Annotated in this window: 52 protein-coding genes and 1 tRNA gene (1 of these 53 running past the window's edge); 25 read left to right on the forward strand and 28 right to left on the reverse strand. The window is 62.3% G+C overall.

The genetic code is table 11. The features are described from left to right. Positions 1–448, reverse strand: a 448-nt coding sequence (locus tag J5M71_RS21550; protein ID WP_243434295.1) for a hypothetical protein, incomplete at its 3' end; no start/stop codon positions are given. 143 nt (positions 449–591) lie between these two features. On the opposite strand from J5M71_RS21550, the gene J5M71_RS21555 reads away from it, so the two are divergent. From J5M71_RS21555 to J5M71_RS21580, 6 genes are all read left to right on the forward strand, one after another. Further along, a complete protein-coding gene (locus J5M71_RS21555; protein ID WP_207836556.1) occupies positions 592–804 on the forward strand; it encodes a cysteine-rich CWC family protein in 213 nt (70 codons plus the stop codon). Positions 805–813: 9 nt separating this feature from the next. Beyond that, the gene (locus J5M71_RS21560) at positions 814–1,506 is read left to right on the forward strand and encodes a pseudouridine synthase (RefSeq protein WP_063913193.1); all 693 of its coding nucleotides are present in this window, start codon (positions 814–816) and stop codon (positions 1,504–1,506) included. A 449-nt stretch (positions 1,507–1,955) separates the two neighbouring features. Next, a complete protein-coding gene (phaG, locus tag J5M71_RS21565) occupies positions 1,956–2,843 on the forward strand; it encodes a (R)-3-hydroxydecanoyl-ACP:CoA transacylase (protein WP_207836576.1) in 888 nt (295 codons plus the stop codon). Between the two features lie 111 nt (positions 2,844–2,954). Next, a tRNA-Gly gene (locus J5M71_RS21570) sits at positions 2,955–3,028 on the forward strand. Between the two features lie 164 nt (positions 3,029–3,192). Then, positions 3,193–4,899 carry a SulP family inorganic anion transporter gene (locus J5M71_RS21575; RefSeq protein ID WP_207836578.1) on the forward strand — a complete coding sequence of 569 codons (1,707 nt, stop codon included), beginning with the start codon at positions 3,193–3,195 and terminating at the stop codon, positions 4,897–4,899. 210 nt (positions 4,900–5,109) lie between these two features. Further along, the gene (locus J5M71_RS21580; protein WP_207836580.1) at positions 5,110–6,120 is read left to right on the forward strand and encodes a DUF4917 family protein; all 1,011 of its coding nucleotides are present in this window, start codon (positions 5,110–5,112) and stop codon (positions 6,118–6,120) included. A gap of 32 nt (positions 6,121–6,152) precedes the next feature. Here J5M71_RS21580 and J5M71_RS21585 read toward each other — a convergent pair whose 3' ends face one another. The 14 genes from J5M71_RS21585 to J5M71_RS21650 form a co-directional block, all read right to left on the reverse strand. Continuing rightward, positions 6,153–7,196, reverse strand: a complete 1,044-nt coding sequence (locus tag J5M71_RS21585) for a tetratricopeptide repeat protein (RefSeq protein WP_207836582.1) — start codon at positions 7,194–7,196, stop codon at positions 6,153–6,155. A gap of 1 nt (position 7,197) precedes the next feature. Next, entirely contained in the window at positions 7,198–8,166 is a 969-nt protein-coding gene (locus tag J5M71_RS21590; protein ID WP_207836585.1) for a type II secretion system F family protein, read from the reverse strand. 26 nt (positions 8,167–8,192) lie between these two features. Further along, positions 8,193–9,179, reverse strand: a complete 987-nt coding sequence (locus J5M71_RS21595) for a type II secretion system F family protein (protein WP_207836588.1) — start codon at positions 9,177–9,179, stop codon at positions 8,193–8,195. Beyond that, on the reverse strand, positions 9,176–10,618 hold the full coding sequence (locus J5M71_RS21600; RefSeq protein ID WP_207836593.1) for a CpaF family protein: 1,443 nt from the start codon (positions 10,616–10,618) through the stop codon (positions 9,176–9,178). The genes J5M71_RS21595 and J5M71_RS21600 overlap by 4 nt, the downstream gene beginning before the upstream one ends. 3 nt (positions 10,619–10,621) lie before the next feature. Beyond that, complete coding sequence (locus tag J5M71_RS21605) at positions 10,622–11,839, reverse strand: AAA family ATPase (RefSeq protein WP_207836596.1); 1,218 nt, start codon at positions 11,837–11,839, stop codon at positions 10,622–10,624. After that, the gene (locus J5M71_RS21610; RefSeq protein WP_063913203.1) at positions 11,833–12,339 is read right to left on the reverse strand and encodes a TadE family protein; all 507 of its coding nucleotides are present in this window, start codon (positions 12,337–12,339) and stop codon (positions 11,833–11,835) included. The genes J5M71_RS21605 and J5M71_RS21610 overlap by 7 nt, the downstream gene beginning before the upstream one ends. After that, positions 12,339–12,809, reverse strand: coding sequence for a TadE/TadG family type IV pilus assembly protein (locus tag J5M71_RS21615; RefSeq protein WP_207836608.1), 471 nt, complete (start codon positions 12,807–12,809; stop codon positions 12,339–12,341). Before J5M71_RS21615 ends, J5M71_RS21610 begins: the two co-directional genes overlap by 1 nt. A 9-nt stretch (positions 12,810–12,818) precedes the next feature. Further along, positions 12,819–14,162, reverse strand: a complete 1,344-nt coding sequence (locus tag J5M71_RS21620) for a TadE/TadG family type IV pilus assembly protein (protein ID WP_233687032.1) — start codon at positions 14,160–14,162, stop codon at positions 12,819–12,821. A 14-nt stretch (positions 14,163–14,176) separates the two neighbouring features. Continuing rightward, on the reverse strand, positions 14,177–14,458 hold the full coding sequence (locus J5M71_RS21625; RefSeq protein WP_063913206.1) for a hypothetical protein: 282 nt from the start codon (positions 14,456–14,458) through the stop codon (positions 14,177–14,179). A gap of 15 nt (positions 14,459–14,473) precedes the next feature. After that, positions 14,474–15,985, reverse strand: a complete 1,512-nt coding sequence (locus J5M71_RS21630) for a type II and III secretion system protein family protein (protein WP_243434296.1) — start codon at positions 15,983–15,985, stop codon at positions 14,474–14,476. A gap of 63 nt (positions 15,986–16,048) precedes the next feature. Further along, positions 16,049–16,861 (reverse strand): Flp pilus assembly protein CpaB, encoded by an 813-nt coding sequence (gene cpaB, locus J5M71_RS21635; RefSeq protein ID WP_207836620.1) that lies wholly within the window; start codon positions 16,859–16,861, stop codon positions 16,049–16,051. A gap of 12 nt (positions 16,862–16,873) precedes the next feature. Then, positions 16,874–18,208, reverse strand: a complete 1,335-nt coding sequence (locus J5M71_RS21640; protein WP_207836622.1) for an AAA family ATPase — start codon at positions 18,206–18,208, stop codon at positions 16,874–16,876. 15 nt (positions 18,209–18,223) lie between these two features. After that, a complete protein-coding gene (locus tag J5M71_RS21645; RefSeq protein ID WP_207836631.1) occupies positions 18,224–18,742 on the reverse strand; it encodes a prepilin peptidase in 519 nt (172 codons plus the stop codon). A gap of 36 nt (positions 18,743–18,778) precedes the next feature. Next, a complete protein-coding gene (locus J5M71_RS21650; RefSeq protein WP_207836634.1) occupies positions 18,779–18,973 on the reverse strand; it encodes a Flp family type IVb pilin in 195 nt (64 codons plus the stop codon). Between the two features lie 445 nt (positions 18,974–19,418). Between J5M71_RS21650 and J5M71_RS21655 the strand changes: the two genes are divergently transcribed. From J5M71_RS21655 to J5M71_RS21665, 3 genes are all read left to right on the forward strand, one after another. After that, a complete protein-coding gene (locus tag J5M71_RS21655) occupies positions 19,419–20,300 on the forward strand; it encodes an AraC family transcriptional regulator (RefSeq protein WP_207836638.1) in 882 nt (293 codons plus the stop codon). Positions 20,301–21,061: 761 nt separating this feature from the next. After that, a complete protein-coding gene (locus J5M71_RS21660; RefSeq protein WP_243434297.1) occupies positions 21,062–22,036 on the forward strand; it encodes a hypothetical protein in 975 nt (324 codons plus the stop codon). 76 nt (positions 22,037–22,112) lie between these two features. Then, entirely contained in the window at positions 22,113–22,880 is a 768-nt protein-coding gene (locus J5M71_RS21665; RefSeq protein ID WP_207836647.1) for a TSUP family transporter, read from the forward strand. A gap of 146 nt (positions 22,881–23,026) precedes the next feature. On the opposite strand, the gene J5M71_RS21670 is transcribed toward J5M71_RS21665, so the two are convergent. Continuing rightward, complete coding sequence (locus J5M71_RS21670; RefSeq protein ID WP_207836649.1) at positions 23,027–24,241, reverse strand: SAM-dependent methyltransferase; 1,215 nt, start codon at positions 24,239–24,241, stop codon at positions 23,027–23,029. 342 nt (positions 24,242–24,583) lie between these two features. After that, the gene (locus tag J5M71_RS21675; protein WP_207836673.1) at positions 24,584–25,201 is read right to left on the reverse strand and encodes a TPM domain-containing protein; all 618 of its coding nucleotides are present in this window, start codon (positions 25,199–25,201) and stop codon (positions 24,584–24,586) included. 186 nt (positions 25,202–25,387) lie between these two features. Here J5M71_RS21675 and bglX point away from each other — a divergent pair, with 186 nt between their 5' ends. The 4 genes from bglX (at position 25,388) to J5M71_RS21695 (ending at position 32,510) form a co-directional block, all read left to right on the forward strand. After that, the gene (bglX, locus tag J5M71_RS21680; protein WP_063913214.1) at positions 25,388–27,679 is read left to right on the forward strand and encodes a beta-glucosidase BglX; all 2,292 of its coding nucleotides are present in this window, start codon (positions 25,388–25,390) and stop codon (positions 27,677–27,679) included. 147 nt (positions 27,680–27,826) lie between these two features. Continuing rightward, positions 27,827–29,584 carry an ATP-binding protein gene (locus J5M71_RS21685; RefSeq protein WP_207836675.1) on the forward strand — a complete coding sequence of 586 codons (1,758 nt, stop codon included), beginning with the start codon at positions 27,827–27,829 and terminating at the stop codon, positions 29,582–29,584. Further along, a complete protein-coding gene (locus tag J5M71_RS21690) occupies positions 29,578–30,912 on the forward strand; it encodes a sigma-54 dependent transcriptional regulator (RefSeq protein ID WP_207836678.1) in 1,335 nt (444 codons plus the stop codon). The genes J5M71_RS21685 and J5M71_RS21690 overlap by 7 nt, the downstream gene beginning before the upstream one ends. A gap of 278 nt (positions 30,913–31,190) precedes the next feature. Next, complete coding sequence (locus J5M71_RS21695; RefSeq protein WP_063913444.1) at positions 31,191–32,510, forward strand: MFS transporter; 1,320 nt, start codon at positions 31,191–31,193, stop codon at positions 32,508–32,510. A 277-nt stretch (positions 32,511–32,787) separates the two neighbouring features. Here the strand turns inward: J5M71_RS21695 and J5M71_RS21700 are convergent, their stop codons facing one another. Then, positions 32,788–33,540 (reverse strand): hypothetical protein, encoded by a 753-nt coding sequence (locus J5M71_RS21700; RefSeq protein WP_063913217.1) that lies wholly within the window; start codon positions 33,538–33,540, stop codon positions 32,788–32,790. A 344-nt stretch (positions 33,541–33,884) separates the two neighbouring features. Between J5M71_RS21700 and J5M71_RS21705 the strand changes: the two genes are divergently transcribed. Both J5M71_RS21705 and J5M71_RS21710 read left to right on the forward strand, forming a co-directional pair. Further along, positions 33,885–34,250, forward strand: a complete 366-nt coding sequence (locus J5M71_RS21705) for a heme utilization protein (protein ID WP_207836680.1) — start codon at positions 33,885–33,887, stop codon at positions 34,248–34,250. Positions 34,251–34,368: 118 nt separating this feature from the next. After that, entirely contained in the window at positions 34,369–34,974 is a 606-nt protein-coding gene (locus J5M71_RS21710; protein ID WP_063913219.1) for a flavin reductase family protein, read from the forward strand. Here the strand turns inward: J5M71_RS21710 and J5M71_RS21715 are convergent, their stop codons facing one another. Then, positions 34,975–35,208: a hypothetical protein gene (locus tag J5M71_RS21715; RefSeq protein ID WP_207836682.1), complete on the reverse strand. Its 234-nt coding sequence runs from the start codon at positions 35,206–35,208 to the stop codon at positions 34,975–34,977. A gap of 82 nt (positions 35,209–35,290) precedes the next feature. Next, on the reverse strand, positions 35,291–35,584 hold the full coding sequence (locus J5M71_RS21720) for an antibiotic biosynthesis monooxygenase family protein (protein ID WP_063913220.1): 294 nt from the start codon (positions 35,582–35,584) through the stop codon (positions 35,291–35,293). A gap of 202 nt (positions 35,585–35,786) precedes the next feature. Here J5M71_RS21720 and J5M71_RS21725 point away from each other — a divergent pair, with 202 nt between their 5' ends. Further along, a complete protein-coding gene (locus J5M71_RS21725; RefSeq protein ID WP_196178570.1) occupies positions 35,787–36,707 on the forward strand; it encodes an AraC family transcriptional regulator in 921 nt (306 codons plus the stop codon). A gap of 136 nt (positions 36,708–36,843) precedes the next feature. On the opposite strand, the gene J5M71_RS21730 is transcribed toward J5M71_RS21725, so the two are convergent. Next, a complete protein-coding gene (locus J5M71_RS21730) occupies positions 36,844–38,481 on the reverse strand; it encodes a 5-guanidino-2-oxopentanoate decarboxylase (RefSeq protein ID WP_207836692.1) in 1,638 nt (545 codons plus the stop codon). Between the two features lie 114 nt (positions 38,482–38,595). On the opposite strand from J5M71_RS21730, the gene J5M71_RS21735 reads away from it, so the two are divergent. Continuing rightward, on the forward strand, positions 38,596–39,471 hold the full coding sequence (locus J5M71_RS21735; protein WP_207836698.1) for a LysR substrate-binding domain-containing protein: 876 nt from the start codon (positions 38,596–38,598) through the stop codon (positions 39,469–39,471). A gap of 98 nt (positions 39,472–39,569) precedes the next feature. Here J5M71_RS21735 and J5M71_RS21740 read toward each other — a convergent pair whose 3' ends face one another. After that, positions 39,570–40,184 carry an NAD(P)-dependent oxidoreductase gene (locus J5M71_RS21740; protein ID WP_207836701.1) on the reverse strand — a complete coding sequence of 205 codons (615 nt, stop codon included), beginning with the start codon at positions 40,182–40,184 and terminating at the stop codon, positions 39,570–39,572. A gap of 27 nt (positions 40,185–40,211) precedes the next feature. Further along, positions 40,212–41,087 carry an MBL fold metallo-hydrolase gene (locus J5M71_RS21745; RefSeq protein WP_207836703.1) on the reverse strand — a complete coding sequence of 292 codons (876 nt, stop codon included), beginning with the start codon at positions 41,085–41,087 and terminating at the stop codon, positions 40,212–40,214. 103 nt (positions 41,088–41,190) lie between these two features. Here J5M71_RS21745 and J5M71_RS21750 point away from each other — a divergent pair, with 103 nt between their 5' ends. Next, positions 41,191–42,096, forward strand: a complete 906-nt coding sequence (locus J5M71_RS21750; protein WP_207836705.1) for a LysR family transcriptional regulator — start codon at positions 41,191–41,193, stop codon at positions 42,094–42,096. A 22-nt stretch (positions 42,097–42,118) separates the two neighbouring features. On the opposite strand, the gene J5M71_RS21755 is transcribed toward J5M71_RS21750, so the two are convergent. Next, a complete protein-coding gene (locus J5M71_RS21755; RefSeq protein ID WP_003259571.1) occupies positions 42,119–42,988 on the reverse strand; it encodes an oxaloacetate decarboxylase in 870 nt (289 codons plus the stop codon). Between the two features lie 440 nt (positions 42,989–43,428). On the opposite strand from J5M71_RS21755, the gene J5M71_RS21760 reads away from it, so the two are divergent. Beyond that, on the forward strand, positions 43,429–44,880 hold the full coding sequence (locus J5M71_RS21760) for an MDR family MFS transporter (RefSeq protein WP_207836707.1): 1,452 nt from the start codon (positions 43,429–43,431) through the stop codon (positions 44,878–44,880). Positions 44,881–45,131: 251 nt separating this feature from the next. Here the strand turns inward: J5M71_RS21760 and ttgR are convergent, their stop codons facing one another. Then, complete coding sequence (gene ttgR / locus J5M71_RS21765; protein ID WP_207836720.1) at positions 45,132–45,764, reverse strand: efflux transport transcriptional regulator TtgR; 633 nt, start codon at positions 45,762–45,764, stop codon at positions 45,132–45,134. 258 nt (positions 45,765–46,022) lie between these two features. Here ttgR and ttgA point away from each other — a divergent pair, with 258 nt between their 5' ends. The 6 genes from ttgA to J5M71_RS21795 all read left to right on the forward strand — a co-directional run bounded on the left by ttgA (position 46,023) and on the right by J5M71_RS21795 (position 55,250). Continuing rightward, positions 46,023–47,177: a toluene efflux RND transporter periplasmic adaptor subunit TtgA gene (gene ttgA / locus J5M71_RS21770; RefSeq protein WP_063913228.1), complete on the forward strand. Its 1,155-nt coding sequence runs from the start codon at positions 46,023–46,025 to the stop codon at positions 47,175–47,177. Between the two features lie 3 nt (positions 47,178–47,180). Next, positions 47,181–50,333: a multidrug efflux RND transporter permease subunit TtgB gene (gene ttgB, locus J5M71_RS21775; RefSeq protein WP_207836723.1), complete on the forward strand. Its 3,153-nt coding sequence runs from the start codon at positions 47,181–47,183 to the stop codon at positions 50,331–50,333. Next, positions 50,330–51,787, forward strand: coding sequence for an AdeC/AdeK/OprM family multidrug efflux complex outer membrane factor (locus J5M71_RS21780; RefSeq protein ID WP_063913230.1), 1,458 nt, complete (start codon positions 50,330–50,332; stop codon positions 51,785–51,787). Before ttgB ends, J5M71_RS21780 begins: the two co-directional genes overlap by 4 nt. 363 nt (positions 51,788–52,150) lie before the next feature. Continuing rightward, complete coding sequence (locus J5M71_RS21785) at positions 52,151–53,407, forward strand: OprD family porin (protein ID WP_207836725.1); 1,257 nt, start codon at positions 52,151–52,153, stop codon at positions 53,405–53,407. A gap of 201 nt (positions 53,408–53,608) precedes the next feature. Further along, the gene (locus tag J5M71_RS21790) at positions 53,609–54,532 is read left to right on the forward strand and encodes a LysR family transcriptional regulator (protein ID WP_207836738.1); all 924 of its coding nucleotides are present in this window, start codon (positions 53,609–53,611) and stop codon (positions 54,530–54,532) included. A 193-nt stretch (positions 54,533–54,725) separates the two neighbouring features. Next, entirely contained in the window at positions 54,726–55,250 is a 525-nt protein-coding gene (locus J5M71_RS21795; protein ID WP_207836740.1) for an Mpo1-like protein, read from the forward strand. 111 nt (positions 55,251–55,361) lie between these two features. Here J5M71_RS21795 and pcaC read toward each other — a convergent pair whose 3' ends face one another. The 3 genes in view from pcaC to J5M71_RS21810 are tightly spaced (at most 11 nt apart) and all read right to left on the reverse strand, a layout consistent with a single transcriptional unit that may run on beyond the window. Beyond that, on the reverse strand, positions 55,362–55,757 hold the full coding sequence (gene pcaC, locus J5M71_RS21800) for a 4-carboxymuconolactone decarboxylase (protein WP_003259581.1): 396 nt from the start codon (positions 55,755–55,757) through the stop codon (positions 55,362–55,364). A gap of 10 nt (positions 55,758–55,767) precedes the next feature. Continuing rightward, on the reverse strand, positions 55,768–56,559 hold the full coding sequence (pcaD, locus tag J5M71_RS21805) for a 3-oxoadipate enol-lactonase (RefSeq protein ID WP_207836742.1): 792 nt from the start codon (positions 56,557–56,559) through the stop codon (positions 55,768–55,770). 11 nt (positions 56,560–56,570) lie between these two features. Further along, positions 56,571–57,116, reverse strand: the 3' end of a protein-coding gene (locus J5M71_RS21810) for a 3-carboxy-cis,cis-muconate cycloisomerase (protein WP_207836745.1). 807 nt of this gene lie beyond the right edge of the window; the window shows 546 of its 1,353 coding nt (coding positions 808–1,353); its start codon lies beyond the right edge, outside the window — the gene reads right to left on this strand; its stop codon occupies positions 56,571–56,573.

A 57,116-nucleotide genomic window follows, 5' to 3' on the forward strand; every position in this document is an offset into this window, starting at 1 on the left:
CGGTATGACTATGGGCGCGACCGGGCCCGTCATGACTATCGCGGTGGCAGCCAGCGCTACCAGAATGACCGTTGGAGTGCCAACGGTCATTCTGGTAGCGCTGGCTGCCACCGCGATAATCATGACGGTCCCGGTCGCGCCCATAGTCATACCGCTGGCGGTTGCCATAGTCATGGCGCGGGTTGCCATACCACTGCTGCATCCGCGGCTGCGGATAAGACCGGTAATGAGGCGCTGGCGCCGAGCGGTAGTAGTAGCGCGGCGCCGGCTGATAGTAATAGCGCGGTTGCGGCGTCACGTAATAACGGTCATAGCGGTAATAATCCGGTGATACGTAACGGTCGGAATAGTAGTGGTCAGACCGGTAATAGCCCCCGCTCTCGTAGTACGGAACGCAGGCGGAAGTCATCAGCCCCAGCAGGGCGATCAACAGGATTCGATAGAACATGGCGGCCTCCTGGACCGCTGGAGTGCCCGAACAGCGGCGCTGGCGAGCGTCGATGTGAAATGCGATCATCGACATCGAATAAGACAGTGGCGCCGAAGTGCAGTGCCATTTCTGCAACAATTTGATACATGTGAGCGGCAGCCATGCATGACAACCAGCACTGCCCCGCCTGTGGAGCCCTCAACCAGTGCAGCCTGGCCGACCCGCGTCGGGCCACCCAGGCCTGCTGGTGCTTCGGCGTGAGCATCGACCCTGCCGTGCTCCAGGCCCTGCCCGCCGAGCTGCGCGACAAAGCCTGCCTGTGCCCGCGCTGCGCCGCCGTTGAAGAACAACTCCGCTCACCCGCTTCCCACTGACCGTTTGCCATGCGCCTCGACCGTTTCCTCGCCAACCTGCCCAGCCACAACCGCCAGCAAGTCCGCCTGATGCTGGCGCAACGCCGCGTGCGGGTAGATGGCCAAGTGGTCAGTGACCCGCTGGCCGAGGTGCGCGAATTCAGCCGTGTGGAGCTGGACGACCAGTTGCTGCAGGCTGGCCGCCCGGCGCGCTACCTGATGCTGCACAAGCCCACTGGCTGTGTCAGCGCCACCCAGGACCCGCAACACCGCACCGTGCTCGACCTGCTGCCCGCCGCGTTGCGTGAGGACCTGCACATTGCCGGGCGCCTGGACTTCAACACCACCGGCCTGATGATCCTGACCAACGATGGCCAGTGGTCACGGCGGCTTACCCAGCCCGCGACCAAGCTGCCCAAGCACTACCTGGTGGAAACCGAGGACGAGATTGGCGAGCACTATGTGGCCAAGTTCCTCGAAGGTTTCTACTTCGCCTTCGAAAACCTCACCACCCTGCCCGCCCAGCTGGACATCCTGGGGCCGCGCCAGGCGCGGCTGGCAATCGTCGAAGGGCGATATCACCAGGTCAAGCGCATGTTCGGCCATTTCGACAACAAGGTAGTGGGGTTGCATCGCGAGAGCATGGGGGCGATCCGGCTGGACCCGGGGTTGGCGCCAGGGGCATTTCGTGAGCTCACGGCGGATGAAATAGCCACGGTCTAGTCAGCCTGTTCCTGCCTCTTCGCGGGCACGCCCGCTCCCACAGGTACACCCCTGGCCTCCGGGCTGGTGTGATCCCTGTGGGAGCGGGCGTGCCCGCGAAGAGGCAGGAACAGACCGCACGGGGTGCGTCATACGACCGCCCAGCGGCAAAAGTCACATTTTCCCCCGAACGGCACTTGCGGGATTCCCCACCCACTGCTTGAATCCAAATCGTCAGTCTGCATGTGACTACCAAGTCACGATTGCGGTCGAAGACACCTTTTGTCGGCCACCCGGGGCCTCGATGCCTTGGGGCACGGCAAATTGCCCGCCAAAAACAATACCGTCGACGCACGTGCCAAGGATCGACACAGGGCCCCCCGGTTTCTCTTCAGGCAAATGCCTACCTGTCATAAAGAACGTGCACCCTAGGTGACGCGAATACCCTTTTTGCGCCAGGAGTCGATGACATGAGGCCAGAAATCGCTGTACTTGATATCCAAGGTCAGTATCGGGTTTACACGGAGTTCTATCGCGCGGATGCAGCCGAGAAAACGATCATCCTGATCAACGGCTCGCTGGCCACCACGGCCTCGTTCGCCCAGACGGTACGTAACCTGCACCCGCAGTTCAACGTAGTACTGTTCGACCAGCCATACGCGGGCAAGTCCAAGCCTCACAATCGCCAGGAACGCCTGATCAGCAAGGAGACCGAAGCACATATCCTCCTTGAGCTGATCGATCACTTCCAGGCAGACCACGTGATGTCGTTCTCGTGGGGTGGCGCAAGCACACTGCTGGCGCTGGCGCACCAGCCGCGGTACGTGAAGAAAGCGGTGGTAAGCTCGTTCTCGCCGGTGATCAACGAACCGATGCGCGATTACCTGGCCCGTGGCTGCCAGTACCTGGCCGCCTGCGACCGCTATCAGGTCGGCAACCTGGTCAACGACACCATCGGCAAGCACCTGCCATCACTGTTCAAGCGCTTCAACTACCGGCACGTCAGCAGCCTGGACAGCCACGAGTACGCGCAGATGCACTTCCACATCAACGAAGTGCTGCAGCACGACCTGGAACGGGCCCTGAACGGCGCGCGCAACATCGACATCCCGGTGCTGTTCATCAACGGCGACCGCGATGAATACACCACGGTCGAAGATGCCCGGCAGTTCAGCAAGCATGTGGGCAAGAGCCAGTTCAGCGTGATCCGTGACGCGGGCCACTTCCTCGACATGGAAAACAAGGCCGCCTGCGAGGACACCCGCAGCGTCTTGCTCGGCTTCCTCAAGCCGACCGTGCGCGAGCCCCGTCAACGCTACCAGCACGTACAACAGGGGCAGCATGCATTGGCCATCTGAGCGCATCGGCGCCCCGTAGGTGATACCCGCAGGCTATGGGGTGCCGACAAGCTTTTTTATAACTTGGGCTTCTAATTCGTGGAGGGTTCTGGTAAAAAGTGCAGCGCAGATGCGGGTATAGTTTAGTGGCAAAACGAAAGCTTCCCAAGCTTTAGTTGAGGGTTCGATTCCCTCTACCCGCTCCACATCGCATTACCGCATGGCGTTCCATTAACGTCATCGCTGTCAAAAGGAGCCTTGGCTCCTTTTTTCGTTTCTGCCCCCTCCGTTGACCTGTCCCATGGCCATTTGCCTGCCGATCCGCTTCAATGCGTGGATGGTTTCGTGAAACATTTCGAAAGGACGACGCATGTTTCTCTCCCGCTGGCTACCGGGCCTTGCCAACCTGCTGCACTACCGCCGCGAGTGGTTCCACGCCGACTTGCAGGCTGGCCTCTCGGTGGCGGCGATCCAGATTCCCATTGCCATCGCCTACGCGCAGATCGTCGGCCTGCCGCCGCAGTACGGCCTGTACGCCTGCGTGCTGCCGATGATGGTCTACGCCCTGATCGGCAGCTCACGCCAGCTGATGGTCGGCCCCGACGCCGCCACCTGCGCGATGATCGCCGGCGCCGTGGCGCCGTTGGCCATGGGCGAGCCGCACCGGATTGCCGAACTGTCGGTGATCGTCACCCTGCTGGTCGGGGTAATGCTGATCGCTGCCGGCGTGGCCCGGGCCGGGTTCATCGCCAGCTTCTTCTCGCGGCCGATCCTGATCGGCTATCTCAACGGCATCGGCCTGAGCCTGATCGCCGGGCAGTTGTCCAAGGTGGTGGGGTTCAAGATCGAGGGCGACGGCTTTATCCTCAGCCTGATCAACTTCCTCCAGCGCCTGGGCGAAATCCACTGGGTGACGCTGCTCATCGGCATCGCCGCACTGGGCCTGCTGATCTGGCTGCCACGGCGCTACCCGCGCCTGCCCGCGGCACTAACGGTAGTGGCGCTGTTCATGCTGCTGGTCGGCCTGTTCGGCCTCGATCGCTTCGGCGTCGCCATACTCGGTCCGGTACCTGCCGGCATCCCGCAGCTGGCCTGGCCACACAGTAACCTGGCAGAAATGAAAAGCCTGCTGCGCGATGCCCTGGGTATCGCCACCGTCAGCTTCTGCAGCGCCATGCTCACCGCACGCAGCTTTGCCGCCCGGCACGGCTACGCGATCAACGCCAACCACGAATTCGTCGCCCTGGGCGTAAGCAACCTGGCAGCCGGGGTTTCCCAAGGCTTTGCCATCAGCGGCGCCGACTCGCGCACCGCGGTCAACGACATGGTCGGTGGCAAAAGCCAGCTGGTGGGCATCATTGCTGCGCTGGTCATCGCCCTGATCCTGCTGTTCTTCACCGCACCGATGGCGTGGATCCCGCAGGCTGCGCTGGGCGCCGTGCTGCTGATGGCCGGCTGGGGGCTGATCGATATCAAGTCGCTTAGGCACATCCGCCGCCTGAGCCGCTTCGAGTTCTGGCTGTGCCTGCTTACCACGGTTGGCGTGCTGAGCCTGGGCGTGCTGCCCGGCATCGTGTTTGCCGTGACCCTGGCGATCCTGCGCCTGCTGTACAGCATCTACCAGCCCACCGACGCGGTACTGGGCTGGCTGCCGGGCACCGAAGGCCAGGTGGACATCCACAAACACAAGGATGCCCGTACCGTGCCAGGCCTGGTGGTATACCGCTTCGACGACGCGATCCTGTTCTTCAACGCCGACTACTTCAAGATGCGCCTGCTCGAAGCGGTGCAGAGCCAGGACCAGCCCAAGGCCGTGCTGTTCGACGCCGAAGCGGTAACCAGTATCGACGTCAGCGGCATCGCCGCCCTGCGCGAGGTACGCGACACCCTGGCGGCCCAGGGCATCTTCTTCGCCATCGCCCGCGCCCGCGGCACCTTCCTGCGCATGCTGGTGCGCTCGGGGATGGCAAGGGAGATGGAAGACAAACTGCTGTTCGGCTCGGTGCGGGCGGGCATCCGCGCGTATCGGCTGTGGCGTAACAGGAGTCGCAGTGTGAAGGTGGCTGAGCAAGGTTGAAGAGATGCATTGTTGCCACTGCCCCTGTCGCCGGCTAGCCAGCTCCCACAGGTACTGCCCTCGAATTCAGTGCAGTACCTGTGGGAGCGGGTTCACCCGCGAAGAGGCCGGCATTGCCGACACAAGGCCCTTGCCTGGATACAACCCTCGCACACCTTGCATGACATGCTAAAGTCGCCCCCGTTCCCGCTCCACCCAACGGACCCCAGCATGCCCGCACTCGACGCCACCCTCACCCCCTGGCCAGAACTCGCCGCCCTACACCCTTGCGACGCACTACTGCTGGGCAACGGCGCCAGCCGCGCGCTGTGGAAGCCGTTCGGTTACTTCTCGCTGTTCGAGGAAGCGCAACGCGCCGGTCGCAAGAAAGGCCTGGCCGTCAGCGACCAGGCATTGTTCAAGTCGCTGGGCACGGAACTGTTCGAGCCGGTACTCAGCACCCTCAACACCACAGTGCGCGCCAACGCCGCGCTGGCCATCAACTCCACCGCGCCGCTGAACCGCTACTACTCGATCAAGGAAGCGCTGATCCACGCCGTACGCACGGTGCACCTGCCGTGGCCACTCATGCCGGCGGCCACCCTGGCAACCCTCAACCAGGCCCTGCGCGGCTACCGCAGCGTCTACACCAGCAACTATGACCTGCTGCTACCCTGGGCCGTGCGACACGCCCCGCACGGCTTCGCCGAACTGTTCGACGAGCAAGGTTTCTTCGACGTGCGCCGCACCAGCGGCGAAGGCACCCGGGTGCTGCACCTGCATGGTGGCCTGCACCTGCTGAAGCTGCCCGACGGCACCACCCGTCAACGCAGCGCCGACAGCGCCGAACTGCTCGATGGTTTTGCCGTGAACATCCCGGGCGAAGTGCCGCTGTTCGTCAACGAAGACCGCAGCGACGAGAAACTGCGCGCCATCCGCAACTCGGATTACCTGGGCTGGTGCCTGGGGCAACTGGCGCGGGAAAGCCAAGGGCTATGCCTGTTCGGGCAGCACCTGGACAGCAGTGACCAGCACCTGCTCGAAGCCATCCGGCTGGCCCGACCGACGCATCTGTCGATTGCCATAAGGCCGTTGAGCGAGGCATCGGTGATCAACCAGAAGCAGCATTTCATCGATCGCTTCGGGGATATGCCGGGGACAGCGCTGCATTTCTTTGATGCCGGTACGCATCCGTTGGGGCAAGCAGCGCTGGCTATTGAAGCACCGCTCACCCACAGGTGAAATGAACCCATCAGGGGCCGCTTTGCGGCCCATCAAGGCGCCGATGCCGTTGTCACCTGCACGGCCGGGCCAACTGCAATGGGCTCGGGCATCGCCACATCGCCGCCCATCTGGCGGATTTGCCGAATCTGCTGGACCCTGTTCAGGTTTTCCCAGGCGATGGGATAGTGCCCCGGCGACAACTCGATGGCGCTGCGGAAAAACTGCTCGGCCACATCCAGCTTGCCTTCCACCAGGCAGACATAGCCGACATCATTGCTGGCTTCGGCACGCTTTTCGACCTGTTCGAAGGCAGACACAGCCTCCTCATAGCGCCCCATGCGAGCCAGCAGCAACCCATAGTTGCGCCAAAGCGGTTTGTAGGTCCCGTCGTAGCTCACGCCACGTTTGTAGCGTAGCTCGGCATCGGCCCATTGCCCGGCCATGTAGTAGGAATACCCCAGGCTGTTCTGCACCAACGCCGAACGTGGATCGATGAGCTCGGCCAGGCGGTAGTACGTCTGCGCCTCGGCGAAGTTGTCGGCCAGATCCGCGAGCACCCCCAGCCCGTTGTAGGCCTTGAGCGGTGACTTGCTGTCGACCCTGAGCGCAGCCGCCCCTGTCTGGGTATTGGCCGGGTCCTTGGTGAAGCGCTGCTGATCCACGGCAACAGCCTTCAACAGCATCGCCTTGGCTTGCTCATGTTTACGCATGGACAGATTCAGCAGGCCCATTTCGGTCAGGGCATCGGGGTTTTCAGGTGCCTTGCCCAGCACCTCGGTGAAGGCCATCTCGGCCAGCTGGTTATTGCCGCGTTCGCGGTGGATACGGCCAACCCAGACCAGCGCCTCATAACGTTCGGGCGCCAGCTCAAGGACGCGCAAGTACTGGTACAGCGCCTGGTCCAGGTCACCGGCCTGGTAAGCCATTGCCGCCACCTGCATCGCCTGGTCGGGCGAGTTGCTTTGCGACTGCACCTGGTAGAGCACCGAATTGCCAGCGGAGTAGACAGAACGTACACCATTCAGGTCTGGCCCCGTGCTCTGGCAACCTGAGAGCACGGCTATCATCGTCAACAGCAAGCTGATCCTGTTCATGTCATGGCTTCCCGAACGTTTTAAGTATCCCGATGATCACCGGGCCGATGGCTACCAGAAAGAAGCTTGGCCACAGACAGAAAATTAGCGGAAAAACCAGCTTTGTCCCGATTTTCGCGCCCATTTCCTCGGCGGCCTGCATGCGCCGGTCACGAAACTCCTCGGCATAGATGCGCAAGGTAGCCGCTACGCTGGTACCGAAGCGGATGCTCTGGGCCAACAAGCTCACCAGGCCCTGGATGTCTTCCAGACCGGTGCGGTCAGCCAGTTGCCTGAGCGCTTCGGTACTGGAAATGCCGGCGCGGATCTGCGCATTGACCAACGCCAGTTCCTCGGCCAGCTCGGCCTGGCTGACCGCCATTTCTTCGGCCACCCGCTCGATCGCCTGGGGCAACGCCAGGCCCGACTCCACGCAAACCACCATCAGGTCCAGGGCGTCAGGAAAGGCCGCACGCAACCGCCCCTGCCGAGCCGTCTTGCGCTTGTCGACATACATTGCCGGCAATAGCCATCCGCTAGCAGCCCCCATGGCCACCACTCCCATGCCCGTCATCAGGGAAAGGTTCGGAACCAGTGGCAATACCAACAGCGAAACGCCTACCAGCAGCAACGGCAACAGCAAACGCACTGCCCAATACACCTGTACCGCCGACGCCGAACCATAACCCGCGTGGGTCAACAGGGTTCGAGTAGCTGACACCTGTCCATCCGTAGACGGGGTAACGCGCCGACCAACCCGCTCCAGTAGAAGCTGAAGGTTTCCTGGCGCCTCCCGCCCGGGCGCAGCGCTGGAGTGGTCACGCTTGATCAATGCAAGACGGCGTTGCAGCGGGCTCTGCAACCCCAGCACAAGCAACGTCACGGTGATGACCGCAATGACCGTGCTCATCCCGATCGCACCGACGATCAGCAGGCGTGCCAATGCCTCGTTGTCCGTCACCCCACTCAACAAACCGAGCAAATAGTCCATGACCGACGCCCCCATGCGAGAACTGCCTAAATCTGGATACGGATAATTTTACGAATCCAGAAAATCCCCACCAACATTGAGCCAAAAGCCCCCATGACCAACATTTGCCCAGTGGGATCCTTGATCAGTAACGTCAGGTAGTCCGGGCTCGTGATAATGATCGCTGCCGCCAACAGGAAGGGTATGGCCACCAACACCCAAGCCGACATACGCCCTTCGGCCGACATGGTCTTGACCTTGCGCTGAAAGCGGAAACGCCCGCGGATCAGGTTGCTCAGGCGCTCCAGTACTTCGGTCAGGTTGCCGCCGGTCTCTCGGTGAATGAGGATCGAGGTGACCAGCATCATCACCGTCATGCTGGGCATCCGCTCCAGCAGGCCAAGCATGGCCCGGCGCACATCATTTCCGTAGTTGATATCGGCGAAGGTCAGGCCGAATTCATGCGCCACCGGCCCCTTGTGTTCCTCTGCCACCAGGCGCAGGGTTTCATTGAAGGGGTGTCCGGCGCGCAATGCCCGGCACATGGCCTCCAGCGCATCCGGCAAACCCTCTTCGAACTGGGCGAAACGCTTGCCACGGTCATGGGTGATTTTCAGCAGCGGCAGCCAGAACGCCACGAACGCAGCCGCCAGCGCCAACCACCAGTAAGGAAAGAACAGCCAGGCCAGCATCCCGGCAGCCGCTGCCAGCACGAGCCCCAACAGCAGTACCCGATAGGCCCGGTACTCATGCCCGGCCTGCTCGATCATTTGCGTCAGCGTCGCCATGAAGGGTAACTGCTCGAGCCACGCCTCCAGCGGCGACAAACGAGTCAGGTATTTCTGCCGCAACACGGTCTGCATGTTCGGCAGATGGCTTGCGCGCTCCAGGATCACCAGTCGGCTGCGGATACGTTTACGTACCTTGCCCGCCTCGCCGAACACCGGCACCACCAACCCTTGGCTGAGGAGAAACACGGCAATGAACACCATGCCGAGAAATATCAGGATGTATTCACCGGGTATCTGGCTCATGGCTGACGAGCCTCCATCCATTCAGGCCTGAACATCGTCAGCGGCAGTTCGATCCCGCGCTTGGCCAAGGCATCGCGAAAGGCCGGGACCATGCCACTCGGCCGGAAGTCGCCAAGCACCTGGCCCTGCTCGCCCACACCATTGCGGACAAAAGAGAAGATCTCGGTCATGGTGATGATTTCGCCTTCCATGCCGTTGATCTCCTGCACGCTTACCAACCGCCGCTTGCCGTCTTCCTGCCGCTCCAGCTGGATCACCACATCGATGGCCGATGCGATCTGCTGACGCATGGCCTTGATCGGGAACGTGGCGCCAGACATCAGGACCATGTTCTCGACCCGGCCCAACGCATCGCGAGCGGTGTTGGCGTGGATGGTAGTCAGTGAGCCATCGTGGCCGGTGTTCATCGCCGTCAGCATGTCCAGCGCCTCGGCACCACGCACCTCACCGATCACGATACGGTCCGGGCGCATCCGCAGGCTGTTGCGCACCAGCTCCCGCTGGCCCACCTCGCCGCGCCCCTCGATGTTCGCAGGCCGTGTTTCCAGGCGCACCACATGTGGCTGCTGCAGTTGCAGCTCGGCAGAGTCCTCGATGGTGACAATGCGCTCGTTGTGGGGAATGAAACTGGACAGCACATTGAGCATGGTGGTCTTGCCACAGCCGGTGCCGCCCGAGATCAGCACGTTCAGCCGGCCCCGCACGATCGCCTTGAGCAGCAACGCGATGGCCGGGGTCAGGGCGCCCGCCTGGATCAGGCTGTCGGTATTGAGCAGGTCCACCGCGAAACGGCGGATCGAGATACTTGGCCCATCGATGGCCAGCGGCGGGATGATCGCATTGACCCGTGAACCATCCTTGAGGCGGGCATCGACCAACGGCGAAGACTCGTCGATACGCCGGCCGAGGCTGGAGACGATGCGGTCGATAATGTTGAGCAGGTGCTGATCGTCGCGAAAACGCACATCGGTGCGCTGCAACTTGCCGAACCGCTCGACGTACACCGAGTCATGCCCGTTGACCAGAATGTCGGACACCGTGTGGTCGGCCAGCAGCGGCTCCAGCGGGCCAAGGCCAAGCACTTCATCGGTGATCTGCTTGATGATCAGCTGGCGGCTGGCGGAGCTCACCGGCGCCGAATGCTCATCGAGCAGACGTTGGCAGATATCGCGGATCTGCCGCACGGCCTCGGCCTGCTCGAGCGAGTCGAGCAAGGACAAGTCCATGACCTTGAGCAGTTGCTGATAGGTCTTCTCCCGCCACTCGGCTTCCACCTGGGTGACCTGGCTTCTGGTTTCAAAAAGAACGTCCGGCGCTGAATGCTCCCAGGCCATCAACGCCTCAGCCGGATCCTTCGCAGCGCCACCCTGCTTCGACGGCGTCGATGCCTCGGGGGTGACTGCCTGTTTGCGCAAACGGTTACGGAAATCGCTAAGCATGGTTCACCCCCGAAAAACACGCTTGAAGGCGCGTTTGAACAGTCCGCTGTCAGTGGCCACCTGCTTGCCAACCAGTTCCTCGGCCATCCCACGCAGCGCCTGGGTGATCGCCGACCGAGGTGCTTGCAGGCCTAATGGCACACCCGTGTTCTGACTCTGGTTGATGACGCTGAAGTCATTGGGCAGCTTCACGATATTGGTGCAGCGCATCGCCTCGCCGATATCCTTGAGGCTGACCGGTGCCGCCTTGTCGTAGCGGTTGACCACCACCTCCAGCTGATTGCCGCGTACGCCCAGGTCATCGCGCAGAATGCGCGCCAGGGAACTGGCGTCGCGCAGGTGGTTGACGCTCTGCTGCACCACGACGTACACCCGGTCCGCCTGCTCCAGCACTGACGCGGTGATGTGGTCGATCTGCCGTGGCAGGTCCGCCACGACCCAATCATAGTTGGCGCGCGCCAACTGCAGCAGCGCATCGAGCTGTTCGGCCTGGACATCCTGCGGCAAGCACAGCTCATTGGCGCGACTGCCAAGCACATGCAAGGACGGGCTGAAATGGCTGCAGAACCCGCGCAGTGCCACCCCGTCCATCTCTTTTATCTGCTGCAACACATCCAGTTGGGTGTGCGACTGCGCGACATCCAGGTGATGCGACACACTGCCAAACTGCAAGTCCAGGTCAAGCAACAGCGCGTTGCCCTTGAGGCTGAGCTGATGCGCCAGGTTACAAGCCAGTACCGTGCCGCCGGAGCCACCCTTGGCATTCATCACGGCGATCAGTTTCCCGGTTGCCGTACTGCTGGTCTGGGTCTCCATGACCATACGGTTCAAGGCTGCGATAAGCTCCGTGGCAACGATGGGTTCCGGCAGAAAATCGCGGGCACCGGCCTGCATTGCCAGGCGCATGCCTTCCCGATCGTCCAGCAGGCCGCACACCAACAGCGGCGGGCGTTCATGGGCCGGGCGTTGCAACAGGGCTGCCAGCTCCTCACGCCACAAGTGGCCAACACGCAAGAGCAAGAAGTCGGGCTTCCGGTCCAGCCCGAAAAGCGGGTCGGAATGCCCATTGCTCACCTGGCGAACATTCACCTCCAGACCGGAGATGCGCTGACAGATCTCTTGCAACTGACGCAAGGCCAAGGCGTCGGAGCTGCTGATCAACAGACGCATCCCGGGCTTGATGGAGGTAGCGGATACGGAAGACTCCCTAAGATTCAGCATGGCGTGATCTCCGGTGCGACATCCGCCTCGGTATGACGCCCGAGGCTTTCGCGAGGTAAGGTCGCCTTGAATACTGGCAGGGTAATGGGCACCCCAAAACCTGGAATAAACAGGCTGAATTGAAAGTTCTGCAGGGTCAGCTGGACATAGCGGACAGCGGCAAACCCGGTGGCACTCACCAGATCACCGGGGTTGGCTACCAGCGCGCCGTTCTTGTCCAGGTAACGCAGGGTCAGGTCCCCGGTGTCCAGGTCGGCCAGCAGGGTACTGGCGCCACTGTTGCCGGCGCTGTTGAATATCGCCCGACGCAGCACTACCGGGTCGCTGATATTGCAGACCGCTGCCAGACGTGCGCCACGCCGAACGGATTCATTCAGCACGTTCACGGTGTAGTACAACCGGCCTATTTCCAGCACCCCAAACAACAGCGTGAACAGCAATGCGCTGATGATCGCGAACTCTACGACGTAGACGCCTTCCTGCATGCCTCTGCGCTTCATCACAGTGCCCTCATCACGGTGGTGGCGACCAATGGGAAGTTCAGCGCCGTGCTGCCGCCAATAAAGGCAGGAATGCCGTTGGCGACCAGCGGGGAAAAGACAGAGCTGATGGTCACCTGCACGTGGTCGTTGGTGCCTGCCACCTTGGCCACCTGCACAGTGATGTTGGCCGGCATGCCGGTCAGGCTGCAGGGCGGCGCGGAAGGTGCACCGTACACCGCCACTTTCTTGGTCATGCACTCGAGATCAGCGCTCACCTCGACCTTGCCCAAGGTCGAGTTCCAGGCCTGGCTGGCGACGAAGCGCGCGGCATCACGGCTGCCTTGCAGCAGACTGTTGTACTGGTAAAGCATGCGGCCAAATTCGCCAAAGGCCAGCAAGGTCAGGAGCAACAGCGGCAGGGTGATGGTGAACTCGACGATTGCCACCCCTTGCTGGCGCTGCGCACGCTTGAGCCGGTGAAGTTCCATGACAGTTCCTCAGGAGTCGATGCTCGGTGTGCCACTGCCGTTGAGAAAGGTTTTGTACAGCTGGATGATCTGCGGGCCGGAATCGTCTTGCGGCGTGGGCCCAGGTACGTTGTCGCCTTCGCATTGCTTGACGAACTGGCCGAAGATCTGCGAATTCCCGCCCGAATTATCGGCCGGCTGCACTACATAGAAGCAACCGAAACCGAGGACCGGAATCGAGGATGCCCCCGCGTTCTTGCCCGAGCAGTTGCCCACTACGATCTTCAGTATCCGCCGCTCGAAAACTCCGTTTGACTGGCACCCCGTCCCCCCGCCGGCGACACATGCGGCGCTCTGAGCGGCATAATCGTTGTAATCGAACAGCGACGTACCGCCAGCAGAGAGGTTGCCATTGCTCGAAGTGACAGGTTGGCCCTGATGCTCCAGTCGCGCCGGTGTGGTGCTGTCGTTGTACTTGATCTTCGGGTTGTCGTAGGTCGTCACCAGGTCGGGCGGATAGTCCGTCCCCTTGAACGACCCTGTGTAGTCGCCAAAGCGCGTATTCAAACCTTGAACGGAAGGGCCCACCGTGTTGCCTGGCTTGGTGTCGACGTTTTCCCCGACATTGCGGCAAACCGAGCCGCCGCCAGCCATGAGTTCGCCAACCTCCTTGCCGCCCGAGCCAAAATCGAGCAGCTGGAAATTGCCGGGGCCAATGGGGTCACTGTTCTTGGCGGCTGACTTCAAGACCTCCAGGTCACCGAAACGATAGCCCCAGAACATGCCCGCATCCGGGTTGTATTGAGCCGGGTTGCCACACACCAGCAGCGGCGCAAGATCGCATGGGCTGGTCGGGCTCGGCCCGGCGGTGGCAATCGCCGTCACGCTCTTGGCCCCCACGGTTCCCGTACCGATTGACTGGGCGAAGCTCCAGAAAAAACCCGCCAGTGAGTAATTCGATACCGAGACCCGCACATAAGTGGCATTGACCGGCCCCGGGAAGGAGAAAGGCCCATAGACATTGTCTGCCAGCTCCACCACGGCGAATGCTCCAGGGTTGCCGCCGATTGCCGTCAACAGTTCGTTGTTGCCTGCGGCCTTGGCATTTTCGTTCAGGGTGAAGAGCGCGGCGGCTCGCGCGGTACTGGCACTATTGCCAGAGCCCATCACCTGGCTCAGGGTCTTTGCGCCACTCAGGGCGGCAGCGTCCACAGCATTCTGCAAGCGTGTCTTGTTCAACAGCATGTGGCCCCCGTCGAGCACCAACGCTGCCATCATCAATATCGCTACCAGAGCGATCACGATCATGACAGTCACTGCCCCCCGCTGTTGGCCTGGCCGCGCGGTGAACATCCGTTGAGCTCGAGGAGACATGGTCACACCCTCAATCAGCGAGTTGAATCAGTGACTTGGATCTGGATCGGCTGACCGACCTGCTGCGCATCGCCAGTCGCCCCCCGATAACCATTGATCACATTCTCCAGCAATGGCCCATCGGCGCCGGCGGCAGGCAGTTCGGTGCCTGGGTTGGCGGCCACTTGCTTGTCGGCAATCTGCTGGTAGGTGGTCTGGTAGACGCTGTAGCCCAACGGACCAACGCGCCCTTCGTCATACGTCATGCAGCCGGACAACCCCGATACAAGCGCGCAACCCACGATCATGCTTTTCATGCTGGTTCTCTCCGATCAGTTAACATCATGGCCAAAGTTGCCACCGCTGACCCCGAGGCTGACGGGCACCGCGCGCCCAGGCTCACTGCCCTTGGTCTTGCCGAGCAGGTAGAAGTCCAGGTCACTGGGCTCGACGAACTTCTCGGTGGGCAGGCGCACCGCCTTGGCATCCACAGGCTTGGCGAGGTGCGGCGTCACCAGGATCACCAGTTCGGTTTCACCGTTGATGAACGATTGGCTGCGGAACAGGTGCCCGAGTATCGGCAGGTCCCCCAGCCCTGGGAAACGGCTGACGAAATCGCGGGTGTTCTCACTGATCAAGCCGGCAATGGCGATGGTCTGGCCATTGCCAAGTTCGACCGTGGACTCGGCACTGCGCTTGGTCAGCGACGGAATGACCTGGGTAACACCATCGCCCAGGACACTGCTCAGGCCCGTGTCCAGCACCAGCGAGTTGACGTTGGAAAGCTCGCTCACCGAGACATTCAGGTTGAGGTTGATGCGCCCGGAGTCGAGCACCACCGGCAGGAACTTCACCCCGACCCCGAATTCCTTGTATTCGACGGTGATGCCGTCATCCTCGGTGATCGGCACCGGGAACTCGCCACCTGAAATGAACTCCGCCTGCTGGCCGGTCAGCGTGGTGAGGGTGGGTTCAGCCAGCACTTTGGCCGAACCATTGTCCTTGGACGCCTCCAGCACCACGTTGAAGAGGAAATCGTCGGACAGGAACTGGGCGAACAACCCTTTGCCGCCACCAATCAACGAACCAGGCGAAAGGATCGACCCGCCACCGGGAGTCAGGCCCAGCCCTTGACCATTGTTGAACCCGCCACCGCTCCAGTTGCCGGAGGTGCCAAGGGCATTGAAGCGCACGTTGAGGTTCTTGATCAGGCTGCGCTGCATCTCCGCCACCTTGACTTCCAGCATTACCTGCTGGCTGCCACCGACACTGAGCAGGTTGATCACCTCCAGCGACTGGGTCGGCGTCGCCTCAGCAGCTTCACCCTTGCCTTGCACCACGCTGGCGGTTTGCGCGGCATAGGTCTTGGCAACCTTCATCGCCGTGTCCATGGCGGCAGCGCTGCGCACCTGGCCACGCAGCACCAGCGCGCCCTGGGCACTGAACACCTCGATGCTTTCCTCGGGCAGCAGCTGGTGCAGTTTGGTCTTGAGCCCGGTGAGGTCATGCACGACCTCCACATCCAGGGTCTCGATCAAGCGGTTGTTGCTGTCCCAAAGCAACACGTTGGTAGTGCCCAGAGAACGGCCGAGCAGATAGAGCTGGGTCGGGCTGGTGATGAGGATGTCGGCAATATCCGGGTTGCCGACCGAGATTTTCCTGACCGGTGTACGAGCGCTGATCGTCCGCGACTTGTAGATGGGTACCTGGATCATGTTGGTATTGGCCGCCGGCATGGCGCGGTATCCCGCCCCCGGTCCTTCAGCCTGCGCCACGCCAGCGAACAGCAGCTGCGTACCCAGCCCACACAACAGGTACAGCCCTAGTCTCTGCAAAGTATTCATTGACTACTCCCTGCGAGGTGATCTTGTTCCTGCCGAAGGTTAGCTATTCGGAAGCCAGCTGCCTTAAAACCTTGCTTTTGCTATCTCGACTTCAGTCCCGCGGATGATGGTGACCGCGCCAACGCCACTGCTGCGATTCACCACCGGTTTTGGTTGCGGCCTGGCGGCTGGCGGCGCGGCCTTGGCCGGCTCGACAGTGGCAACGACTGGTGGCTGCTTCTTAGCGTCCAGCGGGTTGCGCAGGGCCAGTTGCAACCTCCCTTCCGATTGCGCCTTGACCAGGACCTCGGCCTCTTTGGCCGACATTTCCAGGGTCACGGCACGCACCACCACCGGTTGCGTCTTGTCCGTCCCCGCGGTCTGGTCCACGGCCAACACCCGCAAGTCCTGGAGGATGGTCGTGGACTCTGCTTCATTACTGCTGCCATTGCTTTGCCTGGTCGCCAGTACATCGACCCGGTTACCCGGCAAGAGGAAGCCCCCCACCCCGACCACGTCATCGACACGCACCGAAATGGCACGTTTGTCAGGAGCGATCAACGAAGCCAGGGTACTGCCACCCAGGTGCTCGGCCAGGCGTGCGCTGCGCAGGACATCGCCGCGCAGCAGGGCGAAGGTGGCGATCTTGCCCAGCACCTTTTCGTTGCTGTCGAAGGCATCATCGGGTACCGCATCCTTGGGCATGCGCACGATGGCAACCTGCTGGGCCTCGATCATCTGCCCGAACGGGATCTCCACCGTGGCGACCACCACGTTCTTCATGTTGTCATCCGGGGTGGTGTTGAGCCGCCCATTGAGCCAGTTGTTGGCCATCCAGGCGGCACCAAGCCCCAGGGTCAGGGAAACAGCAATCAGGGTAAGCGTACGGGCGCTCATGTCTGCAACTCCTTATCCGAGGAAGTCGATCTGAACGAAGTAGCTGTGCCAGGCCCATTCCAGCTCCTGCGGCGACAGCGGACCATCGCCGCCCTGGTATCGCTGGCGGTCGAGCGCCATGCTCAGCAGGTCGCGAGGGTGGCATGGCACCAGCGGCACGCCTTCGGCCTCGTACAGCGTCTGTAGCGCATAGCGCAACAGCGACGGATCGTAAGCCAGGCCCAGGCGTTCGCATTCCTGGCGCCAGATGCGTTCGTACTCATCGACTTTCAGGTAGCTGAACTGCAGCTTGTAGCCAATGCGCCGCAAGAAAGCCTCGTCAGCCAGCTCCAGCGGGTTGAGGTTGGTGGAGAACACCAGCACCAGATCGAACGGCAGCTCGCAATGACGCCCGCCGCCAAGGTTGAGGAAGTCGCGCTTCTCTTCCATCGGCACGATCCAGCGGTTGAGCAGTTCGGCCGGGGCCATGCGCTGGCGCCCCATGTCGTCGATGATGAACAGGCCATTGCTGGCCTTGAGCTGCAGGGAGGCCTGGTACTGACGGGTAATGGGATCGAAACGGACATCCAGTTGCTCCATGCCCAGTTCACCGCCGGTGATAACGACCGGGCGCTTACATCGCACCAGCCGGCGATCGATTCCTTCGTTGAGCAACAGGCTGTTCGGTTGGCTCTCTTCCTCCAGGCGCTGATGCACCTGGGGGTCATACACCTCGATGACCGACTCGTTGATCTCTATGGCATGAGGGACCCAGATGTATTCGGCGAACAGGCGAATCAACCGGCTGCTGACGTAGGTCTTGCCGGTGCCTGCGGGGCCGTAAATCATGATTGCGCGCCCGGAGTTCAGCGCTACGCCCAGTTGATCGAGCATGCTCTCCGAAAGCACGACACCGGTGAAGGCCGTATGCATGTCCTGCGTAGTGATGCGTCCATGGTGAATGGTCTGCAGCTTGAGCAGGTCACGGTAGGCACTTACCGGGAAGGGCGCCGCGCCGATGTAGCCGCTGCGCGCCAGTGCATCACGGGCGGTACCGCGACCACGTTCGGTCAAGCCGTAGCGCAGCACCTGCCCCCCCGTTTGCACACCGACCTGGCCCAGTACTTCGACGCGGCCATCCTTGCGCAGAAAGGCCAGCACTTCTTCCACCACCGCACCGGTCAGCGCCAGGCGCTCCACCAGACGCGACAGGTCCAGCGTACCGGCGTCATGCAGGTGCTTGCACAACAAATCACCGAGAAAGCTTTCTGCCAGGCCAGTCTCGCGAACCGTACGTGGCTGAGGTGCCAGGCCCTGCACTGCGTCCTTGGCACAGGCGCAGGCACCACTGTCTCTGAGTGCGTACATTGTTAGCCTCCCAGGCTATAGGCCAAGCGGTTGCCAATAAAGGCTGACAAGGGTTCCGGACAGGATCGCGACTGAATAAGGGAACGGTTTACCTGCCACCTCATCCGCCTTCGGCGCAAAATAGGCCTGCGCAGTCAAGATCAACCAGTAGCGTTCTAACGTCTGTTTCAACTGTCCGCGCAGGAGCACTATCAACATCCCGCACACGCCACCGGCGATCAGGCTAAAAAGTGCTGCTGAAAGTGCGTCAGGCGGTGTAAGAAAACTACCGACCATGGCCATAAGTTTGACGTCGCCGGCTGCCATGCCCCCCAGCGCGTAAATCGGAATAAACACGGCAAATCCGATAAACATACCCAGTACGCCATAACCTAGCCCGGTAAGTTCTGCGGAATAAACCTGGCCTGCCAACCCCAACCCCAACCCCAGCAAGACCAGAAAGTTGGGAATGCGGTGGTTACGAAGATCCCCGACCACCGCAATACCCAGCAGCCCTAGCAGCACGACAATGGCGAACAGAGACTCTGCTGACATTGCTGCATCCCCCTTGGGGCTTAGTTAAGAATGAGTTCAAGGGGCAGCGGTGCCTCCAAGCGCAGTGATCAGCCCGTTGATTTTCCCCTTGACCGCGGTTCCCAAGTTGGTGAACGCAGTAATAAGGGCGAGGGCAACCAACCCACCTGCTACCGCATATTCCACGACGGTCAGGCCATCTTCATCTTTGACGAACTTCATCAACGAAGCCTTGAAAGTTTGCATATTCATTTCGCTCACCTCGCTAAGGACATTATTTTTATTCCCAGGCAGTGGTGTTTTGCACTACCTGTTGGGAATCCTAGTCAGACGGTGACAGTGGTGGTTAGGAGATTTTTGCGAATCGCTAGGACTTTTTTGCGGCCATTTGCCAGCATCGAAAAAAGTGACAGGCCACCAGGGAAACAAGCGGGAAAGGATAATGTGAGAAGCACTTTCGAACGCATTTGCACTCGATTCAGCATAAGCGTACGGCCCACTCAGTCAAAGGCGACAAGCGGTCGTTCTGGCCAAACACCAACAAAAATCCGCAGCCCGTCTAACATCAGGGCTTTAGACAACACATAGAACGCAATAGACAAAAACTAGCTAGCCTAATAACCAAATCAATCGGCGAGCTGATGGCATGTTGTCAATACTGCAGCACGTAGGGACACCCTCAGGAGCAGGTTAGGTCATGATGTCTAACCCGGGCAAAAAGCCCCTGTTGTTGTGGTTCGATCTGACACGTGATCGCTCCACCGAAGCCTTGATGGCACAGTTCAGTCATGTCTGCGATTGCAAGCTGGCAAAGACGGTCGCGCATTCCGAACGTCAGCAGGCAGACATGATCTGCATGCATTTCGATCGTCCCGACACCCTGAACCTCAACCTGCTCCTTGAGGTAAAGCGCAGCTCGCCTGCCATCCCGATCACCATGCTCACGGTGCAGCACTCCGAAGAACTGGCCGTCTGGGCCATGCGTTCGCGTGTCTGGGAATATCTGGTGTTGCCGCTTACAGCCAGCGAGATGAGTCGCTACCTCGGCGTCCTGAAGCAGCTTTGCGAAGTCCGCCGCACTATCAAGAGTCAGGGCAATTCGCAGCAGATCGACCATCTGCCGTCGCTGCCCGACAGCATTCGCCTGACTGGCGAACACCACAAGCACCAGGCGCTCAGCAAGGTGATGCCGTACATCGACCAGCATTTTCGCGAATGCATCGATCAAAAGGACCTGGCGCAGCGCTGCGGAATGACTACCGCTCGCTTCAGCCGCCTGTTCAAGGAGGTCAACGGCGTGGGGTTTCTGGATTACATCCTGAGCAAGCGCATGAACCTGGCCATGGACCTGCTGGTCAACAGCCAGATGCCGATTACCAGCATCGGCTATGAGGCAGGTTTCAAGGACCCGTCCTACTTCGCCCGCGCCTTCAAGCAGGTCAGCAACTGCACGCCCAGCGAATATCGGCAGGCCCGTCAGCCTGGAGCATCAGCCAGCGAAGCCGAGCCCCTGAAAGGTGCAAATGCGTCCGTGCCGGATAACGTGTTACCGAGTGCTGCGCTTCACAAGAGCCGCTGATAAATCATTTGCCCAAGGCTCACTCTGCTGAGAAGCAATGGCGCCAGCCTGGCGTTATGGAAGCCGTTTGGCTATTCACCAAACGCGCGTCCGGTGCACCTGTCGATTGCCATCCGGCCGTTGAGCGAGGCTTCGGTGGTCAACCAGAAGCAGCACTTTGTCGAGCGACTCAGGAGCTTGTGGGGGCCAGCGCTGCATTGACGATCACAGGGCATGCCGATCAGGGCGTTGAAATAATCCATCGCTCTCAAGAGGTCGAGGAATGCATCTATACGACTACAGGTAGAGAACTGAGAGTTCAAGACAAACTCAAGCTCCATAACCAAAAGATAACGAAGCCTGTGATCGCACCTACGAATGCAAAAACACAACCCACTTAAGAACAAAAAACTTTCCTACAGCTTTAAAAGAAACTTCCATAGGAATAACACCGCCCACCAGCACTTAACTACCCCCAGAAACAAACACCCTAAAAAACCTGTTGACTTCAGCAAAAAAACAGTGATGTCATTATTGCACGAAATGGACCTCAAAAAACAAAGGCCAAACAGGGACAAACTCAATGTCATCCATGCATCTTTCTACCCTAACAAAAAGCTCACGCCTCTTCGTGCCGAACTTTAAATACCCTAGAAAAACCATCAGGACCTACCACCACTACCCATAACAACAATAATATTCAACACAAAATTAGCTACCTTCCACACCTTATCCATCAGTACGACATTGGCCACTCACTCGCTTGCTTATAGGTGGTACACATGCCCAAAAACAACAGGAAAAGCCTCTTCAAAAACACGATATCAATGCAGGAGTTTGGACATAAATTTATCGAATCATTACCCAGCCACTTGCAAAACCTGAAAATACCTGGACGACAACTCAGCATAGACCATAGAAGAAAACCTCTACTCGCCAAGATTGAGGACATACCTGCAATTCAAAAAGCAATGATCGAAGTGCTCAACCATCCCATCACGCAGGACTCTCACCACCTTACCGAAAGTGCCTTTCAACTCTTTCTAGAAAAGAAAAATACTGACATAGGAGTTTTAAAGTTCTTCAACGGATGGAATGAGACACATAAAACGACAAGCTTGGTCTCCGCAAAGGTCATCATGCGATTGTCGAATGACACCCTATCCCTACCGCTGGAGAAGCAAAGTGGTCATTGCATCGTCATGGCCCACATGCACGAAGTTGCAAAAGATGATTTCGGCTTAGGACATGAGGGACATGATGGAATGTACCCGAACATGACAGGCGCCTTCAGCGCAACCGACTGGAGTCAAGACCGATTCTCTGTAAAGCAGTGTAACGATTTCTCCGGTTTCCTCTACAGCGTTGGCGTAGCAGGGAATAAACTTCCGATGAATTCTATCGAATATATGCAATCCATGATGAATGCCATGATGGTCTCCATCGCATCTGAACTCTGGAATGGACGCGAGTACAATTTTCTCGCCCAACACATTGAAGATAAACTTTTGGCTATCAACCCGTCACTTGGTTCAAATACCAATGATCTAAGAAACGCAAAAGGCTATGTACTCAGCCATTCCGGCGAAGTCGAGAACAAGCATGGTCTGCATGCCTTGGCCGCTGCGCAAGCGTATGGCCGGGTTACAGGACTGACCTTTGACCCAGTTCGACTGCAGACGATCATGCTTGATTACAACCAACGTGTTGGCAAGGCGCTTTATAACCTTCGCGAGGTCTTGAGCCAAATTAACTGACCGATTTGATCGGCCACACGCCTGACTGCCGTATCAAAAAGCCGATAGATCTCCACTCATAAACCTGGTGTCACCCATGGAATTCGAGCACGCTCTGATCACTCTGGGCCTTTTCGCTTTTTGCGGCGGATTAATTGATGCAGCAGTAGGTGGCGGAGGGCTTGTGCAAGTCCCCGCCCTCCTTCACGCACTGCCAAACCACAGTTTGGCCACCGTATTTGGCACTAACAAAGTCGCTGTTTTCGCGGGTAACATTTTCTCCACCCTGAGCTATGCGAAACGAATCAAGATCGTATGGCGACTGATGCTACCGACAGCACTTTCTGCGTTTGTCTTTGCATTCCTGGGCGCCTACTCCGTCTCGCTGGCGCCCAAAGCCTTGATGGAGTACATTGTCTTCGTCGTTCTGGTAGCAATGGCAATTTATACATTCATCAAGAAAGACCTTGGGCAAACCCATACATCTATACAATGCGGCAAGAAAGAAATCGTACTGGGTATTTTCTTTGGTGGCACCATCGGCTTCTACGATGGTATCTTTGGACCCGGCAGTGGCAGCTTGCTGCTGTTCATTTTCGTCAAATATTTTGGTTTCGACTTCCTGAACGCATCGGCCTCTGCAAAGTTGGTCAACCTGGGTACATTTACTGCGGCACTGCTTTTCTTCATCCCCTCCGGCCATGTGCTATGGACAATCGGTGGTGTGGTGGCTGCCTGCAATGTTGCAGGTTCGTTGACGGGTACTTTCCTGGCATTACGTTACGGAAGCCGGTTTATCCGCACCTTCTTTTTAATCCTCTTGATCTTTCTGATTGGAAGAATGGGCGTTTCGCTATTCCTGTAGGAGTACGCCAAGCCCTTTGGGAGCGCTGTGGGAGCGGGCATGCCCGCGAAGAATACAACGCGGAGGCTGGCACCGGCTTCGCCGGTGTTCGCGGGCACGCCCGCTCCCACAGAGGCACGCGTGAGCAGGTCAAACGGTGGCAACAATCAGAGCAACCCATCCGCCCGCAACAACGTTTCCAGGCAATGCTCCTGCACCCCATAGAATGCCTTGAGCTGGGCAATCTTCTCCAGCAACGCCCCGTTGTCCCCTGCCTGGCGCCGCTTCACCGCAAGAATCATCTTGTTCTTGTTGGTGTGCTCCAGCGAGATGAACTCGAACACCTTGGTCTCGTACCCGCAGGCTTCCAGGTACAGCGCGCGCAGGCTGTCGGTCAACATCTCGGCCTGCTGGCCCAGGTGCAGGCCGTACTGCAGCATCGGTTGCAACAACCCCGGGCTGTGCAGTTGCGGGCGGATCTGCTTGTGGCAGCACGGCGAGCACATGATGATCGCGGCGTTGCAGCGGATCCCGGTGTGGATGGCGTAGTCGGTGGCGATGTCACAGGCATGCAGGGCGATCATCACCTCGATGGCCTCGGGCACCACGCTACGCACGTCGCCACACTGGAATTCCAGGCCTGGGTGTTCCAGGCGCGAGGCGGCGGCGTTGCACAGGTCGACCATGTCCTGGCGCAACTCGACGCCGGTTACCTGCGCTTCGCGGCCCAGGCTGTTGCGCAGGTAGTCATGCATGGCAAAGGTCAGGTAGCCCTTGCCCGAGCCGAAGTCGGCCACCCGCAGCGCCTGCTCCACCGGCACAGGGGCGCTGGCCAGGGCGTGGTCGAAGACTTCGATGAACTTGTTGATCTGCTTCCACTTGCGCGACATGGACGGGATCAGCGCGCCTTGTGCGTCAGTTACGCCGAGGTCACGCAGGAACGGCCGTGACAGCTCCAGGTAGCGCTTCTTCTCGCGGTCATGGCCACTGCTGGTGGCAGCTTCACGCGGGGCCTGTGCGCCGTGGCGCTGGAGCATGGGCTTGCCCTTCTTGCTGAAGGTCAGCTGCACTTCACCGTCGGCGTCGAACAGGTGCGCGTTGCGGAAGCTGTCCGGCAGCAGCTCGGTGACCAGCGCCTGGGCCTGGTCCAGCGCCAGGTTGCGGGTGATGTCGCGGGTCTGGTGGCGGTAGACCAGCGACAGGCACGGCTGGCCCTTGACCTGCAGCGGCTTGGCGATGATCCGTTGCAAGGTCTGGTCGGCACCGACATGGCGCGCCAGCACCAGTTTGACCAAGGTATTGCCATGCAAGGCGGCTTTCAGCAGGTCGAGAAACTGGGTGCGCGCATCCGGCGCGGATGGGGCAGAAGAACTGGCGGACATGGAGAAACGGTGCCTCGGATAGCGGGGAGCGCTTGGCGCAATGCACGCATTCTACAGGGTGGCTAACTTCCTGTGGGAGATCGCCCAGTCCTTTGGGCTGCGCTGTCGCGTAGAGAGCTGAATTCGCAAGCGGCCCGCGTACCCTGTGTGCATGGCACCGGCTGCGCCGGTGTTCGCGGCTAAAGCCGCTCCCACAGAATCCCCGCTAATTCAATGAGTTATGTACAATTCTGTGGGAGCGGGCTTGCCCGCGAACACCGGCGAAGCCGGTGCCCACCGCGTTGCCTGTTTCGCGGGCGCGCCCGCTCCCACAGGGGAAGCATCAAGCCATCGGACGCCGACTCAATCGAGAATCACCAGCCGGTTGGGCAACTCGTTACGCGCATGGGTAGGTGGCACGTGCTCGCTGAGCAGCTCGCCGCACGCCTCGATGCACTCGACAAAACCCTGCAAGGTGCGGCCCTGGCGTACCTGTTCGGCAAAGCGGGCGACGATGGCCGCGCGGGCGGAGGCATCCAGGTAGTGCTCGATGCCGCGGTCGACCAGGATCTCCACATGCCGCTCCGCCTCGCTGACGAAAATCAGTACGCCCGTGGCTCCAGCAGTACGCTGCAGGTTCTGCTCGCGAAACTGTTGGCGGGCCAGGCGCGAAGCGCGCCAGCGGCGCAATGCCCGGGGGATCAGCCAGCCGGCCAGGCGTGGGTTGCGCAGCAGCAGGCACAGGCCGACGAACAGCAGCACATTGGCCACCAGCAGGCCACGCACGCCGGGCCAGCCCAGCAGCCAGTGCATCAGGCACGGCACGGCCAGCGCCAGCACGGCGGCCCAGAACAAAGGCCAATAGGCGTAATCATCGGCACGGCGGGCCAGCACCGTCACCAGTTCGGCATCGGTGCGCCGCTCGGCACGGGCAATGGCTTCAGCGATCTGGCGCTGATGGTATTCGTCGAGGGGGGTCATGCCGTCGGTCTCTTGAGCGTTCTTATAGTTGTTGTCCCGGCATTCGGGGCTTCGTCCGCAGGCGACATATTCAGGCATAATCCGCCGCTGGAAGAAATGCCTGCAAATCGTACAACAATAGCCGCCTGAAAAACTCGGCCGCGCACGTATCACCGTGGATACGGCAGAGGCCCCATAACGGAATTGATGATGAAACTGTCTTTGCTGGGCCTGGCCATGGGCCTTGCCAGTCAGGCGGCCCTCGCCGCCCCCTCCGCCCCGCCCCTGCAGGACAAGCAGGCGTTCATCGACCATCTGATCAGCCAGATGACCGAAGCCGAGAAGATCGGCCAGCTGCGCCTGATCAGCATCGGGCCGGAAATGCCCAAGGATAAGATCCGCGAGGAAATTGCCGCCGGGCGCATCGGCGGTACCTTCAACTCACGCACGGCCCCCGAGAACCGCCCCATGCAGGACGCGGCGATGCGCAGCCGGCTGAAGATTCCGATGTTCTTCGCCTACGACACCGTTCACGGCGAGCGCACCATTTTCCCGATCGGTCTGGGCATGGCCGCGACCTGGGACATGGACGCCGTTGCCAAAGTCGGCCGCACCGCTGCCATCGAAGCTGCTGCCGACGCCCTGGACATGACCTTCGCACCGATGGTCGATATCGCCCGCGACCCGCGCTGGGGCCGCACCAGTGAAGGCTTCGGTGAAGACACCTACCTGACCTCGAAGATCGGCCAGGTGATGGTCCGCTCGTTCCAGGGCAGCAGCCCGGCCAACCCCGACAGCATCATGGCCATCGTCAAGCACTTCGCCCTGTATGGCGCGGTGGAAGGCGGGCGCGACTACAACACGGTCGATATGAGCCTGCCGAAAATGTACAACGACTACCTGCCGCCCTACCGCGCCGCACTCGACGCGGGTGCCGGCGGGGTGATGGTGGCGTTGAACTCGATCAACGGCGTGCCGGCCACCTCCAACACCTGGCTGATGAACGACCTGCTGCGCAAGGAGTGGGGCTTCAAGGGCGTGACCATCAGCGACCACGGCGCCATCCAGGAACTGATCCGCCATGGCGTCGCCCGCGACGGCCGCGAAGCCGCCAAGCTGGCGATCAAGGCCGGCATCGACATGAGCATGAATGACACCCTGTACGGCGAAGAGCTGCCAGGCCTGCTGAAGTCCGGTGAAGTTACCCAGGGCGAGCTGGACCAGGCGGTGCGCGAAGTGCTTGGTGCCAAGTACGACATGGGCCTGTTCAAGGACCCGTACGTACGCATCGGCAAGGCCGAAACCGACCTGAAGGACTACTACGGCAACGACCGCCTGCACCGCGACGCCGCGCGTGACGTGGCGCGCCGCAGCCTGGTGCTGCTGGAAAACCGCAACCAGACCCTGCCGCTGAAAAAGGCCGGCACCATCGCCCTGGTCGGCCCGCTGGCCGATGCCCCGATCGACATGATGGGCAGCTGGGCTGCCGACGGCAAACCAGTGCACTCGGTGACTGTGCGCGAAGGCCTGCGCCGTGCCGTGGAGGGCAAGGCCAAGCTGGTCTACGCCAAAGGTTCCAACGTCACCGGCGACAAGGCGATGTTCGATTACCTGAACTTCCTCAACTTCGATGCCCCGGAAATCGTCGACGACCCGCGTCCGCCTGCAGTGCTGATCGACGAAGCGGTGAAGGCGGCGAAGCAGTCCGACGTGGTAGTGGCAGTGGTCGGCGAATCCCGCGGCATGTCTCACGAGTCGTCGAGCCGCACCACCCTGGAAATCCCGGCCAGCCAGCGTGAGCTGATCAAGGCCCTGAAGGCCACCGGCAAGCCGCTGGTGCTGGTGTTGATGAACGGCCGCCCACTGTCGATTGCCTGGGAACGCGAGCAAGCCGACGCCATCCTCGAAACCTGGTTCGCCGGTACCGAAGGCGGCAACGCGATCGCCGACGTGCTGTTCGGCGATTACAACCCGTCCGGCAAGCTGGCCATCACCTTCCCCCGTTCGGTCGGGCAAATCCCGATGTACTACAACCACACCCGTATTGGCCGCCCCTTCACGCCGGGCAAGCCGGGCAACTACACCTCGCAGTACTTCGAGGAGCCCAATGGCCCGCTGTACCCGTTCGGCTATGGCCTGAGCTACAGCAGCTTCGAGCTGTCGGACCTGACCTTGTCCACCAACAACCTCAAGCGTGGCGACACACTGTTGGCCAAGGTAACAGTGACGAACACCGGCAAGCGTGACGGTGAAACCGTGGTGCAGCTGTACTTGCAGGATGTGTCGGCGTCCATGAGCCGCCCGGTCAAGGAACTGAAGAACTTCCAGAAACTGATGCTCAAGCCTGGCGAGTCGCGCACATTGAGCTTCCGCATCAGCGAGGAAGACCTGAAGTTCTACAATGGCCAGCTGCAGCGGGTTGCCGAGCCAGGGGAGTTCAATGTCCAGGTAGGGCTGGATTCCCAGGCGGTGCAGCAGCAGAGCTTTGAACTGCTGTAACTGACAGGTTTTGCGTGTACCGGCCCCTTCGCGGGCAAACCCGCTCCCACAGGTACTCCGCAAGCAGATGGCCTGCGCGATACCTGTGGGAGCGGGTTCACCCGCGAACAGGCCGGCCCTGATGTCCCATTCATCCGGATCCGCCCCATGCCCTTTTCCGTTCGCGCCCTGCGTCTGGGGCTGATCACCCTGCTGATCGTGCTGGGCACCGCCTTCAGCGCCGGCTGGGCCATGCACCAGGCCAAGCGCCAGGCCATGGAAGACGACGCCCGGCGTGCCAGCCAGCAGTTGGGCCTGTACGCCAATGCCCTGCACACCCTGATCGACCGCTACCGCGCCCTGCCCGCCGTGCTGGCGCTGGACCCGGAACTGATCGCCGCTCTGCGCGGCCCGGTCAGCGAACCGGTGCAGGACGCCCTGAACCGCAAGCTTGAGCGCATCAACGGAGCGGCCAATTCCTCTACCCTCGAACTGCTCGACCGCACCGGCCTGGCCATCGCCGCCAGCAACTGGCGACTGCCCAGCAGCTACGTGGGCTCCAACTACGGTTTCCGCCCCTATTTCAAGCAAGCCCGCAGCCAAGGCAGTGGCCGCTTCTACGCCGTGGGCGTGACCAGTGGCGTGCCGGGCTACTTCCTCGCCAGCGCGGTGAACGACGAGCATGGCCGCTTCCTCGGTGCCATGGTGGTGAAGCTGGAGTTTCCCGAACTGGAGCGCGAGTGGCGCCAGGGCAGCGATATCCTGCTGGTCAGCGATGCCCGTGGCATCACCTTCATCGCCAACCAGGACGGCTGGCGCTACCGCGAGCTGCAGCTACTCAGTGGCGCCGACCGTGCCGAGCTGGCCGAAACCCGTCAGTACGACAAGCAACCGCTGGTGCCGCTGCAGCACCAGGTGCTGACGCGCTTTGCCGCCAATAGCACCCTTAGCCGCGTGCAAGGCCCGGAGGGCAATGCCGAGTACCTGTGGGAAAGCCTGCCGCTGGAGGGCGAGAACTGGACGCTGCACCTGCTGCGCAAGCCGCAGGTCGCCGCCGACGGCCGCAATGCCGCGCTCGGCGCCGCCGCCGTATGGCTGAGCCTCGTGTTCGCTGCACTGTTCGTCAGCCAGCGCCTGCGCCTGGCCCGCCTGCGCCAGCGCAGCCGGGAGGAGCTCAAGCGCCAGGTCGAGGAGCGCACCCGGGAGCTGCGCACCGCCCAGGAAGGCCTGGTGCAATCGGCCAAGCTGGCCGCGCTGGGGCAGATGTCGGCAGCCATGGCCCATGAAATCAACCAGCCGCTGACCACCCAGCGCATGCAGCTGGAAACCCTGCGCCTGCTGCTCGACCATGGCCGCCATGACGAAGCACGCCGGGCGCTGGAACCGCTGGAGCAGATGCTCACGCGCATGGCCGCGCTCACCAGCCACCTGAAAACCTTCGCCCGCAACAGCCCGGTCGGCCTGCGCGAGCGCCTCGACCTGGCCACCGTGGTCGACCAGGCCTTGCACCTGCTGGAAGCGCGCATCCGCAGTGAAGAAGTGGAGGTAGCCCTGTACCTGGCGCGCCCGGCCTGGGTGCGCGGCGATGCCATTCGCCTGGAGCAGGTGCTGATCAACCTGCTGCGCAATGCCCTCGACGCCATGGCCGACAAGCGCTACAAACGCCTGGAAATCCGCATCGAGCCCGACGGCGAACTGTGGCGCCTGAGCGTGCTGGATTCGGGTGGCGGCATCGCCGAGGCCGACCTGGCCAAGGTCTTCGACCCGTTCTTCACCACCAAGCCGGTGGGCGAAGGCCTGGGGCTGGGCCTGGCCATTTCCTACGGTATCGTCCATGAGGCCGGTGGCCAACTGCAGGCCGAAAACCTGCCCGGCGGTGCGCGCCTGAGCCTTACCCTGCCCCGTGACCTGGAGCCTGTATGTTGAATTCAGTGATCGTCGTCGACGATGAAGCCAGTATCCGCACTGCGGTCGAACAATGGCTGAGCCTGTCCGGCTTCAGCGTGCAACTGTTTGCCCGCGCCGAGGAATGCCTGGCGCACCTGCCGCGGCACTTTCCCGGGGTGATCATCAGCGATGTGCGCATGCCGGGCATGGATGGCCTGCAATTGCTCGAACGCCTGCAGGCAGACGACCCCGACTTGCCGGTGATCCTGCTGACCGGCCACGGCGATGTGCCCATGGCGGTGGAAGCCATGCGCAGCGGAGCCTATGACTTCCTGGAAAAACCCTTCACCCCGCAGCACCTGCTGGGCAGCCTGCGCCGGGCCCTGGAAAAGCGTCAGCTGGTGCTGGAAAACCGCCGGCTGCACGAGCAGGCCGACCTCAAGTCACGCCTGGAAGGCACGCTACTGGGCATGTCCCAGGGCCTGCAACAGCTGCGTCGGCAAGTGCTGGACCTGGCCAGCCTGCCGGTCAATGTGCTGATCCGTGGCGAAACCGGCAGTGGCAAGGAGCGCGTGGCCCGCTGCCTGCACGATTTTGGCCCGCGCGCCGGCAAGCCGTTCGTCGCCCTCAACTGTGCAGCCATCCCCGAGTCGCTGTTCGAGGCCGAGCTGTTCGGCCATGAAAGCGGCGCCTTTACCGGCGCTCAGGGCAAGCGCATCGGCAAGCTGGAGTACGCCAACGGTGGCACAGTGTTCCTCGACGAAATCGAAAGCATGCCACTGGCCCAACAGGCCAAGCTGCTGCGGGTGATCCAGGAACAGAAGCTGGAGCGCCTGGGGGCCAACCAGAGCATCAGCGTCGACCTGCGCATCATTGCCGCGACCAAGCCCGACCTGCTCGAAGAAGCCCGCGCCGGGCGCTTCCGCGAAGACCTTGCCTATCGCCTGAACGTGGCCGAGTTGCGCCTGGCGCCATTGCGTGAGCGGCGTGAGGACATTCCACTGCTGTTCGAGCACTTTGCCCGTGCCGCTGCCGAAAAGCTTGCCCGTGCGGCCCCGCCGCTGTCGGGTGCACAACTGGCGCAGCTGCTGTCGCATGACTGGCCAGGCAACGTGCGTGAACTGGCCAATGCGGCGGAACGCCATGCGTTGGGGCTGGGTTCGCCGAACATCGAGGTGGCGCCTGCCGGGCAGTCGCTGGGCGAGCAGATGGAAGCGTTCGAGGCGCAATGCCTGCGCGCGGCGCTGCGCCAGCATGGGGGCGAAATCAAGGCGGTGATGGAGGCCTTGCAGCTGCCGCGGCGCACGCTTAATGAAAAGATGCTGCGGCATGGTTTGGTACGCGAGGATTTTATTGGGCGGGAATGAGCGAAAATCCGCCTATAGCGCTCAACCAGTAAGCAAAAAGCCGCTCATTTTCAAGATTTTTTGGGGCTGCGTTGCAGCCCTTCGCGGGCACGCCCGCTCCTACAAAGAACTGCGACACGTCAGGCGCCACGCGGTACCTGTGGGAGCCGGCGTGCCCGCGAAGGGGCGCACAGCGCCCCCATTTGAAGCCCCATGCACCCATTTGGCACACCTTCTGCAATCACCTGTGCAAGCTGCGCCACGGCGCGCTCCACAAAAACAACGAGAAGGTATCCCTGATGGATAATGCCACCTCCCTGCCCGCCGGGGCGGCCACCGCGCCTGCCGCAGAAAAAACCACCGCCAGCCGCCTGAAGTCGATCTTCAGCGGGTCCATCGGCAACATGGTCGAATGGTACGACTGGTACGTCTACGCCGCATTCTCGCTGTACTTCGCCAAGGCCTTCTTCCCGGCCGGCGACTCCACCGCACAATTGCTCAATACCGCCGCGATTTTCGCTGTGGGCTTCCTCATGCGCCCGATCGGTGGCTGGCTGATGGGCCTGTACGCCGACCGCAAAGGCCGCAAGGCCGCACTGATGGCTTCGGTGCTGCTGATGTGCGCCGGCTCGCTGGTCATCGCCCTGACCCCGGGTTACGAAACCATCGGCGTCGCCGCGCCAATCCTGCTGGTCATCGCACGCCTGATGCAGGGGCTGTCGGTGGGCGGTGAATACGGCACCTCGGCTACCTACCTGAGCGAAATGGCCAGCAAGGACCGCCGTGGCTTCTTCTCCAGCTTCCAGTACGTGACCCTGATCTCCGGCCAGCTCATCGCCCTGGCGGTACTGATCGTCCTGCAACAGACCCTGACCACCGAGCAGCTGTATGCCTGGGGCTGGCGCGTTCCGTTCGTGATCGGTGCGCTGTGCGCCGTGGTAGCCCTGTACCTGCGTCGCGGCATGGAAGAAACCGCCTCGTTCACCAAGAAGGAAAAGGCCAAGGAAAGCCTGATGCGCACCCTGCTGCGCCACCCCAAGGAGCTGATGACCGTGGTCGGCCTGACCATGGGCGGCACCCTGGCCTTCTACACCTATACCACCTACATGCAGAAGTACCTGGTCAACACCGTGGGCATGAGCATCAGCGACTCGACCACCATCTCGGCCGCGACGCTGTTCCTGTTCATGTGCCTGCAGCCGGTGATCGGCGGCCTGTCCGACAAGATCGGTCGCCGTCCGATCCTGATCGCCTTCGGTGTACTCGGCACCCTGTTCACCGTACCGATCCTCAGCACCCTGCACACCATCCAGACGTGGTGGGGCGCGTTCTTCCTGATCATGGCGGCGCTGATCATCGTCAGTGGCTACACCTCGATCAACGCCGTGGTCAAAGCCGAGCTGTTCCCCACCGAAATCCGCGCCCTCGGCGTGGGCCTGCCGTACGCCCTGACCGTGTCGATCTTCGGCGGCACCGCCGAGTACGTGGCCCTGTGGTTCAAGAGCGCGGGCATGGAGAGCGGCTTCTACTGGTACGTCACCGCCTGCATCGCCTGCTCGTTGCTGGTGTACGCGACCATGAAGGACACCAAGCAGCACTCGCGAATTACCACTGAGTGATGCTGGCCTGGCAATACTGAAAAGGGGCGCTCCAGTGCATGGGGCGCCCCTTTTTTATCGGGCGTTTGAGGATATGTCAGGGTTGCCAGGCGTTCGTCGTGAGCGGTTCAGCGCCTATCAGATCGAGCGCCGCGCGGGCGGCGCTCGATTTCAGCAACACCGCAAACATCAAGCCATACCTCCAAAACCCTCTGACGAGCCGATTAGAAATCCTATTCGGCTCACCATGTGAGCCGAATAGCCCAATTAATCGGCTCATAAGTACCTGAAAGCAGGCTCAGGACATCTCCAACACCTGACGCGGTTCACGGCGCTGGTACCAGGTGGCCATCAGCACCAGTACCAGCAACACCCCGCCCAATACCGCCGAAGAGCCGACCGTGCCGAAGTCCAGGCCGCCCTTCTCGTGGGGCTTGGTGAGGAAGTCGCCCAAGGTGGCGCCGAACGGCCGGGTGAGCACGAACGCAACCCAGAACAACACCACGCCGGGGATGCGCGTCCAGTAGCGGGCCACCACCACCAAGGCGATGGCACTGCCGATCAGCAATGCACCACCGGCAAACCCGAGCCCCGAGTCATCGGCCAGGTAGTCGCCCAGAGCAGTGCCCAGCGTGTTGGAAAACAGGATCGCCACCCAGTAGAACAGCTCGCCCGTGCGGTTCTTGATGCGGGTGACATCCAGTGGGTTGCCGCTCAGGCGCCATACCAGGAAGGTCAACAGCAGGATGCCGATGAGGATGGCCGAACCTGCGGCATAGCCCAGGCCCAGGGTGCGGTCCATGAAGTCGGACATGGTGGTGCCGGCAGTACTGGTAGAGAGGATCACCAGCCAGTACAGCATCGGGTGGTAGCGGCGCGAGTACAGCTGGCCGAGCAGGGTCAGCAGGAACACGCTGATCAGCAGCAGCGAGCTAAGGGCATAGCCGATGTTCAGGGTCATCGACAGCAAGTCACCTGCCGTTTCGCCAAGGGTGGTAGCGCAGATCTTCATGACCCAGAAGGCCAAGGTGATTTGCGGGAGTTTGTTCATTGTTGTGCCGCTCCGGTTTGAGGTGCGGCGATGGTGCTGAGCAGCATTTGAAAAATCGGTTGGTGATGTATGAAAAATGCGTTGAGCAGCCTTCAATGAAAGATCTTTCATCCTTAACGCCCCATTAATTCCCCCCGCTCAAGCTGAAATGGCTGGCAGAACGTCGCCTTATGGGAAGGCACATCCTGAGCCAGAACCGCTGCCAGAGCCACAGGATCCACGCCAACATATATCGAATTACTCGATTTTTAAGCACTATTATTTGCGCTTTTTAATCAAATTAATCGGCGTAGGATTAAACCCATAGAAACAAACAACCCCAAAAAACCCCTGGAGCAACGACCATGAAAAACAAACTGATCCTCACCCTGGCCCTCTCGGTTTTCGCTACTGGCGCCTTCGCCGAAGATGGCTTCAACCGCACCAACGCCCACACCTTCGCAGCGACCCAGAGCCAATCCGCTGCCTACGCTGAAGATGGTTTCGACCGCACTGGCGGCCAGCGCTTCGCCGAAGACGGCTTCGACCGCACCGGTGGCCAGCGCTTCGCCGAAGACGGTTTCGATCGCACCGGTGGCCAGCGCTTCGCCGAAGACGGCTTCGACCGCACCGGTGGCCAGCGCTTCGCCGAAGACGGCTTCGACCGCACCGGTGGCCAGCGCTTCGCCGAAGACGGCTTCGAGCGCACCAACGCCCACCGCATCAGCTGATCCCTGATGCGCGCCCCCAGCCCGGCTTCGGCCGGGCTTGATCATTTGCAGGCGGGCACAGGCTTGGCACACTAGGCACCTTGTCCACCAGGAGGTAGGGCCAGCAAGCCCAGCACAGATGTATTACTACGAACCCGCCAAAGGCCACGGCCTGCCCCACGACCCGTTCAACGCCATCGTCGGCCCCCGCCCTATCGGCTGGATCTCCTCACAGGACCGCGAAGGCCGCCTGAACCTGGCGCCCTACAGCTTCTTCAACGCCTTCAACTACATCCCGCCGATCATCGGTTTCTGCAGCGTCGGGCGCAAAGACAGCCTGAACAACATCGAGCAGACCGGCGAATTCGTCTGGAACCTGGCCACCCGCCCGTTGGCCGAGCAGATGAACCAGAGCTGCGCACCGGTTGCCGCCGAGATAAACGAATTCGAATTGAGCGGCCTCACTGCCACAGCGTCGAGCATTGTCAACGTGCCGCGTGTCGGCGAAACCCCGGTGGCCTTCGAGTGCAAGGTCAGCCAGATCGTCCAGCTCAAGCGGGCCGATCAGGAACCGGTGCCCAGCTGGCTGATCCTGGGTGAAGTGGTGGCGGTGCACATTGCCGAGCACCTGTTGAAGAACGGCATCTACGATACCGCTGCTGCCGAACCGATCCTGCGTGGCGGTGGCCCGGCAGACTATTTCGAGCTGGGCAACCTGTTCAAGATGGCCCGCCCGCCGGCCTGATCACCAGATCAGCTCACCTTCTTCACTGACGCCCTGCAGGCGTTGCAGCTCGGCCGTGGCCGCTTCGTCGGCGGCCACGGCGCCCTTGAACACCTGGCCGTCGAGAATCTTGTGAAAGCGCGGCGCACCGCCCATGCCCAAGGCCTTGGTCGCGATGGCCGCGTTGTAGCCGCCGCCTTCCACCGGGACCATCGCCGAAACCGCTTCGAAATGCGGGAACTCCCTACGTGCCATGTTGCTGTCCGCTTCGTTGATCGAGGGCCGGCATTTTACCCTATTTGCCTGTACCGGCCCTATCGCCGGTACAGGCGACAGATCAATCAAAGGTATGCAGATCCAGGCTGCTGACCACCCGTGCCTGCACCAGCTCGCCAAACACCTCCAGCGTTGGCGAAGCAAAGTACCCACTCATCGCCTGCTGGTCACGCCAGCTTCCACTGAGCAACCATAGGTCGGCATCTGCCTGGGAACGCTGCACCGTGAAACTCAGGCAACCCGGCGCCCGCAGTGAGGGCTCGAGCAGGTCACGCAGGCGCGCGCCCAGCTCCGCCGAGCGCCCGCTGCTGGCACGGATGAAAGCAAGGTGGGTGACCGGTTGTGTCGGGGTCATTGCACAATCTCCTTGAAGCAGGCGGACGGAAAAGCCAGGTTGCCAAGGTTAGGGGCTCACCCGCGCGGCGCGTTAGGCCATTACTGCTCGGCGATTGCCTGATCCTGCGGCGCGGCAGGATCAGGCAATCGACGTGCAGCTTTTGACTAGCGCCCGCCATTGCCCAAACCTATGCTGCGTCGGTCAGCAGAGGAAAGCCATCATGACCACCGCCACGTCCATCGACCCGAGCCTGGAACTGCAACGCCAGGAGCTGGCCGAGCTGATCCGCCGCCACGCCGGCGAGCCTCACGGCCCGGCATCGGCCATCGATGACCTGTACCTGGTGCGCTACACCGAGAACGTGCGCTCGGTGCCGACCCTGGCGCAACCCGCGCTGTGCATCCTCGCCCAGGGCAGCAAGAGCCTGTTCCTCGGGGACGAACAGTACGCCTACGACCCGCTGCACTACATGGTGGTTTCGGTAACCTTGCCGTTGAGCGGCGTAAGGCTCGACGCCAGCCCCGAGCACCCCAGCCTTGGCCTGCGCATGGACCTGGACCCGGCCGAGATCAGCCAGCTGATCGCCGAAAGCGGGCCGATGCTGGTGCCCAACCGGCCTTCCGGCCGTGGCCTGTATGTGGAGAGAACCGATGCCGCGTTGCTCGACGCCCTGCTGCGGCTGATCCGCCTGCTGGATACCCCGCGCGACATCGCGATGCTGGCGCCACTGTTCCGCCGCGAGATTCTCTACCGCCTGCTGCGTGGGCCGCAGGGTTATCGGCTGTACGAAATCGCCTTGGCCAACAGCCAGACCCACCGGGTTTGCCAGGCCATTACCTGGCTCAACCAGAACTACCAGCTGCCTTTGCGCATCGAGGACCTGGCACGGGAGGTCAACCTCAGCACCTCGACCTTGCACCACCGGTTCAAGGCCGTGACGTCGATGAGCCCGTTGCAGTACCAGAAGCAACTGCGCCTGCAGGAGGCGCGGCGGTTGATGCTCAATGACGGGCTGGAGGCAGCGGTGGCGGCCTATCGGGTGGGGTATGAAAGCCCGTCACAGTTCAGCCGTGAATACAGCCGGCTGTATGGCGCGCCGCCGATTCGTGATGTGGCCAGGTTGCGGGCGACTGCTGGCTGAAGTTCAGCTTTCTCCTGCCCCGGCCCTTTCGCGGGTAAACCCGCTCCCACAGGTTTTGCACAGAAACTGAAAACTGTGCAGTACCTGTGGGAGCGGGTTCACCCGCGAAGAGGCCAGCTCAGGCAATAGCAATTCCTCAACCCAACACAGCCCCCTGCCACTGATTCTGGTCAACCTGGATCAGGGTCGGCCCCTTGCGCTCCACCGCGTGCCCCAACGCCGCCTGCAACTGCGCCACATCCGCCACCTGCTCCGCCGCAGCGCCCAAGGCCCGCGCCACACCAATGAAGTCCGGGGTATGGATATCCACCCCGACCGGCTCGATCGCCCGGTTGACCATGTATTTCTTGATCTCCTCATACCCCTGGTTGTTCCACAGCAGCACGATCAGCGGCACTTGCGCCTCCACCGCGCTGGCCAGCTCCGGCAAGGTGAACTGCAAACCGCCATCACCAATCAGGCACACCGCAGGCGCACGCTCGCCGACCTGTTCCGCGCTGCCCAGCCAGGCGCCCATGGCCGCCGGCAACGCATAACCCAGGGTGCCGTAGCCGGTCGAGGCATTGAACCAACGCCGTGGCTGCTCCATGTCCAGGGTCAGGTTGCCGGTGTACACCGGCTGGGTCGAATCGCCCACCAGAATGGCATTGGGCAGGCGCTCGAGAATCGCCGTCAGCAAGCGCGTCTGGCTCAGGGTCGGCTGGTCCCAACCCGTCGCCAGTGCCTGGCGCAGATTGGCCACGCGCGCCACACCCCAGGTGCTTTCGCGCATCGGCTGCGGCAGGGCTTGCAAGGCACCGAGCAGCGCTTCGGCGGCCAGTGCGGCATCAGCCACCAGCGAAAGCTCCGGCAGGTAATTGCGCACGGTCTGGTCCGGGTCGATATCGATGCGCAACAGGCTGCCCGGGATCTCGAAACCACCCTTGAAGGTCACGTCATAGTCGGTTTCGGCCAATTCGGTACCGATTGCCAGTACCACGTCGGCCTCGGCCACCAGCGCCCGCGTGGCCGGCAACGACTGCGTCGAACCGATCTGCAGCGGGTGGCTGGACGGCAGCAACCCCTTGGCATTGATGGTCAGCGCCACCGGGGCCTGAAGGTGTTCGGCCAGGCGCGCCAGCGCAGCGCCGGCAGCCAACGCGCCGCCCCCGGCCAGGATCAAGGGCCGCCGTGCATTGGCCAGGCGCTCGGCCATCTGCGCCACGCCCTGTGGCGCTGCCCCCGCCCGGCTGCCATGCACCGGACGCCCCGGCAGCAGGTGATCGGCCGGTTCGACCAGCACATCGAGCGGGATCTCGATATGCACCGGCCGCGGGCGGGCGCCTTCGAACACGGCGAACGCCCGGGCCAGCACCTGTGGCAGGTCATCGGCACTCATCAAGGTGTGGGAAAACGCAGCAACACCCGACACCAGTGCCGCCTGGTTGGGCAGCTCATGCAGCTTGCCGCGGCCACCGCCCAGCTGGTCGCGGGACTGCACGCTGGAAATCACCAGCATCGGGATCGAGTCGGCATAGGCCTGGCCCATGGCGGTGGTGATGTTGGTCATGCCCGGGCCGGTGATGATGAAGCACACCCCGGGCTTGCCGCGGGTCCGCGCATAGCCGTCGGCCATGAACCCGGCACCCTGCTCGTGGCGCGGGGTGACATGACGGATGGACGAGCCGGCCAGGCCGCGGTAGAGCTCCACGGTATGTACACCAGGAATGCCGAAGACATGGTCCACGCCATAGCCTTCAAGGAGTTTTACCAGTACTTCGCCGCAGGTTGCCATCGGGTTTCACCATGAATCTTGGTTGGGTTATGCCCTTATTGGACCCAGCCACGGCTATCGCCACAATGCAAAAAAACACATACTAGCCATGTCCTGTAATCATGGCTTAGCGCAATGAAACGCCTCCCGCCCCTACCCGCCCTGCATACCTTTCTGGTCACCGCCCAGCACTGCAACTTCACCCGTGCCGGGCAGCAGTTGCATATCACCCAGGGCGCCGTCAGCCGGCAGATAGCAGCGCTCGAGGAGCACCTGGGTTATGCCTTGTTCCAGCGCCAGGCCCGCGGGCTGAGCCTGACCCGTGAAGGCCAGGACTGGCTGCCACGAGTGCAGCAGGTGTTCGCGCTGATCGAACAAGGGGTGCGTGAGGTAGGTGGGCGCAGCACTACCTTGCAGCTCAAGGCTCCGACCTGCGTGATGCGCTGGCTGCTGCCGCGCCTGATGGAATGGCAGGCGTTACGCCCGGATGTGCCGGTGGAGCTGACCACCACGGTGCAGCATGGGGTGGATTTCCGCCGCGAGGGTTTCGATGCGGCGGTGGTCTACGGCGAGGCGCCGAACCACGGGCTGCGCGTGCGCAAGCTGTTCGATGAGCAGCTGACGCCGGTGTGCGCGCCGTCATTGCGCCAGGGGCCGGTACCGTTGCAGCAGGTCGAGGACCTGGCGCGACACATGCTGCTGCACCCGTCGCGGGATGAGCATGACTGGCGGTTGTGGCTGCAGGCAGCGGGGGTGACGCTGGGCACTCAAGGGCCGAAGCAGCATTTCGAGACGCTGGACATGGCGATGGCCATGGCCTCGCAGGGGACCGGCGTGGCCATCGGCGACTGGTCGCTGATCGGCGATGACTTGCGCGGGGGGCGGTTGTGCATGCCGTTTGCGCTGAAGGTGATGACCGGCAAGGGGTATTACCTGGTGAGCCAGGCCAGGAGCTTGCCGGCGGGGTTGGGGGAGTTGCTGGATTGGCTGGAACACCAGGCCAGCCAGTGAGGGCCTCTTCGCGGGCACGCCCGGTCCCACAGGTACTGCACAGATTCCAAGACCTGTGCTTTACCTGTGGGAGCGGGCGTGCCCGCGAAGCAGGCGACTCAGTACCCGACCGTGAATCGCTGCCGCGAATGTTGCGGCTTTTCCAGCTCGTCGAGCATGGCAATCGCGTAATCGGCAAAGGTGATCCAGCTCTTGCCATCCGCGCCGATCAGCAGATGATCCTTGCCCAGCGTGTAGTGCCCGCTGCGCTCACCTTCAACGAACTCCGCCGACGGCGACAGGAAGGTCCAGTCCAGGTTCGGTTCCCGTTGCAACACCTCCAGAAAACGCACCCCGGCAGTGGCCTCGGCCTTGTATGCCTCGGGGAAGTCCGGGCTGTCGATCACTCGATGCCCCGATGGCAGCAACAGGCTGCCGGCACCACCGACCACCAGCAGGCGCCTGACCCCGGCCCGCTTGACCGGCTCAATGATGGCGTGCGGTTCGATGGTCGAGAAATGCGCCGCACTCAGCACCGCATCCACACCCGCGACCGCCGCTTGCAGGGCCGCGCTGTCCCTGGCATCCAGCGCCTTGACGGTCACCCCGTCCCGCCCCTGCAGCCGCGACGGGTCGCGGGCGATGGCCAGCACACTGTGGCCACGGCGCAGGGCCTCTTCCAGCAACTGGCTGCCAGCGCGGCCAGTGGCACCGATGATTGCGATCTTGCTCATGGGATACTCTCCATCAGTTGAACGGAATTACCACTTCATCTCGCCCTTGGCGACCTTGGCCCCCAGCTCCAGCGAGCTTTCATCGGCCAGGCCCGGGTAACGTCGCTTCATCGCCGCGATCAACGCACCGGCGTCCTTCGCCTTGGCGGTCTCGGCATCGAAATCACGAATATAGTTCGCCGTGAAATGCACGGACTCCAGCGATCGGCTGCTGTCCCCCAGGTAGTGCCCGGGGATGACCGTGCGCGGCGCCAGCGCTTCGATGTGCGCCAGGGTGCCGAGCCAGTCGGCGTGGGATTTGGCCGTTTGAGTGTCGGCCATCCACACATGAATGTTCTCCGACACCACCACGCCACCGACCACCGCCTTGATCGACGGGATCCACACAAAACTGCGGTCAGGTTGCGGGCCGTCCAGGCCGACCACCTCGAGGGCCTGCCCTTCCAGCGTCAGGCGGTTGCCTTCGAGCACCTGTGGCAGCACCAGCCGCGCTGGCTTGTCCGTGCCCATCTGCGGGCCCCAGTAAGCCAGCTTGGCATCCATGGTCTGGCGGATATGGGCAACCGTGGCGGCCGAAGCCAGCACCTTGGCGTCGGGGAAGGCCTGGGTCAGGGTATCCAGGCCGAAGTAGTAGTCCGGGTCGCCATGGCTGATGTAGATGCTGGTCAGCTGCTTGCCACCTGCCCGCAGGCGCTGCACCAGCTGCTCGGCCTGGGCCTTGCCGAACTGGGCATCGACGAGGATGGCGTCGTGCTCGCCACTGACGATCACCGAACTGACCGGGAAAATCGCCTCGTGCCCGGGGTTGTACACCTCCAGCCGCAAGGGTTCGGCAGCCAGCACCGGGCCGGCCAGGGTCACGCAGGCCAGCAGCAGACCACGCAAGGGAGTGAAAAGAGACATCGCAAACACCCGTCAGATGAACAATGCCCACCAGCTTAGTTGCCCAATCCATGACAAAAAATGCGATGCTCGAACATAGTTTGTTTCTGAAATCGGGCAAATCATGGACCGTCTCAACGCCATGCGCGTTTTCGTCACCGTCGTCGACCTGGGCAGCCAGTCGGCGGCGGCGGATCATCTGCAACTGTCCCGACCGGTGGTGTCGCGCTACCTGGCAGAGCTGGAAGACTGGGTTGGCGCACGGCTGATGCAGCGCACCACGCGCAAGCTCAGCCTCACCGCAGCCGGCCAGGAAACCCTGCCCCGCTGCCGGCAACTGCTGGAACTGGCCGGCGACCTGCAGGCCGCGGTGCAGCAGCCGGATGACGCGCCCAAGGGCGCGCTGCGCATCAGTGTCAGCACCTCGTTCGGCCAGGCACAGCTGGTGGATGCAGTGGCCGCCTACGTCCGGCGCTACCCCGGGGTGAAGGTGGAACTGCAGATGCTCGATCGCACAGTCAACCTGGTGGACGAGCGCATCGACCTGGCCATCCGCACCAGCAATGACCTGGACCCCAACCTGATCGCCCGGCGTCTGAGCGTGTGCCGCTCGGTGGTATGTGCGGCACCGGCCTACCTGCGCGAGCACGGCACGCCGCAACGGGTCGAGGAACTGAGCCGGCACAACTGCCTGACCCATGCCTACTTCGGCCACAGCCTGTGGCATTTCGAGGTGGCCGGCCAGCAGGTCGCTGTGCCGGTGGCGGGGAACATCAGTGCCAACGAGGCGATGACACTGCAGAAGGCGGCGCTGGCCGGCGCTGGTATCGCCATGCTGCCGACCTACCAGGCTGCGCAGGCCCTGCGCCGGGGCGAGCTGGTGCGCCTGCTGCCCGAGGCCAGGCCGCGCGAGCTGAACCTGAATGCGGTGTACACCTCACGCAAGCACATGCCGGCGACCTTGCGCAGCATGCTGGATTTTCTCGTGCAGCGGTTCCAGGACGAACCCGAGTGGGATCGGGACCTGTGACGCTCCTACAGGGAGCGCGCAGTCACTCCTCGACGCTCATGTATTCCTTGGCCCAGCGGATGTAGTCCTCGGGCTGGGTGTAGGTGTGCGAGAGCTCGGTGGCGCTGAGGTTTTCCGACTTGTTCTGCTGGCCGCGCTGCAGCCGCAGGCAGTCGTAGGTGGCCTTGATCGCGGCAAAGTAGGCTGCGTGACCATCGACCACGATGCGCACGCCCAGGCGCGCCAGGCGCTCGTCGTCGCGCAGGTTCGGGTTGCCGTAGGTCACCAGCATCAGCGGCACCGTCAGGTGCTCGGCAATCTGCTCAAGCTGCTCGAAGTCCTTCACCCCCACCATGCAGATACCGTCGGCTCCGGCCTTCTGGTAACTCTGGGTACGCACGATGATTTCTTCGGTGGTGAGCACGCCAGCGTTGGTCCTGGCAATGATCGACAGTGACGAATCGACCCGCGCCTCCAGCGCCGCACGGATCTTGCCGACGCCCTCTTCAACCGGGATCAGGTCGGTGGACTTGCGCCCGAACTGGGCCGGCAGCAGGGTGTCCTCGATGGTCAGCGCAGCCACGCCGGCGCGCTCCAGTTCGATGACCGTGCGCATGACGTTCAGCGCGTTGCCATAGCCGTGGTCGGCATCAGCCAGCACCGGCAGTTGCGCCACGCGACCAATACGGGTGGCCTGCTCGACGAACTCGCTGAGGGTAATCAGGGCGAAATCCGGTGCGGCCAGTACCTGCAACGAAGCGACGGAACCACCGAGGATGCCGACCTCGAAGCCCAGGTCTGCGGCAATGCGTGCCGACATCGGGTCGAACACCGATGCGGTGTGATAACAGGAACCTGAAGCGAGCAGCTCGCGGAAGGCAAAACGCAGATCTTGATGGGAAGCCTTGGGCATGATCACTCCGCAAAATAAGTTGAAATTCGAACGGTAACTACCGACCCCTGTAATCGGGTCTACCTGGGCTGTTCCAACCGTCGCCATCTGGGCGGTCATGCTCGACATGCAGGCAGAGGAATAAAAGGTGTGGGAGACAGCGGCGCGAAAACCCTGCGGCATAATGCTGCACCAAGCTGGTGCAGGCCCCGGTTTTCAGCCTCTGTGGCATACCAACGATATCACGCAGCCATGCCGCACTGGATGAATGCGCCAATGCCGATCTTGCATAGGGGATGCAGATAGTACATAGGAAGCTACCTAACTCAGGTTACAATCCAAGGGCCCTTTCGCGGGTAAACCCGCTCCCACAGGTACGGCGTTGCCCTCAGGAACAGCGACATACCTGTGGGAGCGGGTTCACCCGCGAAGAGGCCGCCAAAGACAAACAAGGTATCCCCGTGACCGCCGCCCTGCCCCCCACCACTCTGCGCAACGTGCTCACCGCCCTGATGCTGGCCATCTTCCTCGGCGCCCTGGACCAGACCATCGTCGCCGTCTCGCTGCCGGCGATCTCGGCGCAGTTCAACGATGTCGGCCTGCTGGCCTGGGTCATCTCCGGCTACATGGTGGCGATGACCGTGGCCGTGCCGATCTACGGCAAGTTGGGTGATCTGTATGGGCGGCGCCGGATGATCCTCACCGGCATCAGCCTGTTCACCCTGGCCTCGATCGCCTGCGCCCTGGCCCAGGACATGCAGCAACTGGTGCTGGCCCGCGTACTGCAGGGCATTGGCGCAGGCGGCATGGTCTCGGTGAGCCAGGCGATCATCGGCGACTTCGTGCCCCCGCGAGAACGCGGCCGCTACCAGGGCTACTTCAGCAGCATGTACGCGGTGGCCAGCGTCGCCGGGCCGGTGCTGGGCGGCTGGCTGACCGAATACCTGTCCTGGCGCGGGGTGTTCTGGATCAACCTGCCGCTGGGGCTGGTTGCACTGTGGGCGATCCGCCGCGCCCTCGGCGGCATGCCGGCACAGCGCCGCAAGGCGCAGGTGGACTATCTCGGCGCCGTGCTGCTGATCCTTGGCCTGGGTAGCCTGTTGCTGGGCATTACCCTGGTTGGCCAGGGCCACGCCTGGGCCGACCCACCCGTGCTGGCCCTGTTCGCCTGCGCCGCGCTGGGCCTGGTGCTGTTCATCGCCCATGAACGCCGCTGCCCGGAGCCACTGCTGCCGCTCGGCCTGTTCGGCAACCGCGTGGCGGTGCTGTGCTGGGGCGTGATCTTCTTCGCCAGCTTCCAGTCGATCTCTCTGACCATGCTCATGCCGTTGCGCTACCAGGGCATCACCGGCGCCGGTGCCGACAGCGCGGCCCTGCACCTTCTGCCGCTAGTGATGGGGCTGCCCATGGGTGCCTTCACCGGCGGGCGCATGACCAGCCTGACCGGGCGCTACAAGCCGCAGATCCTGGCCGGCGCGCTGCTGATGCCGCTGGCCATTTTCGCCATGGCACTGACCCCGCCACAGTCGGCCTTGCCCAGTGCGCTGTTCATGTTGCTGACCGGCATCGCCTGCGGGCTGCAGTTCCCGACCTCGCTGGTAGGTACGCAAAGCGCGGTGGACAGCAAGGACATCGGCGTGGCCACCAGCACCACCAACCTGTTCCGCTCGCTGGGCGGGGCCATGGGGGTGGCGTGCATGTCCAGCCTGCTGCTGGCGCTGCTGCACCAGGGCGGGTTCGAGTCGCTGGGTAATCCGTTGCTGGGGAGCCTGAAGGCCGGCGAAGTGGACCTGGTGACACAGGGGCGGTTGCTGGAGACGTTCCGGCAGTTGTTGATGGGGAGTGCCGGGGTAGCTGTGCTGGGACTGTTTGCAGCGTTTGCATTGCCCGACCGGCAACTGCGCGGACGCTGAAGGCGGCCGTACTCTTGTGGGGGCTGCTGCCTTGCTGCAAACCTGCATCTTGTGCGATCCCTGTGGGAGCGGGTTCACCCGCGAAGAAGGCTGCGCGGTGAATGGCACCGGCTTCGCCGGTGTTCGCGGGTAAACCCGCTCCCACAGAGATCTCGGCGCGTCGGCAGAACCTGCACGGCTGAGCAATCCGAAAGCATTAATCGCCCCTTAACACAAAGGGGTAACACTCCCTCACAATCCTTCACAAAGAGTCATTTGCGCAGAGCCGGGCTCAAGCGCAGCATATCCAGCCCGGTGTCGACCCATTTTTCGACATCCTTCAACAGATCGACACTGTCAGGCAGCAACAGCCAGCGCCCGATCAGGCCATCGACATAGGCGAACATGGCCACCGCTGCGCGCTCGACATCCAGCTCGCCTGGCAACTGGCCCCGGCGCGCGGCATTGGCCAACGCCAGGGTGATGCCCTTGTGGCAATCCAGCACCGCCCCCTGGCGCTGCTGGCGAATTTCACACATGTCATCGGTGAACTCGCACTTGTGATGCAGGATTTCATTGATTCGCCGGGTTCGGGCATCGAGCACCAACTCGTTGAACACTTGCAGCAACAACTTGCGCATGCAGCCAAGCGGGTCCACTTCGTCCTCGCTTTCGCTCGCCCGCGCCAGGTGGTCATGGGTTTCATGCAGGCTGTCGAGCAGCGCCTGCACCAACTCGGCCTTGTTGTTGAAGTGCCAGTAGATAGCCCCCCGCGTCACACCCGCCAGTTCGGCGATGTCGGCCAGGGTGGTTCGCGCAACCCCGCGCTTGTAGAAGGCCTTTTCCGCCGCCTCGATGATCTGGGCGCGGGTTTCCTGGGCTTCTTCTTTGGTTCGACGGACCATGGCAGTACAAACCTCATCTGCCCCGAACGCGCAGCGCGTGCGGGGAACACTCCGGGGGCACCTCTGCAGGGTGCCTCGCGGATGAGCTAATCAAGGACTGTGGCAGTACCCGAGTACAACCCAGCGGTATTTACAAACAACCATGAATGTAAGTATATTCCTTAGCAAGCTATTTATCCACCGGATAGCAATTTTTCCAGATCAAGACTCTTCCACTACTCTTGAGCGTCTCCCAGCTCCAGCGACCCGAGGATCCTCATGCAATTCAAGCCAGCCGTTACCGCTCTGGTTTCCGCCGTCGCCCTGGCCACCCTGCTCAGTGGCTGTAAGAAAGAAGAAGCAGCGCCAGCGGCGCAGGCTCCTCAGGTCGGCGTCGTGACCATTCAGCCCCAAGCCTTCACCCTGACCTCGGAATTGCCGGGGCGTACCAGTGCCTACCGCGTCGCCGAAGTGCGCCCGCAGGTCAACGGCATCATCCTCAAGCGCCTGTTCAAGGAAGGCAGTGAGGTCAAGGAAGGCCAGCAGCTGTACCAGATCGACCCTGCCGTGTACGAAGCCAACCTGGCCAATGCCCAGGCCAACCTGCAGGCCACCCGCTCGCTGGCCGAGCGCTACAAGCAGCTGATCGACGAACAGGCTGTCTCCAAGCAGGAATACGACGACGCCAATGCCAAACGATTGCAGGCCGAGGCTTCGCTCAAGAGCGCGCAGATCGACCTGCGCTACACCAAGGTCCTGGCACCGATCAGCGGCCGTATCGGCCGTTCTTCGTTCACCGAAGGTGCACTGGTGAGCAATGGCCAGGCCAACGCCATGGCCACCATCCAGCAACTCGACCCGATCTACGTCGACGTCACCCAGTCCACCGCCGAGCTGCTCAAGCTGCGCCGTGACCTGGAAAGCGGCCAGCTGCAGAAGGCCGGCGACAACGCCGCCTCGGTACAACTGGTGCTGGAAGACGGCAGCCTGTTCAAGCAGGAAGGCCGCCTGGAGTTCTCCGAAGTCGCGGTCGACGAGACCACGGGCTCGGTCACCCTGCGCGCCCTGTTCCCCAACCCCGATCACACCCTGCTGCCAGGCATGTTCGTGCATGCACGGCTCAAGGCCGGGGTCAACGCTAACGCCATCCTGGCCCCGCAACAGGGCGTGACCCGCGACCTGAAAGGCGCGCCGACCGCGCTGGTGGTCAACCAGGAGAACAAGGTCGAACTGCGCCAGCTCAAGGCCAACCGTACCCTGGGCAGCGACTGGCTGATCGAGGAAGGCCTGAACCCGGGCGACCGCCTGATCACCGAAGGGCTGCAGTACGTGCGCCCGGGCGTCGAGGTCAAGGTCAGCGAAGCCACCAACGTCAAGAAGCCGGCCAGCCCTGTTCAGGCCAATGCGGCGAAAGCAGACGCCAAAGCGGAGTAAACCATGTCGAAGTTCTTTATCGATCGCCCGATCTTCGCCTGGGTGATCGCCTTGGTGATCATGCTGGTCGGCGCCTTGTCGATCCTGAAGCTGCCGATCAACCAGTACCCGAGCATCGCGCCGCCGGCCATCGCCATCGCCGTGACCTACCCGGGCGCCTCGGCGCAAACCGTGCAGGACACCGTGGTACAGGTAATCGAGCAGCAGCTCAACGGTATCGACAACCTGCGTTATGTGTCGTCGGAAAGTAACTCCGACGGCAGCATGACCATTACCGCCACCTTCGAGCAGGGCACCAACCCCGACACCGCGCAGGTGCAGGTGCAGAACAAGCTGAACCTGGCCACCCCGCTGCTGCCGCAGGAAGTGCAGCAACAAGGTATCCGCGTCACCAAGGCAGTGAAGAACTTCCTGCTGGTGATCGGCCTGGTGTCCGAAGACGGCAGCATGACCAAGGACGACCTGGCCAACTACATCGTCTCCAACATGCAGGACCCGATCTCGCGGACTGCCGGTGTGGGTGACTTCCAGGTGTTCGGTGCACAGTACGCCATGCGTATCTGGCTCGATCCGGCCAAGCTGAACAAGTTCCAGCTGACCCCGGTCGACGTCAAGACCGCCGTGGCCGCGCAGAACGTGCAGGTGTCCTCTGGCCAGCTCGGCGGCCTGCCGGCCATGCCGGGTACCCAGCTGAACGCCACCATCATCGGCAAGACCCGCCTGCAGACTGCCGAGCAGTTCGAGAAGATCCTGCTCAAGGTCAACAGCGACGGTTCGCAGGTGCGTCTGGGTGATGTCGCCCAGGTTGGCCTGGGTGGTGAAAACTACGCCGTCAGCGCACAGTTCAACGGCAAGCCGGCTTCCGGCCTGGCTGTAAAACTGGCCACCGGCGCCAACGCCCTGGACACCGCCAAGGCCCTGCGCCAGACCATCGCCGACCTGGAACCGTTCTTCCCGCCCGGGGTGAAAGCGGTATTCCCGTATGACACCACTCCGGTGGTCACCGAATCGATCAGCGGCGTGATCCACACCCTGATCGAAGCCGTGGTCCTGGTGTTCCTGGTGATGTACCTGTTCCTGCAGAACTTCCGCGCCACCATCATCACCACCATGACCGTACCGGTGGTGTTGCTGGGTACCTTCGGCATCCTTGCCGCTGCCGGCTTCAGCATCAACACCCTGACCATGTTCGCCATGGTCCTGGCCATCGGCTTGCTGGTGGACGACGCCATCGTCGTGGTGGAGAACGTCGAGCGGGTGATGTCCGAGGAAGGCTTGCCGCCCAAGGAAGCGACCAAGCGCTCGATGGAGCAGATCCAGGGTGCCCTGGTGGGTATCGCCCTGGTGCTGTCGGCGGTACTGCTGCCCATGGCGTTCTTCGGCGGCTCCACAGGTGTGATCTACCGGCAGTTCTCCATCACCATCGTCTCGGCCATGGGCCTGTCGGTACTGGTGGCGCTGATCTTCACCCCGGCCCTGTGCGCCACCATGCTCAAGCCGCTGAAGAAGGGCGAGCACCATGTGGCCAAGCGCGGCTTCTTTGGCTGGTTCAACCGCAACTTCGACCGCAGCGTTACCGGCTACGAGCGCAGCGTGGGCACCATCCTGCGCAACAAGGCTCCGTTCCTGCTGGCCTACGCGCTGATCGTGGTCGGCATGATCTGGCTGTTCGCCCGCATCCCTACGGCGTTCCTGCCGGAAGAAGACCAGGGCGTACTGTTCGCCCAGGTACAGACCCCGGCCGGCTCCAGTGCCGAGCGCACCCAGGTGGTGGTCGACCAGATGCGTGAGTACCTGCTCAGCGAAGAGGCCGACACCGTGGCTTCGGTGTTCACCGTCAACGGCTTCAACTTTGCCGGCCGCGGCCAGAGCTCGGGTATGGCATTCATCATGCTCAAGCCGTGGGATGAGCGCTCCAAGGAAAACAGTGTGTTCGCCCTTGCCCAGCGCGCCCAGCAGCACTTCTTCACCTTCCGCGATGCAATGGTGTTCGCCTTTGCCCCGCCTGCGGTGCTGGAACTGGGTAACGCCACCGGCTTCGACGTGTTCCTGCAGGACCGCGGTGGTGTCGGCCATACCAAGCTGATGGAGGCACGCAACCAGTTCCTGGCCAAGGCCGCGCAGAGCAAGATCCTGAGCGCCGTGCGCCCGAACGGTCTGAACGATGAGCCGCAGTACCAGCTGACCATCGATGACGAACGTGCCAGCGCCCTGGGCGTGACCATCGCCGACATCAACAACACCCTGTCGATTGCCCTGGGTGCCAGCTACGTCAACGACTTCATCGACCGTGGCCGGGTCAAGAAGGTGTACATCCAGGGCGAACCGAACGCGCGGATGAGTCCGGAAGACCTGCAGAAGTGGTACGTGCGCAATGGCGCCGGCGAAATGGTGCCGTTCTCCTCCTTCGCCAAGGGCGAATGGACCTACGGCTCGCCGAAGCTGTCGCGTTACAACGGCGTCGAGGCAATGGAAATCCTCGGTGCACCGGCCCCGGGCTACAGTACCGGTGAAGCCATGGCCGAAGTCGAGCGCATTGCTGGCGAACTGCCAAGCGGCATCGGCTTCTCCTGGACCGGCATGTCCTACGAGGAAAAACTCTCCGGCTCGCAGATGCCGGCGCTGTTCGCCCTCTCGGTACTGTTCGTGTTCCTGTGCCTGGCAGCCCTGTACGAAAGCTGGTCGATCCCGATCGCCGTGGTGCTGGTAGTACCGCTGGGTATCATCGGTGCCCTGATCGCCACCAGCCTGCGCGGGTTGTCCAACGACGTGTACTTCCTGGTCGGCCTGTTGACCACCATCGGCCTGGCGGCGAAAAACGCCATTCTGATCGTCGAGTTCGCCAAGGAACTGCACGAGCAGGGCCGCAGCCTGTACGACGCGGCGATCGAGGCGTGCCGCATGCGTCTGCGCCCGATCATCATGACCTCGCTGGCGTTCATCCTCGGCGTGGTACCGTTGACCATCGCCAGTGGCGCCGGCGCCGGCAGCCAGCACGCCATCGGCACTGGCGTGATCGGCGGCATGATCAGTGCGACCGTGCTGGCTATCTTCTGGGTACCGCTGTTCTTCGTCGCAGTGTCGTCGCTGTTCGGCAGCAAAGAGCCGGAAAAGGACGCCACCCCTGAAACTCCACGTTATGAGGCTGGGCAATGACCAAGTCTTTGTTGTCCCTGGCGGTAACCGCTTTCATTCTTGGCGGCTGCTCGCTGATCCCCGACTACCAGACCCCGGAATCGCCGGTGGCTGAGCAGTGGCCGCAAGGCCCTGCATACTCGCCGACGCAATCGGCGGAGGTTGCCGCCGCCGAACAGGGCTGGCGACAGTTCTTCCATGACCCGGCACTGCAGCAGCTGATCCAGACCGCGCTGGTCAACAACCGCGACCTGCGCGTCGCCGCGTTGAACATCGACGCCTACCGTGCGCAGTACCGTATCCAGCGTGCCGACCTGTTCCCGGCGGTTTCGGCCACCGGCAGTGGCAGCCGCCAACGCGTACCGGCAAACATGTCGCAGACGGGCGAAGCAGGTATCACCAGCCAGTACTCGGCCACCCTGGGCGTCAGCGCCTATGAGCTGGACCTGTTCGGCCGTGTACGCAGCCTGACCGAGCAGGCCCTGGAAACCTACCTGTCCAGCGAGCAGGCGCGTCGCTCCACGCAGATCAGCCTGGTAGCCAGCGTGGCCAATGCCTACTACACCTGGCAGGCCGACCAGGCGCTGTTCAAGCTGACCGAAGAAACGCTGAAGACCTACGAGGAAAGCTACAACCTCACCCGTCGCAGCAACGAAGTCGGCGTAGCCTCGGCACTCGACGTCAGCCAGGCGCGTACCGCCGTGGAAGGCGCCCGGGTCAAGTACTCGCAGTACCAGCGCCTGGTCGCCCAGGACGTCAACAGCCTGACCGTGCTGCTGGGCACCGGCATTCCCGCCGACCTGGCCAAGCCACTGGAGCTCAATGCCGACCAGCTGGCCGAAGTACCGGCCGGCCTGCCGTCGGACATCCTCCAGCGTCGTCCGGACATCCAGGAAGCCGAGCACCTGCTCAAGGCCGCCAATGCCAACATTGGCGCGGCCCGCGCAGCGTTCTTCCCGAGCATCAGCCTGACCGCCAATGCCGGCAGCCTGAGCCCCGACATGGGCCACCTGTTCTCGGGCGGCCAGGGTACCTGGCTGTTCCAGCCGCAGATCAATCTGCCGATCTTCAACGCCGGCAGCCTGAAGGCCAGCCTGGACTACTCGAAGATCCAGAAGGACATCAACGTCGCCAAGTACGAAAAGACCATCCAGACCGCCTTCCAGGAAGTCTCCGATGGCCTGGCGGCGCGCAAGACCTTCGAAGAGCAGCTGCAGGCGCAACGCGACCTGGTGCAGGCGAACCAGGATTACTACCGCCTGGCCGAACGCCGCTATCGCATCGGTATCGACAGCAACCTGACCTTCCTCGACGCCCAACGCAACCTGTTCAGCGCCCAGCAGGCGCTGATCGGCGACCGCCTGTCGCAGCTGACCAGCGAGGTCAACCTGTACAAGGCGCTTGGCGGTGGCTGGTACGAGCAGACCGGGCAGGGCAACAACCAGCAGGCAGCGGTGGAAGCACCGAAGAGCTGATCAGCCCTGTTACAGCAAAGAGCCCACCTTTAACGGTGGGCTTTTTGTTTGTCGGTTGCCTGTACAGGCCTCTTCGCGGGTAAACCCGCTCCCACAGGGTTTTGCACGAATTCTGAAGGCAGTGCAGTACCTGTGGGAGCGGGTTTACCCGCGAAGAGGCCAGTACAGGAAAACAATTAACCAACCGGAACATTCCGTTCGATTATCGCCCGTTTCCGTTTGCGGCGAATTGCCTCACCCCTGCCCTACCCCGCACCATCCTCCCCACGCAACGTTGCCCCGGTTCATCCAAAAAGACCCGCACCTGCAGGCCGCATCCTGCAGCGCCCCGGCTCGCCCATAAAAACAAGAGATCCACGACAGATGAGCACTTTGCAACCCGCACGCCAGCTGCTGCCCGGCCTGTTGGCCATGTCCTGCGCACTCCCCGTGTTCGCCGCCGAAGATGGTGGCTTCCTGGAAGACGCCAAGGCCACCCTCAACCTGCGCAACTTCTACATCAACCGCAACTTCGTCGACCCGGCCCACCCGCAGGCCAAGGCCGAGGAATGGACGCAGAGCTTCATCCTCGACGCCCGCTCCGGCTTCACCCAGGGCACCGTCGGTTTTGGCGTGGACATACTGGGCCTGTACTCGGTCAAGCTCGACGGCGGCAAAGGCACCACCAACACCCATCTGTTGCCAGTGCACGACGATGGCCGCCCCGCCGATGACTTCGGCCGCCTGGGCGTGGCACTGAAGGCCAAGCTGTCCGAAACCGAGCTGAAAGTGGGTGAATGGATGCCGGTACTGCCGATCCTGCGCTCGGACGATGGCCGCTCGCTGCCGCAGACCTTCCGCGGCGGCCAGCTGACCTCGAAGGAAATCGCCGGTCTGACCCTGTACGCCGGCCAGTTCCGCGGCAACAGCCCACGCAACGACGCCAGCATGGAGGACATGTCGCTGAACGGTAAGGCCGCGTTCACCTCCGACCGTTTCAATTTTGGCGGCGGCGAGTACACCTTCAACGACAAGCGCACCATGATCGGCCTGTGGGATGCCCAGCTCAAGGACATCTACCGCCAGCAGTACCTCAACCTGGTGCACAGCCAACCCTTGGGCGACTGGACCCTGGGCGCCAACCTGGGCTACTTCATTGGCAAGGAAGACGGCGCCGAACGCGCTGGCGAACTGGACAACCGCACCGCCTCGGCCATGCTCTCGGCGCGGTACCAGGGCCACACCTTCTACGTCGGCCTGCAGAAGGTCAGCGGCGACAACGCCTGGATGCGGGTCAACGGCACCAGCGGCGGCACCCTGGCCAACGACAGCTACAACTCCAGCTTCGACAATGCCAAGGAACGCTCCTGGCAGGTGCGTCATGACTTCAACTTCGCCACCGTCGGCGTGCCAGGCCTGACCCTGATGAACCGCTACATCAAAGGTGACAACGTCACCGCAGGCGGCGTGGACGATGGCAAGGAATGGGCGCGGGAAACCGAGCTGGCCTACGTGGTGCAGTCGGGCAGCTTCAAGGACCTGTCGGTGAAGTGGCGCAACTCCACCATGCGCCGGGACTTCAGCACCAACTCGTTCGACGAGAACCGGTTGATCGTGAGTTACCCGCTGAATCTGCTTTGAATTCTTCGCGGGTAAACCCGCTCCCACAGGTTCACCACAGTTTCAGAATCTGTGGTGAACCTGTGGGAGCGGGTTTACCCGCGAAGAGGCCAGATGCCACCACAAATAACCTCAAGCTATAAACAAATCAATAAACCTTCTTTGACGACATATGCAGCAACCGCTTGAATAGGTCCCTGATCCCCGCCCCAGAGCCGTGAAATGGACCTCCGTCAGCTGCGTTACTTCATCGCCCTCACCGAATACCGCAGCTTCGTCCGCGCCGCCGAGGCCATGGGTATCACCCAACCCGCCTTCAGCCGCGCCATCCAGAGCCTGGAGCACAGCTTCGGCTGCCCACTGGTCGATCGCGCCAGCAAAGCCCTGCCGCCCACCCCCGAAGGCCTGGTGGTGCTGCAACATGCCCGGCGCCTGGTACAAGGTGCCACACAACTGAGCAACGAAGTGCTGCAGATGACCAAGCTCGACGCCGGCGAGCTGCATTTCGGTAGCGGCCCGGCGCTGGCCGTGCGCCTGGTGCCCGATGCCCTGCGCCACTTCCTCGAACGCTACCCTGGCATCCGCACCTCGCTGCTGGTGGACAACGCCGAACGCCTCGGCCAGGCCCTGCGCCGCGAACAGATCGAGTTTTTCGTCGACGATATACGCCCGTTCGAAGCCGACCCCAACTTCCACACCGAGCCCCTTTCACCGCGCCCCGGCCTGTTCTTCTGCCGCCCGGGGCACCCGTTGCTGGCCAAGGACAGCCTGTCGACCAACGACCTGTTCAGCTACCCGCTGGCCAGCGCCCTGCTCGCCCCTGGTGTGCGCAAGCGCCTGGCCAACCTGAGCGGGCGCAGTGACTTCACCCCGCACCTGCAGACCGAGCACCTCGCAGTGCTGCGCAGTGTGGTGCTGGCCAGCGACGCCATCGGCAGCGCCAGCGAGGAGGCCGTTGCCGAAGACCTGGCCAGCGGCCGCCTGGTGCGCCTGCACTGGCGCAACCTGCCGCCGGCGCTGGAGGTGCTGAGCGTGCGCTGTGGCGTCGTCAGCCGCAGCGGTTACCGACTGTCGCCGGCGGCGCGGGCGATGATCGAGACGCTGGTGGGGCTGGATACGCCAGTGCGGGCTGCTGCCATTCGCTGAGCTGATGATGGTGGCAGGGGCGGTCTATCCTGCGCTATACCGGTCGCCTGTAGCGGCCCTTTCGCGGGTGAACCCGCTCCCACAGGGTCACCACAGTTCCTGAGGGCTGCGCTGTACCTGTGGGAGCGGGTTCACCCGCGAAGAGGCCAGAACAGGCAATACACCTCGATCAGGCAACCAGGGAGGCACAACCATGAAAACCGTCGTCGACCACCTGAGCCAATACGCCAGCTATCACCGCGACCCACGCAATATCGCCACCCACTTCGTCGGTATCCCGATGATCGTACTGGCGGTCACCATCCTGCTGTCGCGCCCGGGTTGGGACGTGGCCGGCATGTGGCTGTCCCCTGCCCTGCTGGCAGCAGCAGCCTCGGTCTGGTTCTACCTGCGTCTGGACCTGCGCTTCGGGCTGGTGATGGGGTTGTTGCTGGGGCTATGCCTGTGGGTCGGCCAGGTACTGGCATTGCAGACGACAGCGCTGTGGCTCGGAGCCGGGCTGGGGGCGTTCGTGGTGGGCTGGATCATCCAGTTCGTCGGCCATTACTACGAAGGCCGCAAGCCGGCGTTTGTCGATGATGTCAGCGGGCTGATCATCGGGCCGTTGTTCGTGGTGGCAGAAGCTGCGTTCATGCTCGGCCTGTGCCCGTCCCTGAAACGCGCCGTCGAGGCCAACGCCGGGCCCGTGGCCATGCGGCAGAAGAATGCGGCCCTGTAAACATTCATGGCCCTATCGCCGGCAAACCAGCTCCACAGGGACTGCACTGCCCTCAGGCCTGATGCAATCACTGTGGGAGCTGGCGTGCCGGCGATAGGGCCGGTACAGGCATTACTGCTGTCGCGACTCCACGCCCAGCTCATCCCACACCGACTCCGCCATGTGGAAGGTGGCATTGGCCGCCGGAATGCCGCAATAGATCGCGCTCTGCATCAGCACTTCCTTGATCTCGTCGCGGGTCACGCCGTTGTTGGCCGCCGCGCGCAGGTGCAGCTTCAGCTCGTCGTTGCGGTTCATGCCGATCAGCATGGCGATGGTAATCAGGCTACGGGTATGCCGCGGTAGGCCCGGGCGGGTCCAGATGTCACCCCAGGCGTGGCGGGTGATCATCTCCTGAAACTCGCCGTTGAAGTCGTTGAGCTTCTCCAGGCTGCGGTCCACGTGGGCATCGCCAAGCACAGCACGGCGTACTTGCATGCCGGCGTCGTAACGTTGTTTCTCATCCATGGCGGTGTCCTCAGTGAGCCAGCAGGAAATCGAGCACGCGGCGGCTGAAGCGCTCGCCGATCTCGACATTGGACAGGTGCGCCGCCGGGAAGTCGACGTACTCGGCACCCGCGATACCGGCCTGCATGAAGCGGCCGTGCTCCGGGGTGGTCACCACGTCTTCGGTACCGGCAACGATCAGCGTAGGCACCTGGATGCGGCCCAACTGCTCGCGGTAGTCGGCATCCCGCACCGCGGCGCAGTTGCCGGCATAGCCTTGCGGGCTGGTTTGCGCCAGCATCTGACAGATACGCTGGGCTTGCGCTGGCTGGGCCTGGGCGAAACCCGGGGTAAACCAGCGGGCGATGGAGGCATCGCGCAGGTCGACCATGGCCTGCTGGCCACCCTTGAGCACGGTGTCGATACGGGTGTTCCACACCTCGTCGTTGGCGATCTTGGCTGCGGTGTTGCACAAGGTCAGGCTGTGCAGGCGCTGGCCTGCATTGATGCCCAGCCACTGGCCGATCAGGCCACCCATCGACAGGCCGACGAAATGCGCCTTGGCGATGTCCAGGCCATCGAGCAGGGCCAGCACGTCACGCCCCAGCTGTTCGATGCGGTAAGGGCCTTCAGTGACCAGCGACCCACCGTGGCCACGGGTGTCGTAGCGCAGCACGCGAAAGTGCTGGCTCCACAGTGGAATCTGCGTGTCCCACATGCCCAGGTCAGTGCCCAGCGAGTTGGACAGGACCAGCACCGGGGCGTTTTCCGGGCCATCGATCTGGTAGTTCAAAACGCCATCGGCCAGTTGCAAGTGCGCCACAGCGGTCTCCTTCAGGCAGTGAAACGTTGATGTTCGGACACGGCGCGCGCCACCCAGACGCGGGCCTGCCCCAGGTAATGGGCAGGGTCGAGCAAGCGATCGAGTTCTTCGGCGGACAGTTCGGCGCTGACCTGCGGCTCGTCACCCAGCACGGTGCGCAGATGGCGCTGTTCGGCCACGGCGCGCTGGCAGCACTGCTCCAGCAGGTGGTGGGCGCGGTCGCGGCCCAGGCGCTGGGCGAGGACGATGCTCACCGCTTCGGCCAGCACCAGGCCCTGGGTCAGGTCGAGGTTACGGCGCATGCGCGCGGCATCCACTTCCATGCCCTCGGCAATCACCTGGGCCTGGCGCAGCGCACCAGAGACCAGGCAGCAGATGTCCGGCAGGGTTTCCCATTCGGCATGCCACAAGCCAAGGCTGCGTTCGTGCTCCTGAGGCATGGCCGCGAACAGCGTCGATACCAGGCCCGGCACCCGGGTCGCGGCACCGATCAGCACTGCGGCGCCCACCGGGTTGCGCTTGTGCGGCATGGTCGAGGAACCGCCTTTGCCCGGCGC

This window comes from Pseudomonas sp. 43(2021), assembly GCF_017490805.1.
Taxonomy (GTDB): Bacteria; Pseudomonadota; Gammaproteobacteria; order Pseudomonadales; family Pseudomonadaceae; genus Aquipseudomonas.

Coding starts and splice junctions, on each gene's coding strand:
- J5M71_RS21665 (WP_207836647.1), top strand. CDS start 22,113: ATGGAATTCGAGCACGCTCTGATCACTCTGGGCCTTTTCGCTTTTTGC.
- J5M71_RS21580 (WP_207836580.1), top strand. CDS start 5,110: ATGCCCGCACTCGACGCCACCCTCACCCCCTGGCCAGAACTCGCCGCC.
- J5M71_RS21740 (WP_207836701.1), bottom strand. CDS start 40,184: ATGAGCAAGATCGCAATCATCGGTGCCACTGGCCGCGCTGGCAGCCAG.
- J5M71_RS21560 (WP_063913193.1), top strand. CDS start 814: ATGCGCCTCGACCGTTTCCTCGCCAACCTGCCCAGCCACAACCGCCAG.
- J5M71_RS21650 (WP_207836634.1), bottom strand. CDS start 18,973: ATGAATATGCAAACTTTCAAGGCTTCGTTGATGAAGTTCGTCAAAGAT.
- J5M71_RS21660 (WP_243434297.1), top strand. CDS start 21,062: ATGCCCAAAAACAACAGGAAAAGCCTCTTCAAAAACACGATATCAATG.
- J5M71_RS21670 (WP_207836649.1), bottom strand. CDS start 24,241: ATGTCCGCCAGTTCTTCTGCCCCATCCGCGCCGGATGCGCGCACCCAG.
- J5M71_RS21630 (WP_243434296.1), bottom strand. CDS start 15,985: ATGAATACTTTGCAGAGACTAGGGCTGTACCTGTTGTGTGGGCTGGGT.
- J5M71_RS21625 (WP_063913206.1), bottom strand. CDS start 14,458: ATGAAAAGCATGATCGTGGGTTGCGCGCTTGTATCGGGGTTGTCCGGC.
- cpaB (WP_207836620.1), bottom strand. CDS start 16,861: ATGAGCGCCCGTACGCTTACCCTGATTGCTGTTTCCCTGACCCTGGGG.
- J5M71_RS21690 (WP_207836678.1), top strand. CDS start 29,578: ATGTTGAATTCAGTGATCGTCGTCGACGATGAAGCCAGTATCCGCACT.
- pcaC (WP_003259581.1), bottom strand. CDS start 55,757: ATGGATGAGAAACAACGTTACGACGCCGGCATGCAAGTACGCCGTGCT.
- J5M71_RS21610 (WP_063913203.1), bottom strand. CDS start 12,339: ATGAAGCGCAGAGGCATGCAGGAAGGCGTCTACGTCGTAGAGTTCGCG.
- J5M71_RS21595 (WP_207836588.1), bottom strand. CDS start 9,179: ATGAGCCAGATACCCGGTGAATACATCCTGATATTTCTCGGCATGGTG.
- J5M71_RS21700 (WP_063913217.1), bottom strand. CDS start 33,540: ATGAACAAACTCCCGCAAATCACCTTGGCCTTCTGGGTCATGAAGATC.
- J5M71_RS21780 (WP_063913230.1), top strand. CDS start 50,330: ATGACCAAGTCTTTGTTGTCCCTGGCGGTAACCGCTTTCATTCTTGGC.
- phaG (WP_207836576.1), top strand. CDS start 1,956: ATGAGGCCAGAAATCGCTGTACTTGATATCCAAGGTCAGTATCGGGTT.
- J5M71_RS21730 (WP_207836692.1), bottom strand. CDS start 38,481: ATGGCAACCTGCGGCGAAGTACTGGTAAAACTCCTTGAAGGCTATGGC.
- J5M71_RS21755 (WP_003259571.1), bottom strand. CDS start 42,988: ATGCCCAAGGCTTCCCATCAAGATCTGCGTTTTGCCTTCCGCGAGCTG.
- J5M71_RS21590 (WP_207836585.1), bottom strand. CDS start 8,166: ATGGACTATTTGCTCGGTTTGTTGAGTGGGGTGACGGACAACGAGGCA.
- ttgA (WP_063913228.1), top strand. CDS start 46,023: ATGCAATTCAAGCCAGCCGTTACCGCTCTGGTTTCCGCCGTCGCCCTG.
- J5M71_RS21745 (WP_207836703.1), bottom strand. CDS start 41,087: ATGTCTCTTTTCACTCCCTTGCGTGGTCTGCTGCTGGCCTGCGTGACC.
- J5M71_RS21645 (WP_207836631.1), bottom strand. CDS start 18,742: ATGTCAGCAGAGTCTCTGTTCGCCATTGTCGTGCTGCTAGGGCTGCTG.
- J5M71_RS21695 (WP_063913444.1), top strand. CDS start 31,191: ATGGATAATGCCACCTCCCTGCCCGCCGGGGCGGCCACCGCGCCTGCC.
- J5M71_RS21735 (WP_207836698.1), top strand. CDS start 38,596: ATGAAACGCCTCCCGCCCCTACCCGCCCTGCATACCTTTCTGGTCACC.
- J5M71_RS21615 (WP_207836608.1), bottom strand. CDS start 12,809: ATGGAACTTCACCGGCTCAAGCGTGCGCAGCGCCAGCAAGGGGTGGCA.
- J5M71_RS21585 (WP_207836582.1), bottom strand. CDS start 7,196: ATGAACAGGATCAGCTTGCTGTTGACGATGATAGCCGTGCTCTCAGGT.
- J5M71_RS21715 (WP_207836682.1), bottom strand. CDS start 35,208: ATGGCACGTAGGGAGTTCCCGCATTTCGAAGCGGTTTCGGCGATGGTC.
- J5M71_RS21750 (WP_207836705.1), top strand. CDS start 41,191: ATGGACCGTCTCAACGCCATGCGCGTTTTCGTCACCGTCGTCGACCTG.
- J5M71_RS21785 (WP_207836725.1), top strand. CDS start 52,151: ATGAGCACTTTGCAACCCGCACGCCAGCTGCTGCCCGGCCTGTTGGCC.
- J5M71_RS21555 (WP_207836556.1), top strand. CDS start 592: ATGCATGACAACCAGCACTGCCCCGCCTGTGGAGCCCTCAACCAGTGC.
- J5M71_RS21655 (WP_207836638.1), top strand. CDS start 19,419: ATGATGTCTAACCCGGGCAAAAAGCCCCTGTTGTTGTGGTTCGATCTG.
- J5M71_RS21675 (WP_207836673.1), bottom strand. CDS start 25,201: ATGACCCCCCTCGACGAATACCATCAGCGCCAGATCGCTGAAGCCATT.
- J5M71_RS21640 (WP_207836622.1), bottom strand. CDS start 18,208: ATGTACGCACTCAGAGACAGTGGTGCCTGCGCCTGTGCCAAGGACGCA.
- bglX (WP_063913214.1), top strand. CDS start 25,388: ATGATGAAACTGTCTTTGCTGGGCCTGGCCATGGGCCTTGCCAGTCAG.
- J5M71_RS21710 (WP_063913219.1), top strand. CDS start 34,369: ATGTATTACTACGAACCCGCCAAAGGCCACGGCCTGCCCCACGACCCG.
- J5M71_RS21790 (WP_207836738.1), top strand. CDS start 53,609: ATGGACCTCCGTCAGCTGCGTTACTTCATCGCCCTCACCGAATACCGC.
- J5M71_RS21795 (WP_207836740.1), top strand. CDS start 54,726: ATGAAAACCGTCGTCGACCACCTGAGCCAATACGCCAGCTATCACCGC.
- J5M71_RS21725 (WP_196178570.1), top strand. CDS start 35,787: ATGACCACCGCCACGTCCATCGACCCGAGCCTGGAACTGCAACGCCAG.
- J5M71_RS21575 (WP_207836578.1), top strand. CDS start 3,193: ATGTTTCTCTCCCGCTGGCTACCGGGCCTTGCCAACCTGCTGCACTAC.
- ttgR (WP_207836720.1), bottom strand. CDS start 45,764: ATGGTCCGTCGAACCAAAGAAGAAGCCCAGGAAACCCGCGCCCAGATC.
- J5M71_RS21600 (WP_207836593.1), bottom strand. CDS start 10,618: ATGCTTAGCGATTTCCGTAACCGTTTGCGCAAACAGGCAGTCACCCCC.
- J5M71_RS21685 (WP_207836675.1), top strand. CDS start 27,827: ATGCCCTTTTCCGTTCGCGCCCTGCGTCTGGGGCTGATCACCCTGCTG.
- J5M71_RS21720 (WP_063913220.1), bottom strand. CDS start 35,584: ATGACCCCGACACAACCGGTCACCCACCTTGCTTTCATCCGTGCCAGC.
- J5M71_RS21705 (WP_207836680.1), top strand. CDS start 33,885: ATGAAAAACAAACTGATCCTCACCCTGGCCCTCTCGGTTTTCGCTACT.
- J5M71_RS21605 (WP_207836596.1), bottom strand. CDS start 11,839: ATGCTGAATCTTAGGGAGTCTTCCGTATCCGCTACCTCCATCAAGCCC.
- J5M71_RS21620 (WP_233687032.1), bottom strand. CDS start 14,162: ATGTCTCCTCGAGCTCAACGGATGTTCACCGCGCGGCCAGGCCAACAG.
- ttgB (WP_207836723.1), top strand. CDS start 47,181: ATGTCGAAGTTCTTTATCGATCGCCCGATCTTCGCCTGGGTGATCGCC.